Raw genomic sequence first — 57,396 nt, forward strand, 5'->3', positions numbered from 1 at the left:
TGGTACAGCGTCTCAGGCTGTGCCATGCCCGCCGAGTACACCGCCAGCGTGGTGGTGTAGACGATGAGGAACAGCATGGCCGGGTCGCGCCACAGGCTCCATAGTTCCTTGATGCCTAACCTGAAAACGTTCGACCAACGACCTCTCAGCGCCATGTCAGGTCTCCTGCTTACGTAGCAACAGGATGGCGGTGCCGACGATGACCGGCACCGCTACCAGCATGGGCCAGAACTCGGCCTGCAAATCCTGCAGGCCCAGCGCCTTGTTGAACACGCCCCGGCTGATGGTGAACATGTGGCTGGCCGGATAGGCCTCTCCGAACCAGCGCGCAAAGCCCGTCATGGACGACACGGGGTTGATGAGCCCCGCAAACTGCACGGCCGGAATGATCGTGCCCACCATGGCAAAGAACATCGCCGCAATCTGACTGCGCGTGACGGTGGAGGCCAGGAGGCCCATGCCCGTGGAGCACAGGCTGAACACCACGGCGGCCAATGTCAACGTGGCAAAACTTCCCGTCATCGGCACGCCAAACACCGTCACCGCTGCCAGGCACATCAGGCCAAAGTTGAACAGCGCCAGCAGCACATAGGGCAGCTGCTTGCCCAGCATGAATTCGGTGCGTGTGGTCGGCGTGACATACAGGTTGATGATGGAGCCCAGCTCCTTCTCGCGCACCACGGCCAGGGCCGTGAGCATGGCGGGCAGCATGAGCAACAGCAGCGGGATCACGGCAGGCACCATGGACGGCAGGCTGCGCACGTCGGGGTTGTAGCGGTAGCGCGGCTCCACCTCCAGCAGGCCCCGGGGCACCACGCCCGTGCGGCTGCGGCTTTGCTCCACCAGCCATTGCTGGTGCAGGCCCTGGGCGTAGCCGATGACGGTTTCGGCGCGCTGCGGCATGGCGCCGTCCACCCAGGCGCCGATCTGCACCGGCTGGCCGCGTGCCACGTCGCGGGCAAAGCCGGGCGGGATCTCCAGCGCCAGCGATATCTCGGCGGAGCGCATGCGCGCATCCAGCTCGGCATAGGTGGTGATCGGCGGCTGCTCGGTGAAGTAGCGCGAGCCCGCCAGGTTCAGCGTATAGGCTCGGCTCAGCGCGGTCTGGTCGCGGTCCAGCACGGCAAAGCGCAGGTTCTCCACATCCATGCTGATGCCGTAGCCCATCACGAACATCAGGATCAGCGAGCCGAGCAGCGCCATGGCGCCCCGCACCGGGTCGCGGCGCAGCTCCAGCGCTTCGCGCCACTGGGTGCTGTGGATGCGGGCCAGGCTTTGGCGCAGGCGGGTGGGCCAGGTGGGGGCGTTGGGTGCGTGCCCAGGTGATGGGGTGGGCGGTGCCGTAGCCGCAGCAGGTTCCTGGGCCGGCGCGGTGCCAGCAGCGTCTTCCAGGTAGCCAATGAAGGCCTCTTCCAAGGTGGCCGCACCCCGCTTGGCCACGATCTCCTGCGGCGCCGCGCTCTCCAGCACCCGCCCCGCGTGCATCAGCGAAATGCGGTCGCAGCGCTCGGCCTCGTTCAGGAAGTGGGTGGAGATGAAGATGGTGACCTTGTCGCGCCGCGCCAGCTCCACCATCAGGCGCCAGAAGTTGTCGCGCGCCATGGGGTCCACGCCCGAGGTGGGCTCGTCCAGAATCAGCAGCTCGGGCTGGTGCACCATGGCCACGGCCAGCGACAGGCGCTGGCGCATACCCAGCGGCAGTTTCATGGGCAACGAACTGCGCACGGCCTGCAGGTCAAAGCGCTCCAGCATGGCCGCCACGCGCGCGGGCACCTCGACCTCGGGCACGTGGAACAGCCGGGCATGCAGCACCAGGTTCTGCTCCACCGACAGCTCGCTGTACAGCGAAAACGCCTGCGACATGTAGCCCACCCGCCGCCGCGTGGCCATGTCCTTGGGGTCCACCGGCTGCCCAAACAGCCAGGCCTGGCCTTCGCTGGCGGGCAGCAGGCCGGTGAGCATCTTCATGGTGGTGGACTTGCCGCAGCCATTGCTGCCCAGAAAGCCAAAAATCTCGCCGCGCTGAATGCGAAAGCTCACATGGTCCACCGCCACAAAGTCGCCAAACCGCATGGTGAGGTCGCGCGCCTCGATGGCCACATTGGCGGCGTCATCCGCCTGCGACCGGTCCAGCGGCGGAATCTGCACCGCCTGGTGGCCCCGGCGCTTGGCCTCGGGCAGCAGGGCCACAAAGGCCTGCTCCAGCGCATCATGCCCGGTGCGGGCCATCAGCTCGGCAGGCGTACCGGTGGCCAGAATGCGCCCTTCGTCCATGGCCACCAGCCATTCAAAGCGCTGGGCTTCTTCCATGTAAGCCGTGGCCACGATCACACTCATGCCGGGCCGCGCGGCGCGGATGCGGCCGATCAGGTCCCAGAACTGGGCGCGCGCCAGCGGGTCCACGCCGGTGGTGGGCTCGTCCAGGATGAGCAAATCCGGGTCGTGGATGAGTGCGCAGCACAGGGCCAGCTTTTGTTTCATGCCGCCCGAGAGCTTGCCCGCTGGCCGCGCCAGAAACGGATACAGCCCCGTGCTGCGCGTGAGTTCATCAATGCGGCGGCGCCGCTCGGCCGCGTCGTGCCCGAACAGGCGGCCAAAAAACTGCAGGTTCTCCTCCACCGACAGCGTGGGGTACAGGTTCTTGCCCAGGCCCTGCGGCATGTAGGCGATGCGGGGGCACACCCGGCTGCGGTGGCGGCTTTGGGCCATGTCGCCGCCCAGCACCTCCACGGTGCCCTGCTGCACCGCCCGTGCGCCCGCCACCAGTGCCAGCAGGCTGGATTTGCCCACGCCGTCCGGCCCGATCAGGCCCACCATGCGGCCTGATGTGATCTCCAGGTCAATACCGTCCAGCGCCACCGTGCGCCCGTAGCGCTGGCCCACGCCACGCAGGCGGGCCACCAGTGCCACGCTGTCAGAGGGGTTCACTGACCGGCCTTGACGGCGAGTTCTGCAGGCCACTCCACCGCAGGGTCCACCCGCAGCCAGGCCACGCCGGGCAGGCCAGTCTTGACCTGGTCCTGGTGGCGCAGCAGCAGCGCCTTGTCGATCTGGGCCCGCACGCGGAACATGAGCTTCTGGCGCTCGCTGGCGGTCTCCACCGTCTTGGGGGTGAACTGCGCGGTGCTGGCGACAAACGAGACTTCTGCAGGAATCACAAAGCCCGGCGCAGCATCGAGCACGATGCGCACCTCGCTGCTCAGCGCCACGCGACCCGCCACGGTCTCTGGCAAGAAGAAGGTCATGTACACGTCGCTCAGGTCCACCAGCTGCAGCACCCGTGCGCCCGCGCCCACCACCTCGCCGGGCTGCACCACGCGAAACTGCACGCGGCCGTCGCGCGGGGCCTTGAGTTCACTGTCGGCCAGCTCCACATCGATCCGTGCGAGCGTGGCCTGAAGCGCGCGCACGTTGGCCTCGGCACTGGTCACCTGCGTCCGGGACGCGCCAATACCCGCCTGTGCGGCCTTGGCCTGTGCTTTGGCAGCGGTCACAGCGGCCTGCTGGCTGCGCACCTTGGCGCGGTCATCGTCGAGCAACTGGCTGGAGAAAAAGCCTTCGCGCGCCAGCTGCTCAGAGCGCGGCAGGCGGCGGCGGGCAGTGTCGAGGTCGCTCTCGCGCTGGGCCACCACGGCCAGCGCAGCCTGGTAGTCGCTTTCGCGCTGGGCCACCTGCACCTGGGCGCTGCTGATGGCCAGCTGCGCCTGCTGCAGCCGGGCCACGGCCTCTTCGCGCTGGGCCTGCAGGCCGTCGATCTGCATGCGGGCCAGGGGCTGTCCCGCTTTCACAAAGTCGCCCTCGGCCACCAGCACCTCCAGCACCCGGCCCGCCAGCTTAGTGGCCACGGCGATCTCAGTGGCCTCAATGCGGCCGTTGCCGCTCACAAAACCGGGGCCTGGCCCCTGGGCCTGCCAGGGCGCCCAGCGCAGCAGCAGCCATCCCCCCAGCAGCACCACGGCCAGGGCCGCGGCGATCTTCCATTGCTTGCTCATGGTCCATCCTTGTGGGCACATGGGCCCATCGGGGGATGGTAGCTTTGCACTCCACGTTGCCCCAAGCTGCAGCACGCCCTCTCTTGACCTGCATCAATCGTCCCCCCAACATCCGGCCTGCACCGGCCGCGCGTGGCTCTCACAACCGAAACCCATGACCGCCTTTACCCGCCCGCCCCTTTCCGACACCCTGGCCTGGCTGCTGGGCCGTCCTGTCAGCGCCGAAGACGGGCTGACGGAAGATGAACTGGCTGCCGCAAGCCATCGCCTGGGGTGCCAGGTGCCCCCTGCCCTGCACGCTTACTATGCCGCCGTGGGCAGGCGTGCCGATTTGATGGCCAGTTTTCAGCGGTTTGCGCCGCTGCAGGATTTGGAGTGCCTGGGCGACAAGCTGCTGTTTCTGGAAGAAAACCAGGCCGTGTGCTGGTGGGCCACCGATGCGCAGCAGCGGGTATGGCAAACCACCGACCTGGATGCCCCCGACTGGCACGAGGAAGACCTGGGCCTGGATGCGTTTTTGCACACCATCGCCTACTACCAGATGGCCCAGGGTGGCTACCCGTTCTGCGGGATGCGCGCGTGCCATGGGTTCTCAACGCAGGGGGACCTGGCAGCGCTGCTGCACGCCATGCAGGCGCAGGCCGTGGTGGATGTAGCGGGGCTGCGCATCTTCACCGTGGGGCCGCAGGCGCTGGTGTGGTACCTGCATGCCGAGGGGGAGCTTGCAGAGCCGGGCTTGTTCCTGAGCGCCCTGGACGCCGATCGCTTTGAGGCGCTGTGCGCCCAGTGGGACTTTGACGATCTGGGCTGATCTGACAATCAGAAAATGTTAAGAAAAATGGCTCCAGCGCTTATTGAACAAGCGCTAATAGCTATATTATTTATAGCAAACAATCTCAGTCAGGGTTGAATTCCGCGGCCCACACCGCACGCGTTGCACCAGCCCTCCACTCAGCCCCGCACATCAAAAGCCGACAGGTGATTGGCCAGGTGCATGGCGTGCGCCTGCTCGTACTGCGCGCGGCTCAACGCTCCGTAGGCAAAGTGCGGCTGCAGCGGCCCGGCATGGGCGGCAAAGTCCTGCACGGCCTTGCGCAGCCGGGCCAGGGCCGCTGACGCGTCGGGCGTGGACGCATCCAGCGCGGGCGCGCCGGGAATGGGTTCTGCCAGGTTGTGGCTCATGCGGCCGCGCAGGGCAAACACGTTGAAAGCCGCCGCGCCCAGCGTGTTCTGGAACAGCGCCGACTTGGGGGCCGGAAAACCCTGCAGCGAGAACTCGATGCTCTGTGCGCAGTGCTCCAGCGTCTGCGACCAGTTCCAGGCCGTGGCGGGTGCCAGCGGCTGGACCGCCGCGCCTGCAAGGCGTTCTACCTCTTGCATGGCGCCCGCCAGGGTGCCAAAGACGAGTTGCCGATCGTTTCCGGGCCGGTAAAGCAGATAACCAGCACCAGAGACCGCCACCACACCCAGGGTGGCCAACCCCGTACCCGAACGGAGGAACGCCCTGCGCGGTGCAGCGGGTGGTGTGGGCAACACATCGAACGGGGCGCCCGGATTGCTGCCGTGGGGATTGCTTGCCATGGGATGGTGATCAGGTTGTTGTGGGCCGAAAGGGTGCCCACCATTTTGCCGCCAGCAAATGCTGCAGCGGCGCAGCGAAGGTCGGGCAGCCGACACAGGCGGTGCGTACGGCGGCTCAAGCAGCAGTCGCTGCTGGCGCCACCGGAGTGCCCACGATTTTTTCAGACACTTCCACGCGGTTGCGGCCGCGCTCCTTGGCCAGGTACATGGCCTCGTCGGCGCGCTGCAGCGCAGCGCCCGCCGCGTCGCCGTGGGCACACAGGGTGACGCCCACACTCACGGTCAGCGGGATGGACTGCGGGCCCGTGGCCACTGGCTGGGCTTCGACCAGCGCGCGCAGGCGTTCAGCCACGGCCAGGGCACCAGCGGCGCTCGCGTTGGGCAGGAAGATGGCGAACTCTTCGCCCCCCAGGCGCCCCATCACGTCTTCCTTGCGCAAGCAACGGTGGGCCAGCATCACAAAATGGCGCAGCACATCGTCACCCGCCCGGTGACCCCAGGTGTCGTTGATGTTCTTGAAGTGGTCCAGGTCCATCACCAGCACGGGCACAGCCGTCCCGGTGCGCTGGGCGGCGCTGATGGCCTTGTCCAGCAGCGTGAGAAACGCGCGGCGGTTGAACACGTTGGTCAGCGGGTCCATCTCGGCCAGGTGCCGCAGCTCGCTGGTGATGAACTCGTTGGCCAGCATCAGTGCACCAAACCCCAGCAACACCACGGCCACAATGGCCTCCAGCAGAACAAACTGCGATACCAGCGCCACCAGTCCGGCGTCTGGCAAGCCGCCGGGCGCAACGGGAGCAAGCTTGAACAGTGCCGGACGCAGCAACAAAAACAGGCCATGCAGACCCGCCACCAACGCAAACAGGTAGCGCGCGGGCACGCGGCGCACGCCACCATCGGCCATCGTGCGCGCCGTGAGCAAAAAGCAGATGCCCGCACCCAGCCCCACAAAAACAAACCGCATGCCCAGATGGGGCTGCACCACGGTGAAATACACCGACGCGACCATCAGGGCCCCGATACCCACGACCGCATACCAATGAGAAAACGGGCGTCGCCCCATGTACATGCGGCTGGCCATCAGGCACAGGTAGGCTGCCAGCGACACCGAACCTTGCGAGATCACCACCGCAACCACCTCGGGAAACCAGTCCCGCACCAGCAGACTCACGCTGAACACCGACCCCAGCAGGAACGACACCATCCACAGGCGCAGGCCTGGGATGTTCCGGTTGAACGACCACACGGCATACAACACCGTGGTGACGAGCGCAGTCAGTAGCGCTGCAATGATGAGGAGTGTGGGGCTGTGCACTTTAAGGGCGGGCTGGCGGGCGGCTGGAATGTTAACCGGACCGCCGCCGGGCACCGTGTCGCGCGGCACCTTTCCTTGACCTGTGTAAAGGTGCCGCCTGGTGCAAATGGGATAAATAGGGTGGATGACGGCGCCAAGCCCGCAGCGTGCCGTTCGCGGCTAGGAGGCTGCGCGGAAGAAGGCATCGAAGCGAGACCTGCGAAAACCGAGGATCGCGTGGTGCTACCGACAAGCCCAGGGTGGGCCCCTGGGCGCAGGAGGTGGTACCGCGCGAGACCGGTTTATCGCGCATTGCAGCCGATGTTCCTTCTGCCGCGCAGCCTCCTAGCCCACCACATTGCATTCCCGGCGCAGCAGGGCCAGGGCATCGTGCATCTGGTAGTCCATGTCGCTGAGCAAGGTTTTTTCTGCGTCCTGCACAAAGCTGGTCCACAGCGCGATGTAGTCCTGCTGGTGCACACCGGGCGCGTGGGTGCGGATGAACTCGGTGGCCAACGCGGGCTGCAGGCCGGATTTGCGCAGTTTGCGCACCAGGCTGGCGGCGGTCTTTTCGGTCAGCAGGGTTTTCTTGGGCACACCCGCAGCCAGGCACAGGAACAGCGTGAGCAGCGAATGTTCGTCATCGTTGCCCTGGGTGGTTTTTGCCCAGGTCTTGCTGGCGGGCAGCGGGGGTTCCTCGCCCTCCTCCAGCGCATCCAGGCTGCGGTGGAAGTTGTCCACCTCGGCCAGCGGGTCGTCCAGCAGAAAGTAGCGCGCGCGGAAAGCGCCGGTGGGGCGCAGCAGCGTACGCACCAGTGTGGCGGAATCCAGCAGCCTGGGCAGGTCGGCCAGCACACTGGCGCAGTGCGCTAACACCACCTCGCGCAGTTCAGCAGGCAAACCAGGGGGCAGGCGCAGCTGTGAAGGCGGCGCCAGCTTCTTCTTGCGCTGTGCCATCAGCATTTTTTCGAACGCGACGGTGTTCGGCCATTCGCCCAGGTCCATGGACCTGGGCGCCAGGGCCAGCATGAGCAGGCCGGTGCGGATGACGGCTTCAGCATCGGCACCCGCAGCTTCGAGCTCGTCCGGGTCCAGGTCGAACTGCTCGGCCAGCCACTGGGCGGCATGGATGGCCTGCGCAATCTGCGTGCGGCGCGCCAGCTCGGCCCGGTAGTCAGCATGGCTACGCAGTGACCACACGGCCAGTAGCGGGGTCTCGGCATCGGCATAGCCCGCCATGCCAAAGTTGCTGCTCTCGGGCATGCCAATCAGGCGCTTGAGCATGTCTGAGCCGCCCTTGGAGCGCGACAGCAACGAATGGTCGCGCAGCGAGATGGCGGCCTGGTGCAGGTCGCCCTCAGTGGTATCGATCAGGTACAGGCTGATGAGGTTGACCATGCGGTCACGCGCCTTCTCCAGCTCGGGCCGCAAAAACTCGCTGCCAAAGTAGCGGGCAATCTGCACCATGCCCTTGGGCGCATCGGCATTGATGGCGGCCAACTTGTCGGCACCAATCACGCCATGCTGGACGCCATAGGCCAGCGCCTTTTCAAAGAAAGGACGGGCGTCGTGGAGCTGCAGCGTGTTGGCCCCCGCAGCCTGGGTAGAGGACTGTTCGTCGATGGTCATTTAGTGGGCCATTCCCGCAGCCGTTGAAACTGGCGCTGCGAAGGCCAGTGCCCCCGCGCAAGGGCCGCCCCGCCGCGCTGGGGGCGTCCCCCTCCCGCGTTGCGCAGCAATGCGAGAGAGGGGTGAAGGCGCGAAGCGACTCAGGGGGTGCTTCATCTCAAATCGCCGATTCCTCATCCGACGTACGTGCGGCGGGCGTGGCCTTGCCGCGATCCGTCTCGCTGGTCTCGAACTTGCCGTCGTCTTCCTCGGCGGGCGATTCGTCGCCCTCTTCCAGGCCCAGGTCAAAGGCACGTGCCTTGGCGCGCAGCACCAGCAAGGTTTCGATGAACAGGTCGCGGCACTCGTAGCGCAGCAGCCAGGCCATCTGCATCCAGTCGCGGTCGGCCACCTCGTCCAGATCGATGCGCGGCTGCACGTAGCCCGAGGCGAGCAGCTCGTCGTCGGTCAGCGTGGGGCCATAGTCTTCCACCGCGTCAAACGTGCCGGTGCGGGCAAAGGCTTCGATGCGGCTCCACTTTTCGGCAAAGTAGTTGGCCAAGGCCTCGGCGCCACCGTCCAGGTCGCCAATGGCAGTAAGAAACTCCACCGGGTCGGCATCGTCGCGGAAGATGACCGCGTTGACCATGCTGCGCAGGTGCGTGTGGGTGAGGTCCTTGTACTGCTTTTCAAGCACCATGGCGCGCGCGAACTGCTCGGGCGTCACAAGCATGTTGACCACAGAGGCCTTGGACTCGTCGTACTCGCGCATCACGGCCAGAATGTCCTTGGGGGCCAGCTGGTCCAGCACCACCATCAAGGCGTTGTCGCCCTCAGCATCCGCCAGCTCCGACAAGGCCGATTCGGCGCCCACGATGTCGCCAGCCGCGATCAGGCTAGTGGTCTTGGTGATAAGGGCGAGGTGTTGGTTGTTGCTGCTCATGGTCGTCACTCCTTGCGGTCAAACCCCGCGTCGGCCAGCCAGTTGGAGCTGGCCTCTTCGCGGCTGCGGCTGTTTTGTGGGTCCGCAGCGTCATCGGCGCTCAGTGCGTTGTAGTCGTCATCATGCTCTGCGGCGTCTTCACCGTCATCGGCGTCGCTGTCACCCTCGGCCGACGAGGCCGCATGGTGCGCCAGGCGGGCGTGCTGCTGCAGGTATTCCAGCCCTGCAGCCACAGCCATGAAGCGGGCGCCCTGCGGTTCGCGCAGCACGGTTTGCGCCAGGCTGCTGGCCCAGGGCTCCAGCGCGATGGCAGGCGAGAGGCTGTGCCAGTCGGGCAGTTCGTCAACCGGCAGGCTCAGCAGGTGTTCCACCACAGCCGGCTTGGTGAAGCGAAAACCCTGGTGGAACACCACGGCCACCATTTCGGGGGCCAACTCCATCATCTGGACCAGAAAGGCAATCTCGTTGCGCTTTTCGGCCAGCCGCTTGCGCAGCACATCCTTGCCTTCGGAGTCGGAAACCAGGTCGTCCAGCTCGGCCTGGTAGGCAGAGCGCAGGTCATAAAAATAAGGGGAAAGTTTCACGGAGTGGTCGTTGTCAAAATGCGCGTGGAATAGGCTTGCCAGATCTCTTGGGCGGTGTGCAGCGGGTCGTCCAGCAGGTTGCGGCGGCGGTTGTCGTCGTAGGCCTGGCGGGCGGTGTCGTCCGACAGCACTTCATAGGCTTTTTGCACAGCCTGAAAGCGCTGGGCAGCGTCGGGGGCGTCGTTGCGGTCCGGGTGGTAGAACGACGCCTTCTGGCGAAAGGCTTTCTTGATGTCGGCCAGCGATGCGTTGGCCGCAAGCCCGAGGGCGGCGTAGTGGTCTGCGGTCATGGATGATTCAATGGAGCGGGGGCGGGATGAAACTGGCACCGGCCACCAGGCCAGCGGGCCACCACCATCAGCCGCCCAGGCTCACAAACACGTTCTGCACGTCGTCGTTGGAATCGATGGCGGCCAGGAAGTTCTCCACCTCTTCGAGCTGTTCGGCGGTCAGGTTGGCGGGGTTTACCGGGTTCTTGGGCTTGTAGCCCAGCTTGACCGACAGCACATTGAAGCCGTGGGCGGGCAGCGCACGGCTCACCAGATCGAGGTCGGTGGGGTCGGTCCAGAAGGTGGTGGTGCCTTCTTCGTCGCCTGCTTCAAAATCCTGTGCACCGGCTTCGATGGCGGCCAATTCGGGGTCGGCGTCGGGGTTGGCGGGCTCGGCCTCGATCATGCCGACATGGTTGAAGTCCCAGGCCACCGAGCCCGAGGTGCCCAGCTGGCCCTTGCGGAACAGCACGCGCATTTCGGGCGCGGTGCGGTTGACGTTGTCGGTCAGGCATTCGACCATCACGGCGACCTGGTGGGGCGCAAAGCCTTCGTAGATCACGCGCTCGTAGTTCACGGCATCAGCACCGGTGCCCGAGCCCTTTTTGATGGCACGCTCCAGCGTGTCCTTGGGCATCGAGGCCTTGCGGGCCTGCTCTACCACCAGGCGCAGGCGCGCATTGCTGGCCGGGTCGGCACCGCCGCGCGCGGCCACGGTGATTTCCTTGACCAGCTTGCCAAACAGCTTGCCCTTGGCGTCGGCCACCTGTGCCTTGCCTTTTGCTTTCCACTGCGCGCCCATGGTGATGTCTTTCTTGGAGTTGTGGCGCGCCAGGGCGCCTGTCGATGTGATGGAGGCCCATTCGAGCACCAAAAGCCCGAAATAAGCCCCTGTGCAGGTTGGAACCGAACCCTATAGGGTACCACCGAGCCACCCGTTGCCTTGCCGCCACGCCCAAGCCAGCGCCCAGCCTGGGGGCAGGTAACCTCACCACCATGCAGGCCCTTCGCTTCCCCGTCATTCAGGACCACTGATGCTCAACACCTTGTGGCTGGGCTTTTTTCTGACCGCTGCCGTGGCCGCACTGGCCCAGTGGCTGGTGGGCGGCAATGCCGAGATCTTTTCGTCGATGGTGCAGGCCCTGTTCCAGATGGCCAAGCTGTCGGTCGAGGTGATGGTGCTGCTGTTTGGCACGCTCACGCTGTGGCTGGGTTTCTTGCGCATTGCCGAAAAGGCGGGCATTGTGGACGCCCTGGCGCGCTGGCTGGCACCACTGTTTGCCAAGCTCATGCCCGAGGTGCCGCGCGGCCACCCCTCGCTGGGGCTGATCACGATGAACTTTGCCGCCAACGCCCTGGGGCTGGACAACGCGGCCACCCCCATGGGTCTGAAGGCGATGAAAGCCCTGCAGGAGCTGAACCCCGAGCCCGACACCGCCACCAACGCGCAGATCCTGTTCCTGGTGCTCAATGCCTCTTCGCTCACGCTGCTGCCGGTGACGGTCTTCATGTACCGCATGCAGCAGGGGGCGCCCGACCCGACGCTGGTTTTTTTGCCCATTCTGCTGGCCACATCAGCGTCCACGCTAGTGGGCCTGCTCAGCGTGGCAGTGGTGCAGCGCCTGCCGCTGTGGAGCCCCGTGGTGCTGGCCTATCTGCTGCCCGTAGCGCTGGTTCTGAGCGGCTTCATGGCGCTGCTGACCACCTTGAGCGCCTCCGCGCTGGCCCAGTTGTCGTCCTTGCTGGGCAACCTCACGCTGTTTGCGCTGATCGTCCTGTTCGTGGGCATCGGCGCGTGGCGCAAGGTGCCCGTGTACGAAGCCTTCATCGAGGGCGCGCGCGAAGGTTTTGACGTGGCCAAGGGCCTGCTGCCCTATCTGGTGGCGATGCTGTGTGCCGTGGGGATATTCCGTGCATCGGGGGCGCTGGGCTATGTGCTCGATGGCATCCGCTGGTGCGTGCAGGTGCTGGGTGCAGACACCCGGTTTGTGGACGCTCTGCCCACTGCGCTGGTCAAGCCGTTTTCAGGCAGCGCTGCGCGCGCCATGCTGATCGAGACCATGCAGACGCAAGGGGTAGACAGCTTTGCGGCGCTGGCTGCAGCCACCATTCAGGGCAGTACCGAGACCACCTTTTATGTACTGGCCGTGTACTTTGGGGCGGTGGGCATTCAGCGTGCGCGGCACGCGGTGGGCTGCGCGCTGTTGGCCGAACTGGCGGGGGTGGTGGCGGCCGTTGTGGTGTGCTATCGGTTTTTTGGTTAAAGTTATTGAAGAAAAATGGCCCTATCGCTTATCTATCAATCGCTAGTAGCTATAAATTGAATAGCAACTTGCTCCTACCCAATTCCTTCTCACTGGGGCCATTCCGACCCTCCCACCGGGGGTTGCCCCTGAGCGCACCACGGACCCCAAAGACTTCGGGGTGGCTTGCACGGACCATCCAAAGCCAATTGGTGGTTTCCACCATGCGGGCGACTGAGGCGGTACCTATGCTCTGCCTCATGGGCGCGCAAGCGGCGCCACGGCAGCGATCGAGCACGTCGTCCCTTGCTCCAGGGCTCCCGGAAAACGCCCTTCACCACGTTCCATGACATTGCCCCCCAACCCCACAGCGCCCCACGACGCCGAAGAGCGCAGGCACTCCGAGGCCCTGCTCCAGCTGTGCAAACGCCTGGAACGCGCCTGGACCTTGTCCGACGTGCTCGATGCCGTCAAACCCATGGGAGAGAGTGTTTTTGACTACCGCCACGTCTGGCTGGCCCTGATTGACGAATCCTCGGGGATGCTGGACTTCCTCACACACACCACCAGTGGTGAGGAGGGTGCCCTGAGCCGCCAGCTGCAGACCATGAAAATCCCCGTGAAGGGGGATGCGCTGCTCGAAGAAATCATGCAGGCCACCCACGTCGTGGTGGTGGAAGACGCCCGCACCGACCCACGCACCAACAAGGCCGTGGTCGCCGTGCTGCACAACCGCACCATCGTCAATGTGCCGCTCATCATGGCGGACCAGCGCATGGGCGCACTGGGCATGGGCACTTATGGCGACGAGGAAGGCGTGCGGCCCCCCAAGCCCTGGCAGATCGCACTGATGCAGGCCACCGCTGGGCATCTGGCCGTGGCACTGGACCGGGTGCGGTTCATGACCGCGCGGCACGAGGCCGAAGAAGCGCTGCTGCAGCAAAAGGAGCGCCTGCAGGTCACCCTGCACTCGATCAGCGACGCCGTGGTCACCACCGACGCCACGGGGCTGGTGCAGTACCTGAACCCCGCAGCCCAGACGCTGACAGGCTGGTCGCTGTCCGCCGCCTGCGGACGCAGGCACCAGGACGTGCTGGGCCTGGCCGCCGAACCTGGCACCCAGGCTGCCCCCGACCTGGTGGGCCGCGCACTGGCGCAAGGCAGCACCCAGTTGCATTCCAAGCTGCGGTCCACACCACTGGCAGGAGCCCCCCTGCTGATGGACCTGTCCGCCTCACCACTGCTGCGCCCCGGCGGGGATGCTGACGGTGTGGTGCTGGTGTTTCGCGACGTGACCGAGGCCAGCCGGCTGAGTCGCGAAATGGAGTTCCAGGCCCTGCACGACACGCTCACGAGCCTGGGCAACCGCCGCGCGTTCGAGCACCTGCTGGCCCAGGCCTTTGCCGCCACGCGGGAGGCCTCCGACCGCCACTGCGTGTGCTACCTCGATCTGGACAACTTCAAGGTGATCAACGACACCTGCGGCCATGCGGCAGGGGACGAACTGCTGCGGCAGGTGGCGCGCCTGTTCCTGGCCCACCTGCAGCCTCAGGATCTGCTGTGCCGCCTGGGAGGCGACGAGTTCGGCATCCTGCTGTGGCAGCAGGACCTGCAACAGACTTTGAAGGTCGCAGAGCGCATGCAGCAGGAACTGGCCGCATTCCGTTTTGGTTGGCGCGACCATGTATTCAGTGTCAGTGTCAGCATCGGAGCCGTGGTGCTGGATGCCGCCACCGAAAGCGTGGGCGCCTTGCTGCAGGCGGCAGACAGCTCCTGCTACGTGGCCAAGGACAGGGGGCGCAATCGCATCCACGTCTATGCCGAGAACGACCCTGCCCTCGCGCAGCGCTATGGCGTCATGGAATGGGTCAGCCGCATCGAGCATGCGCTACAGCATGACCGGTTTGAGCTGTTTGGCCAGCCCATCACCCGCCTGGGCACACGGCAGGGCAGCCCGCCGCACGGCCTGCATTGCGAGATCCTGCTGCGCATGCGCACGGCCGAAGGCCAACGGGTCTCGCCGGGCGAATTCATGCCCGCCGTGGAGCGCTACCACCTGGCCGCGCGGGTGGACCGCTGGGTCATCAAAAAAGCCCTGGCCTGGATGGCCGAACACCAGGAGCGTGTGGAGCTGTGCTGCATCAACCTGTCGGGCCAGTCCGTGGGCGATGCCGCTTTTTTGGGCCAGGTGCTGCAGGCCATGGACCAGACCCCGGTGCGCTGCGACCGCCTGTGTTTCGAGATCACCGAAACCGCCGCCATGGGCGACCTGGCAGCGGCCAACCGTTTCATCCACGCACTGCGCGCGCGGGGCTGCCAGTTTGCGCTGGACGACTTTGGCAGCGGGTTATCGTCGTATGCCTACCTGCGCGAGCTGGCGGTGGACATGCTCAAGATCGACGGGCAGTTTGTGAAGAACATGGCCGACGACCCGGTGAGCTTCGCCATGGTGAAGTCCATCCACGAAATTGGCTGCCTGATGGGCAAGAAGACCGTGGCGGAGTTTGCCGAAAGCCAGGCCGTCGTGGACCTGCTGACCGGGCTGGGCGTGCACTTTGCCCAGGGATACGCCCTGGGCCGCCCTGCCCCGCTTGACGAGCTGCTACTGCAAACCGTGGTGCACTGACTCCCTGGTTGCCGAGCCAGCGGCGGGCGCAACGGAAGCGCTTCAGCCGCGCGGCGCGGAAGGCGATGCCGGTGTTACCGGGGCGGGAGGGGCAGCCACCAGCTCCCACTCGGCCAGTTGCTCGTTGGTCGCAATCAACCGCCCCACCAGCAGCTTGATGAAGGCCTTGTCAAAACACGACTGCAGGTCTTCGGACGCCCCGCGCAGCGCGGGGTTGCGCACCTTGAGCACCAGCACTTCGGACTCGGCCACGGCGGTGGCGGTGCGCAGCCTGTTGTCGGGGCGCAGGTAGGTCATTTCACCCAGGGTGACGCCCGCACTCAGTGTGCTGAGATTCCAGCCCTGGCGACTCACGGCCACCTGGCCCTCGATCAGGATGCAGAACGAATCGCCGGGCGTGTTTTCGCGCATCAGCACCGTGCCCCGCTCCAGCCGCCGCCAGTTGCCCAGGCGCATCAGCTCCCACAGAGCCACGTCGTGAAAGTCGGCAAAAAACGGCAGCGCGCGCAGGCGCGCAAAACGCTCGGCCTCGGTGTCTTGGGATTTTTGGCGGGGCAGACTCTGGTGGGCGGCCAGCAGCGCCCGTGCAAAATCGTCCCAGGTCGCAAAACGGTCGGAGGGCTGCTTGGCCAGGGCGCGCAGCAACACGTCGTCCACATGGGCTGGCAGCGACGCGCGCAGCAGGCTCGGTGGCGTGGGCGCCTCGTTGCTGATCTTGTAGAGCGTGGCGAAGTCGGTGTCGCCGTCAAACGGGCGGCGGCCCGTGAGCAGCTCGTACACAACAACTGCCAGCGAGAACATGTCGCTGTGGTGCGTGAGGTCGTGTTCACGCACCTGCTCGGGCGACATGTAGGACGGCGAGCCCACCAGGCCCGACAGTTGCGTGGCATCGCTGCGCAGTGACAGCGCCGCACCAAAATCGGTCAGCTTGATGTCGCCGTCTTTGGCCAGCATGAGGTTGGCGGGCTTGATGTCGCGGTGCACCAGGCCTTCGCGGCACGCGTACTCGAGCGCGTTGCAGCACTTGAAGGCAATGTCCAGCACCTGGGGCACGGGCAGCAGTGCATCCGGCGTGGCATAGGCTGACAGGGGCTGGCCATCCACATATTCCAGCACCAGGTAGGGGGGCAGCGCCTCCTCGTCCGCATCGAGCAGGCGCACGATGTTGGGGTGGCGCAGGCGGCCCGACAGCGCAGCCTCGTTGCGCAGCAGCTTGCGGTAGCGCTCGGCCTGCTCGGGTACTTTCAGCAGATGGGCATGCGTCTGCTTGATGGCCACCTTGCGCCCCCTAAAGCCGTCGAGCCCCAGAAACACGATGCCGCTCGCACCCCGGCCCAGTTCACGCTCGATGCGGTACTTGCCGATGCTGGCGGGGGGCGCCGAGGTTGCTGTGGCCATGAGGGACTCCTGGGCGGGTATTTGACAGGTCAGGCGCCTGCAAGGGCCTGCTCAAAGTCAGCGAGCAGGTCTTGTGGGTCTTCCAGGCCCACTGACAGGCGGATCATGCTGTCACCAATGTCCATGGCGGCACGCACGGCGGGGCCGGCCTCCCAGAAGATGGTGTGCGCTACCGGGATGATCAGCGTGCGCGTGTCGGCCAGCCCCGTGGCCTTGATGGGCAACTGCAGGCGGTTGCACACGGCCAGGCACTGGTCGGGGTTGCGCAGCTCGAACGACAGCAGCCATGAGCCCGCCTGGAGGAGCTTTTTGGCAAAGGCATGCTGGGGGTGCGAAGGCAGCATGGGGTACAGCACGCGCGAGACGGCCGGGTGCGCCTCCAGCCACTGCGCCAAGGCCAGGGCCGTGGCGCTGGTACGGTCCATGCGCAGCGACAGCGTTTCAGCGCCCAGCGCCAGCTGGTGCGCAGCATGGGACGACAGCGTGCCACCCATGTCGCGCAGGCCCTTTTTGCGCAGCTGCTGAAGGCCCCAGCCCTTGGGGTCGCCCTTGCGGTAGGGCGCAAAGATGTTGGGGTAGCCCGACCAGTCGTACATCCCCGTGTCGGTGATAGCGCCACCCAGCGCAGCGCCCTGCCCGCCGATGCTTTTGGTGAGCGAATTGACCACCAGGCCCGCGCCCACCGTGGCAGCGCGGAACAGATAGGGCGATGCCACGGTGTTGTCCACCACGTAAAGCACGCCACGTTGCTGGCACAGCGCTCCAATGCCTTCCAGGTCGGGGATCTGCGTGCCGGGATTGGCAATGGTTTCGACAAACACCATGCGGGTGTTGGGGCGCAGGGCAGCAGCCACTTTGGCCGCGTCGGTCACATCCACCGTGGTCACTTCAATGCCCAGGTCGGCCAACGTGCCGAACACGCTGTTGGTGTTGCCAAACACGAACTGGCTGGCCACCAGATGGTCACCTGCTTTGAGCAGGGTGAGGAACACCGCGCAAATGCCCGCCATGCCGGTGGAGAAAACGATGGAGCCGTGCCCGCGTTCCATCTGCGTGATCTTGGCCTCCAGCGCCGCCGTGGTGGGCGTGCCCTGGCGCGCATAGTTGAAGCCGCCCTTGCTCGTGCCCTGGAACACGGCGATCAGCTCTTCCATCTTCTCGTACCCGTACTGAACGGACGTATGGATCGGCTTGTGGATGGCCCCATGCTCGGCGCCGCCCAGGCGGTCGGCGTGCACGATCTGGGTGGTGAAACTGTGGTTCTGCGGTGTCGTCATAAAAATCTGCGGCTGCTTTGTTTCTACTGGTCTACGTACGAGGCGGGGCGATCACTACTGGCGCGCCCTGATGCCAGTGCACCCGTGGAACTGGCTCCGCCAGGCCACCGGGTGCGTCCCCCTCCGGGGGAAGGCGCGCAGCGCCTCAGGGGGGAGTCATCGTTCAGGTGCGATGTGCTCCGCGTAATCGTACAAGGCGCCCAGGATGTCCTGGGTACGGTCGTCATCGGCGGTTTCCGACATTTCATCGATCTCGGTGAACAGCTGCTCCACCGTGCGCGCCCCGCCCTGCCCGTCGAACAGGCAGGCGGCGCGGTGGGCCTCCCAGCGCTCTTGCTCTTCAGGCGACAGCGTTGTGGGGAAGTTGCGCGCACGGTAGCGCCACAGCAGCTCGGCCAGGCGCGGGTCATCAAAGTTCGCACGCGCCTTGGCCAGCTTGTCGCCGCTCAGGGTGCGCAGGTCGTTCAGCAGGCGCCGGTCGTTGTTGCCCACAAAACCGCCGTACAGGTCCTGGTCCACATCCTGCGCCGGCTCTTGCGGGCGGGCAAACACTGCGGGCCAGATCCCGCTCATGTCGGGCAGCGCGCGCGCCACCTCGGCGTGCTGCGCGGCCTGGGCCAGGTCGATGCCCCAGCGCTGGGCCAGCGCGGGCGTGAGCGTGTTCAGATTGCCCACCACCATGGGTGACTTGTTCAGGTGGATGGTCTTGATGGGCAGGCGCGTCACGCCCTCGGGCAACGCGTCGGCCTTGCTGAACATGCGCAGGCGGATGTCCTCCACATTGAGTGTGGCCAGCTCCCGCGGGTCGTGGGCCAGGTCCCAGGCGATCAGCTCGTTCTTGTTGGTAGGGTGGCTGGCCAGCGGCCACATCACGGCCAGGCAACCGCGCTCGGTGGGGAACATGCCGGACACATGCAGAAACGGCCGCGCCGTGCTGGTGGTGGCGGGCAGGCGCAGCTCGGCGGCCACGCGGTCTTTCTTGTGCAGGCTCAGTGCAAAGTCAAACAGCTTGGTGTTGTGCTGGCGGATCAGCCGCGCCAGCGCAATGGTGGCGCGCACGTCTGACAGCGCATCGTGCGCCGCGTCGTGCTGCAGGCCATTGGCCTTGGAGAGGTGTTCCAGCTTGAAGCTGGGGGTCACGCCGTCTTCTTTCTTTGGCCAGGTGATGCCATCCGGCCGCAGCGCATAGGTCATGCGCACCACGTCCAGCAGGTCCCAGCGGCCGCACTGGTTTTGCCACTCGCGCGCATACGGGTCGATGAGGTTGCGCCAGAACATGAAGCGCGTGATCTCGTCGTCAAACCGGATGGTGTTGTAGCCCACGCCTATCGTGCCGGGCTGCGCAAATTCGGACTCAATACGCGCAGCGAACGTGTGCTCGGGCACGCCCTTTTCCAGGCACAGCTGCGGCGTGATGCCGGTGATGAGGCACGACACCGGGTCGGGCAAGTAGTCGTTGGCAGGCTGGCAATAGAACATCAGCGGCTCGCCGATTTCGTTCAGCTCCGCGTCCGTGCGGATGGCGGCGAACTGCGCAGGCCGATCGCGGCGCGTGTTGGCACCAAAGGTTTCGTAGTCGTGCCAGAGGAAGGTGTGGGGGGCCATGGTCGATGGGCAAACAGGGGGCGACAGAAGAACAGGGCGAGGGATACCGTGAACTGTAACCTGATTTACAAGCTTTTTAGGCCCCTAGCGTATACTGATAAAGCGCTAGCAGCTATAAAATATATAGCAAATACGAATACCTCATCGGATGCCGCCTCACGCCGTGATACACCTGCAGCGCAGCACCGCCGCTGCAGCGCGGGACAATGGCGCATGCAAAGCACCCACCCAGCCAATCCCTCCGTTTCGCGGCTCCGCCCTTCCCTTTTGTCCTCTTGGTCCCCACGTTCCCTCGCAGCATGTTGGGCAGCCCTGGCTCTGGCGGGCTGCGCCGCAGCGCCCCTCCATCGCCCGGACGCGGTGAAAACACCGCCGCCAGCCAGCGCCCCCCCTGCCACCACCAGCACACCGGCCCAAGATGCCGCAGCATCTACCGGCAGCCCCACCGCTGGCGTGGACCATGCGGCAGGCTTTGCCGCATGGCGCGACGCGTTTTCGGCGCAGGCCTTGCAGGCGGGCATCCAGCCCCGCACGGTGCGCGAAGTGCTGGGCCAGGCGCAATGGCAGCCACGTGTGGTGGAGCTTGACCGGGCACAGCCTGAATTCACGCGCACACCCTGGGCCTACCTTGACAGTGCGGTCTCGCCGCAGCGCATTGCCCAAGGCCAGGCCAAGCTGGCCGAACACAGCGCCACGCTAGAAGCCGCTGCCGCCCGCTATGGCGTGCCTGCCACCGTGATCACCGCCATCTGGGGCATGGAGAGCAACTACGGCAGCAATTTCGGGACGTTCCGCACCGTGGACGCGCTGTCCACGCTGGCCTATGAAGGCCGCCGCCGCGCCTGGGCCCAGGCCGAACTGTTGTCCGCGCTGCGCATCGTGGACCAGGGCGACATCGCAGCAGACCGCATGCTCGGCTCCTGGGCCGGCGCCATGGGGCACACGCAGTTCCTGCCCTCGGTGTTTCTGGCCTACGCCGTGGATGCCGATGGCGATGGCCACCGCGACATCTGGGGCAGCATCCCGGACGTGACGGCGTCTACCGCGCATTTCCTGGCGCGTTCGGGCTGGCAGGCGGGCGAACCCTGGGGGGTGGAGGTGCAGTTGCCCGCGTCTTTCGACCACGCCCGCGCAGACCCTTCCGTACGGCAGACCACAGCCCAGTGGGACGCTGAAGGTGTGCGCGGCATCGACGGGCAGGCATTGCCCACCCTGGCCTCCGCGTCCATCGTCACGCCCGCAGGTGCCCGAGGCCCGGCCTTTCTGGTAGGGGGCAATTTCCGGGTCATCCTGCGCTACAACAACTCGGTCAACTACGCGCTGGGGGTGGCGCTGCTGGCGCGCCAGATTGGCGGTGGCGGGCCCGTGGTTGCCGCCTGGCCGCGCGACCTTGCACCCCTTTCACGCCAGCAATTGCAGGAGCTACAAGAGGCGCTCAACCGCAAGGGATTTGCCGCGGGCACCCCGGACGGCGTGATGGGCCCCGCCACCCGCACGGGGCTGCGAGGCTACCAGCGCAGCATCGGCGTTGTGGCGGACGGCTATCCCACCGTGGAACTGCTGGAGCGGCTTACGGCGCGCCAGTAGACAGAGCCCCAAGGCCTGCCCAACTGGCCGCCCCACGGAGTCATGGCGTCACCAGCCCGTCCATGCGCACGACCTCGAAGTCGCGGCCCAGCACCTGGCGCAGTTCAGACTTCAGGCGATCGTTGTTCCAGCGTTCGTCCGGCGCCCCGCTCAGGAACCAGTTGGAGCCGTTGTCGGCCACCATCATCCCGTGGGTCTTGAGGGCGGTGAGGATAGCCTGCGCTTCAGCAGAGAAGCCCGGCGGGATCGCATAGCCCGCCTTCAGGCGCACGCGCATGCCCATGGGGGGAAGGTTGGGGCTGGTATTGCTCGATGCCCAGTGGGTCGCGGGCGGCACGTAGGCACGGCGGGTCTGGCTGACGGTAAAGCGCAGCGCGTGGCGGATGCCACCGGCGCCCAGCGACGCCTCGTCGTACCGCACCAGGCCCGGAAAGATCGGCAGGCCCGCTGCGTCCGCGCTGGTCCATCGCGGCCTGGCGGTGGGACGCACGTTGTTGCTGTCCAGGTGAAAGACAGCACCACCCGACGCACGCCAGCTGCCGTCGGACTGCGGGTAGCTGTTGCCGGTTTCATACAAGCGGTTGTTGTCGCGGTCGATCACGATCACGTGGCGGTCACCCGCGCTGGAAGGACCGCCTTCAATAGGCGCGTTGGGCGGAATCGGGTACGGGCCTGCATCACTCTCGTCGCCGTAGTCGGTGAACTGCACCGCCACACGCGGCTGGTTACCTGCCACCACCACATAGGGAATGCCGATAGGCGCGCCTTCCCACAGGCCCGCGCCGAAATCCGGGAACAAACCCCGGGTGAGGCCAATGCTGGCGATGAGGTTGTCAGAGTTGGGATCGATGGGGAGCCCACTGATATCCGCGTTCCAGTCATTGTCGGCAGGGAACGGCTGTGCGCCATTGAGCGGCGCGCCCACACCCAGGGTTGCGCCGCGCACATCGCCATACACATGGCCCCCGAGGGGCGGAGCTGGCGCTGGCGCGCCTGGCGCCGGGGAGCCCGGAGGCGGCGAAACCGGCGCCGCATCACCCCCGCCGCCGCCACAAGCTGCCACCAGTGCACCAAAACTGGCAATGGCAAGGCACCGGCTGATCGCGCCCAGACGCCGCTTGCGAGAGGAGGCACCGGGAAACATCGGGACGGATGGTGTGGGTGTCATGGTCATGGTCATGGGGGGCGTCTCCTCAGTCAGCGCGCAGTATGCCGCCCCAAAGGTGCTGGTTCGCCACGGAACTGTGCGAAAACGTTTCAATGATTTTGGGGCACCGGACGGCGTTCGCGCACACCAGTTCGCTGATCCAGCTCGTCAAAGACTGCCTTTGCAGACTTCGCCGCCACCACGCTGTTGACACTGCACTACGGACAAAAAAAAGCCAGCCATCGCAATGATGGCTGGCGTCTGGAGAGTGCCGGTACGTGTCGGCAAAGCGCCAGTGGAGCCAGTGCCCATCAGTCCGCCGTGGCTTCCTCGGGCTCGGCGGGCTCGGACTTGGCCGAGCGTTCCTTCTTGGCCAGCGGCTGGATGTCCAGCAGCACCTCGGAGGTTTCCACGCCCTTGTCGTCGGTCTTCACCTCGATATCGACCGTCAGACGCCCACCGTCCGTCAGGCGACCGAAGAGCAGCTCGTCGGCCAGCGCGCGGCGGATGGTGTCCTGGATCAGACGCTGCATCGGGCGGGCGCCCATGAGCGGATCGAAACCCTTCTTGGCCAAGTGCTTGCGCAGCGTATCGGTAAAGGTAACCTCCACCTTCTTCTCGGCCAGTTGCGTCTCCAGCTGCAGCAGGAACTTGTCCACCACGCGCAGGATGATCTGCTCGTCGAGCGCCTTGAAGTTGACGATGGCATCCAGCCGGTTGCGGAACTCGGGCGTGAAGAGGCGCTTGATGTCGCCCATTTCGTCGCCCGCCTGGCGCGGGTTGGTGAAGCCAATCGTCGCCTTGTTCATGGTCTCGGCGCCGGCATTCGTCGTCATGATGATCAGGACGTTGCGGAAGTCAGCCTTGCGCCCGTTGTTGTCGGTCAGCGTGCCATGGTCCATCACCTGCAGCAGCACGTTGAAGATGTCCGGGTGCGCCTTCTCGATTTCGTCGAGCAGCAGCACAGCGTGCGGCTTCTTGGTGATGGCTTCGGTCAACAGGCCACCCTGGTCGAACCCGACATAGCCCGGAGGCGCACCAATCAGGCGGCTGACCGCATGGCGCTCCATGTACTCCGACATGTCGAAGCGCAAGAGCTCGATGCCCATGATGTAGGCCAGCTGCTTGGCCGCCTCGGTCTTGCCCACGCCTGTGGGGCCGCTGAACAGGAACGAGCCGATGGGCTTGTCGCCCTTGCCCAGTCCGGACCGCGCCATCTTGACCGCGCTGGCCAGCACTTCCAGGGCCTTGTCCTGGCCGAACACCACACTCTTCAGGTCGCGTTCCAGCGTCTGGAGCTTGCCACGGTCGTCATTGGACACATTCGCAGGCGGAATACGCGCAATCTTGGCCACGATCTCTTCGATCTCGGCCTTGCCGATGGTCTTCTTGCGCTTGCTCGGCACCATGATGCGCTGTGCAGCACCGGCTTCGTCAATGACGTCAATCGCCTTGTCAGGCAGATGGCGGTCATTGATGTACTTGGCGCTCAGCTCGGCTGCAGCCTGCAGGGCGGCCGCCGCGTACTTCACGCTGTGGTGCTCTTCAAAGCGCGACTTCAGGCCCTTGAGGATGTCGATGGTTTCGGCCACGCTGGGCTCCACCACGTCCACCTTCTGGAAACGGCGCGACAGCGCTGCATCTTTTTCGAAGATGCCACGGTATTCCGTGAAGGTCGTTGCACCAATGCACTTGAGCTGGCCGCTGGAAAGCGCGGGCTTGAGCAGGTTGGAGGCATCCAGCGTGCCGCCCGACGCGGCACCCGCACCGATCAGCGTATGGATCTCGTCGATGAACAAAATCGCATTGGGCTTGTCCTTCAGCGACTTGAGAACGCCCTTGAGGCGCTGCTCAAAATCACCCCGGTACTTGGTGCCTGCCAGCAATGCGCCCATGTCTAGCGAGTACACCGTGGCCTCGGCCAGGATTTCAGGCACATCGTTCTGGGTAATCCGCCAGGCCAGGCCCTCGGCAATCGCTGTCTTGCCCACGCCAGCTTCACCCACCAGCAGTGGGTTGTTCTTGCGGCGGCGGCACAGGATCTGGATCGTGCGCTCCACCTCGTAGTGGCGCCCGATCAGCGGATCGATCTTGCCGTCTTTGGCGGCCTGGTTCAAGTTCTGGGTGAACTGTTCCAGCGGCGAGGCTTTTTCGTTGCGCTCAGAAGAACCACCCTCTTCGCCTTCCGCCTGGTTGTCCGGCTTGGCAGGCTCTGGGGGTTCGCCCTTCTTGATACCGTGGGCAATGAAATTGACCACGTCCAGGCGCGTCACGCCCTGCTGGTGCAGGTAGTACACGGCATGCGAATCCTTCTCGCCAAAGATGGCCACGAGCACGTTGGCACCCGTGACTTCCTTCTTGCCATTGCCCGTGGATTGCACGTGCATGATGGCGCGCTGGATCACACGCTGGAATCCCAGCGTGGGCTGCGTGTCCACCTCATCGGTGCCAGCCACCTGGGGCGTGTTGTCTTTGATGAAGTTCGCCAGCGATGAGCGCAAATCATCGATATTGGCCGAACATGCGCGCAGCACCTCCGCTGCGCTGGGGTTATCGAGCAGTGCAAGCAACAGATGCTCCACGGTGATGAACTCGTGGCGCTGCTGACGGGCCTCAACAAAGGCCATGTGCAAGCTGACTTCCAGTTCCTGGGCAATCATGTGAACTCCTTTGTGCTTGCGTGGAAGGGATAACTGTAGATCGGGATCAAAAACCTGTTATTCAACAGGTTCACTGACACATTGGAGTGGGTGGCCCGCCTTGAGGGCGGCGTCAAGCACTTGTTCCACCTTGGTGGCAGCCACATCGCGGGAATAAACACCGCAGACGCCTTTGCCATCGAGATGGATCTTCAACATGATCTGGGTGGCTTGTTCACGGTCCTTGCTGAAAAACTCCTGCAAAACCACGATGACGAACTCCATGGGGGTGTAGTCGTCATTGAGCATGACCACCTGGTACATCTGCGGCGGCTGGGTCTTCTGGGTGCGTCTTTCGAGCACGACCGAACCGCCATCATCCCGCGCGGGCCGGGTCACGGGCAGCGCGGTGGGGGGTGAAGGTGGTTTTGTTGCCATGAAAATCATTCTAGCGATCCGCGCGGCATGCTGCCGTGAGAGAAATCTGACGTTGATCCGGTTTTTTTCAAGCTGTCGCCTTCACGATATTCACCGAATGGTTCCCAACACCCGATTTATTCGTAAACCACGGTGGCCGAACCACTGCCCGCCTGGGCGGTCCAGGCGGCCAGCGCAGCATCGGTGGGATAAAAACGGGCGCTCTCACCCAGTTGCAGCTCCGCCACAGCGGCCGCGTCCTGCGCCACACAGCGCACCCCCATGCGCACACGCAGGCCGTGGAGCAATTCACCCTCGGCAAGCTCCTCTCTGCGCGGCGGAAACTCCTTGACCAGGCGGTGCACATCCGGGCCCTTGTCGCCGACGGTGACATGCAGGTACTTGCCAAAACGGCAACGCGCCCCTGCCAAGTCCCACACCTGTTGCACCTTCACGCGCAGGCCACCGCTGAAATGGTCCAGTTGCAAGCGGCCCATCATCACCACAAACTCATCTTCCTTGAGCTGGTTGCGGTACGTGTTGAGCAAGGCCTCATCGGCAGACGCCTCAATGACGGCAGACTTGTCGTCCAGTTTGAACAGGCCCAATTTGCCCCGCTGTCCATTGATGACCCTGAAATCACTGATGATCCCGGCCAAGACCTGGGGTTCGCGACTGTCCAGCAGCTCATCGATCTGGGTGCGCACAAAGCGGCGCACCTCCGTGGCCACTTCATCGAACAGATGGCCGGACAGATAGAAACCGACCGCCGTTTTCTCCAGGGTGAGTCGCTCCTTGATCCCCCAGGGAACCGCGTCCACCAGCTCGGGCTCCTGCGTACTGGAACCGTGGGCATCATCGCCCATCATGTCGAACAAGCCACCCTGGTTCACGTTGGCCAGCGTGGCGGCCGCAAAGTCAAAAGCCCGGTCGATCGACGCCACCATCGATGCCCGGTTCATGTTGATGGAATCAAATGCACCCGCCTTGATCAGCGCCTCCACCGTGCGCTTGTTCATGCGCGCCTTGTCCACGCGCAGGCAGAAATCGAAAAGGCTCTTGAAAGGCCCGGTGGTGGCGCCATGGGGTCCTTCGCCACGCCCCTCGCGCGCCGCCACCATGGCCTCGATGGCCTGCTGGCCCGTGCCCTTAACGGCGCCCAGGCCGTAGCGGATGATTTTGTCGGTCACGGGCTCGAACCGGTAGAAGCCACGGTTGACGTCCGGCGACTCGAAAGAGAGCCCCATTTTTTGCGCGTCTTCGAACAGCACCTTGAGCTTGTCGGTGTCATCCATTTCCACGGTCATGTTGGCGCAGAAGAACTCTGCGGTGAAGTGCACCTTGAGCCAACCCGTGTGGTAAGCCAAAAGGGAGTAAGCAGCCGCGTGCGACTTGTTAAAGCCGTAGCCTGCAAACTTCTCCATCAAATCGAACACTTCGTCAGCCTTCTCCTGGCTGATGTTCTTTTCGGCCGCACCCTTTCGGAAGATCTCCCGGTGCTCGGCCATCTCCTCGGCCTTCTTCTTGCCCATGGCGCGGCGCAGCATGTCGGCGCCGCCCAGGCTGTAGCCCCCCAGCACCTGGGCGGTCTGCATCACCTGCTCCTGGTACACCATGATCCCGTAGGTCTCGGCCAGCACGGGCTCCACCAGCGGATGGGGGTACTCCACCACTTCCTTGCCGTGTTTGCGGTTCACGAAACTCGGGATCAGATCCATGGGACCCGGCCGGTACAGCGCGTTCAGTGCAATCAGGTCTTCAAGCCGACTCGGCTTCGCTTCCTTGAGCATGCCCTGCATGCCGCGGCTTTCAAACTGGAACACGGCCTCGGTCTTGCCGTCGGAAAACAGCCGATAGGTGGGGCCATCGTCCAGCGGAATGTTCTCGAAGGCGAAGTTCTCCTGGCCTTTGTGGCGCTTGATGATGAACTCACGCGCGATTTCCAGAATGGTGAGAGTGGCGAGACCCAAGAAGTCGAACTTCACAAGGCCAATAGCTTCCACGTCGTCCTTGTCGTACTGGCTCACCGCCGATTCGCTGCCCGGCTGCTGGTAGAGCGGGCAGAAATCCGTGAGCTTGCCAGGCGCAATCAAAACCCCGCCCGCGTGCATACCGATGTTGCGGGTCATGCCTTCGAGTTTTTGCGCCATCTCGATGATGGTCTTGACGTCTTCTTCCTTCTGCACGCGTTCGTACAGCAGCGGCTCCAGCTCCAGTGCGTAGTTGTTCTTGTCGCCTTCCTTTTTCACCTCGGGCGGATAGGCCAGCGTGTACGACATGCCGGGCTTGCCCGGTACCAGCTTGGAGATGCCGTCGCAGAACATGTAGCTCATGTCCATCACCCGGCCCACGTCGCGGATGGCGGCTTTGGCAGCCATGGTCCCGAAAGTGGCAATCTGGCTCACGGCATTCTTGCCGTACTTGTCCTTCACATAGTCGATCACCCGGTCACGATTGGACTGGCAAAAGTCAATGTCGAAGTCAGGCATGGACACCCGCTCGGGATTCAGAAACCGCTCGAACAGCAGGTTGTATTGCAGCGGATCCAGGTCGGTGATCTTGAGGGCATATGCCACCAGCGAACCGGCACCCGATCCTCGCCCCGGCCCCACGGGGCACCCGTTGGCCTTGGCCCACTGAATGAAGTCCCCCACGATGAGGAAGTAGCCCGGAAAACCCATCTTGAGAATGGTTCCGATCTCGAACTCCAGGCGTTCCACATAGCGGGGACGCTGCTGATCGCGGTCGGACTCCTTGGGGAAGAGAAGCTTCAGGCGCTCCTCCAGCCCCTCGAACGAGGCAAAACGAAAGAACTCATCGATCGGCATGCCATTGGGGGTGGGAAAGTCCGGCAACTGCGGCTTGCCAAGCACCAGCGTGAGGTTGCAACGCTGGGCAATTTCCACCGTGTTCGCAATGGCCGACGGAACATCAGCGAACAAGGCCTGCATTTCTGCAGAAGACTTGAAATACTGGTCGCGCGTGAACTTGCGCACGCGGCGCGGGTTGGCCAGGATCTCCCCCTCTGCAATACAGACGCGCGCCTCGTGGGCCTCATAGTCGTCTGGAGTGGCGAACTGCACAGGATGTGTAGCCACCACGGGCAAGCTCAGGCGCGCCGCCAACTGTGCAGCAGCCACCACGTGGCTTTCATCGTCGACACGGCCCGCACGCTGCAACTCGATGTAAAACCGGTGTGGAAACAGCCCTGCCAGGCGCAAGGCAATCTCAGCGGCGCCCGACTCGTCCCCCTTCAGGAGAGCTTGGCCCACAGGCCCAGCCTGTGCCCCGGCCAGGGCAATCAGCCCTTCCGACAACTCTTCCAGCCAGGCCCAGGTGCACAGCGCCAGATTCTTGACGACATTGCGCGTCCACGCGCGCGCGAGCAGTTCGGACAGATTGAGGTAGCCCTGGCGGTTCTGCACCAGGACGATCAGGCGTGAGGGGGCCGCGCCCGCTTCGCCTTCCAGAAAAATCTCGGCCCCCAGAATGGGCTTGACGCCCTTGCCCCGCGCCTCCTTGTAGAACTTGATCGCGCCAAAAAGGTTGTTGAGATCGGTGATGGCCAGTGCAGGCTGGCCGTCTTTGGCAGCCGCCTTGGCCACCTCATCGATTCGATTGGTACCGTCTACGACGGAGAACTCGGTGTGCAGGCGCAAGTGAACAAACATGGGGGCCATTGTAGAAAGCCCAGCACCTCCACCGAGAGAAAGCTGGCAGCGCAACGCCTCTTGACAGGTGCCACCCCCAGTACAATGCTTTTTCGTGCCCTGGATGCCAGCGGCGCCTGGCCCTCTGGACCGGCCCAGCTATCCTGCACCCTTGTTTCCTTTTTTGCTGAAAGCTGCCTGCGATGCTGCGTGCCCCACTGCCCCTCGTTTCTGCCCTGCTGCTTGCTGGTCTGCTTGCGGGTTGCTCCAGCACAACCGAAGACAAAACGGCCAACTGGAGCCCCAATCGCATCCATTCGGAAGCGCAGGACGAAATGAACAGCGGCGCCTACGATAAGGCGGTTCCTCTGCTCGAAAAGCTGGAAGGGCGTGCAGCCGGCACCCCGCTGGCGCAGCAGGCCCAGATCGACAAGGCCTACGCGCACTACAAGGCTGGCGAAAAAGCCCAGGCCATTGCAACGCTGGACCGCTTCATGAAGCTCCATCCCGCCAGCCCTGCGCTTGACTATGCGCTGTACCTCAAGGGCCTGGTGAACTTCAACGACAACCTTGGCCTGTTCTCGTTCATCTCGCGCCAGGACCTTTCCGAGCGCGACCAGAAAGCAGCCAAGGACTCCTTTGAGGCCTTCAGCGAGCTGGCCACCCGCTTCCCGGAATCCCGCTACGCACAGGATGCACGCCAGCGCATGACGTACATCGTGAATTCGCTCGCGCAGTACGAAGTGCATGTGGCGCGCTACTACTTCCAGCGCGGCGCGTATGTGGCAGCCATCAGCCGTGCCCAGGTAGCCCTGGCGGACTACCAGGGCGTGCCCGCGCTCGAAGAAGCTCTGTACATCCTGATCCAGTCGTACGACGCACTGGGCATGACGCAGCTGCGCGACGATGCACGCCGCGTGATGGACACTTCGTACCCCCAAAGCGCCTATCTGCGCGGGGGCCTCAAGGAAAAGGCGGAGCCGTGGTGGAAGCTCTGGTAAGCGCCTGAAGAGCTGCTTCAAACTCGGGCTCTGACTCCAGGCGCCGCATGGGCGGCAAGGCCGCCAGCAGGCGCTTGCCATAGCCCATGGTGACAAGGCGGGTGTCACCCACCACCAGAATGCCCTGGTCGGACTCACGCCGGATCAACCGCCCCGCCCCCTGCTTGAGCGCAACGGCTGCCTCGGGCAGTGCGTAAGACTTGAACGCTTTCCCGCCAGATTTCTCAATACGCTGCGTACGCGCCTCCACCAAAGGGTCGCCCGGGGGAGGAAAAGGAAGCTTGTCAATCACAACAAGCTGCAAGGCATCCCCAGGCACATCAAAACCTTCCCAGAACGTCGCGGAAGCCACCAGCACACAGCCCTGCTGCCCGTGCTCGCTCCCTTCGCGAAAACGCTCCATCAGCCGCCGTTTGGGCCACTCGCCCTGCACCAGCACCTCCAGGACAGCGGAGCCCGCAAACTGCGCTTTCAACGCATCGCCAATGGTGCGCAAGGCCTTGAGCGTCGTGGTCAGCACCAGGGTGCGGCCACCCAGTTGCGCTGCAGCCTCGCCCACCCAGCGCGCAAGCGCCATGCTGTGCGAAGGATCGGCCGGAGACGGCAGGTGGCGTGGCACATACAGTGCTGCCTGCGCCCCATAGTCAAACGGGCTCGCAACCCGCAGGATCTGCGCGTCCTGCAAACCCGCCCGCTCCGTGAACCAGCTCAGTTGCTCGTCATCGCCCAAGGTGGCCGAGGTGAAGACCCAGGCCCTGCCGGGTCTGGCAGCAGGCTCCCCGGGCCACCCATCGTCACCCACGGGTTCCGCAGGGGTGGCCAGCAGGCGTGTGCGCATGGCCTCGGCAATGTCCAGGGGGGATTCCGTCAAGCGCAGCTGCGGCCCCACATCGACCCAGCGCACCGCATCCGGATTGCCGGGGCCAGAAAAATGGGCCAGGCGCGCCAGCAGTTCAGTCCCGCGCTCATACAGGCGCACAAAGTCGGGCGCTATTTCGCTGACAGTGTCGAGCGCCTCTTGCGCCTGGGCGCAGGCGAGCGCCACGCGGCGCAGGGCAGTCTGCCATTCATCCGGCCTGACGCTCTCCGGCGTTTCATCGGTCCAGCGCAGCTTTGCGCTGCCCCGCATATCTCCCGCCGCCAAGCGCAAATCCCGGGCAGACAGATCCACTTGGCTCGCAAGCCCCATCCAATCCGCAAGGCCCCGCGCATGCTGCAGCCCTGCTGCCAGCAGGTCCCTGCCAAAATCCATCAGTTGGCCCGTGGACAGCGTAAGCCCCAGAAACTGCACGCCCGTCTCGTTGATCTGGTGCGCCTCATCAAACACCACCACACGCACGGACGGTAAGAGCTCGGCCATGCCCGACTCGCGCACAGCCACATCGGCGAAGAAAAGGTGGTGGTTGATGACCACGATGTCCGCCGCCAAGGCCTCGCGCCGCGCCAAATGCACGTGGCATTCGCGAAATCGGGGGCACTGCGAGCCCAGGCAGTTCTCACGGGTGGAGGTGACCAGCGGTATCACGGGCGAGCGTTCGTCCAACCCCGTCAGCTCTGCAAGATCGCCCGAGCGCGTGCCATGCGACCAACTCTCGACCTTGGCCAAAACCCGTGCCACTCCAGGCTCACGGGCTGACACATCCTGGCGCGCCAGTTCCATGCGGTACAGGCACAGATAGCTCGCCCTGCCCTTCAGAAGCGCCATGCGCACCGGCAAGCCCAGGGTCTGCGCCAGGCGCGGGAGATCGCGCGCAAACAGCTGGTCCTGCAAGGCCTTGGTGGCGGTGGACAACAGCACCCGTTCGCCGCTCAGGAGTGCCGGGACCAGATAGGAAAAAGTCTTGCCCACCCCCGTGCCTGCCTCCACGACCAGCGCCCCGCCCGTTTCGATGGTGTGCGCCACGGCCATGGCCATTTGCGTTTGGCCTTCGCGCGGCTGGAAATGCGTGTCGGCCCGCGCCAGCACGCCGCCAGGGGCAAACACCTCCTGCACCATCTCTACCAGCGCCATCAAGCGGGCTCTTGGGGTTGAAGGTCCCGTTCCAGGCGATCCAGGGCATCACGCAGAGCGAGGCGGCGCTTTTTGAGGCGGCGCAGTGTGAATTCGTCCGCCACGCTGTCGGGGGCACACCGGTCGATCAGAGCGTCCAGATCAGCATGCTCGATGCGCAGCTCAATGAGTTGGCGTTGGGGGGAATGGAGGCTGGGGTTCAAGGCAAGGGGCCGTGGGATGGCAAAAATGCCACAGGCGGGCGGATAATACGCGCTTGCCCCCGTTTGCGCGATGGCCCTTTGCGTACGCGCCCCCACAATCACCAGCATGACCAAAGCGTTTCGCCTCATCGCGTCCACCGGCATCCACAAGGGTGACCGGGAGTACCAGCAAGACCAGGTGATCCTGATCTCCCACGAGCGGCACAATGGCTGCATACTGGGTGTCATTGCCGATGGCATGGGCGGGCGCAGCGGCGGGCGCAAGGCGTCCGACCAGGTCATGATGACTGCGCGCCAGCTCTTCGAGCGCTATTCGCCCGACACCGACGACCCGGTGGCCATGCTCAAGAGCATGGTGGAAGAAGCTCACATCGTGATCCGGCTCACAGCGATTTCTGCCGAGCAGGAACCGCACAGCACCATTGCAGCCTTTCTCATCAACCCGCGTGGCGACTGCCACTGGGTGCATGCAGGCGATTCGCGCATCTACCATTTCCAAGGTGCGCGCATGGTGTTCCGCACCAGCGACCACTCCTACGTCCAGGCTCTCGTGGACCGGGGCGAGCTGACCGAAGCCGAGGCCAACAACCATCCGCACTCGAACATTCTGGTGGGCTGCCTCGGCACTGAAAGCGACCCGCCCATCACCACCCATGTGATCCCCCAGCTGCAGCCTGGCGATGTGCTCATGGCCTGCAGTGATGGGGTGTGGCACTACTTTTCGCCCACCGAACTCGGCTCCGTGGTTGATTCCCTCTCGCCACGGGAAGCCACGGAGTTTCTGATTGAAAAAGCCCGCTCCCGTGCGCGGGGCGGTGGCGACAACCTCTCGCTGGTCATCGTGAAGATGGAGGCGCTGGTGGAAGAAAAGAAGGTCGCTCGCCTGGTACCCGCTGACGCAGGGCGTCCCTGAAGCAGCGTCCCACCCGCTGGTATGTGCATGGGTGGGCAACCGAAAGGGCGAATGGCTGCGCGGCACTTGAGGAAAGCGGCGCTGACGCGAACCGAGCCTCGGTATCCACCGGCCCATTGCGACTTTTGGGCGCCACGCGCACTTTCAACACCTGGAGCAGCCACCCCAAGTAAACCTGTTTCAGCGTGCTGCCGAACCCGCTGGCAACGGAGCCGCAGGGACCCGCCCCTGGGCTGCGGCCTCTGCCCGTGACTTTTCGACTCGGTCGCGGCGCTCCTGCGCAGCCTGAAGCGTTTGCGCGTGGCGTGCGCGCGCCTCTGCGGCACGCTCGGCATTGCCACTGGTGCGCGCTGCCTGCTCCTGGGCCTGCTTTTGCACCTTAATGCGCTGCTGCTGTGCTCTCAGCTCAGCCTCGTGGTCACGCTGCGATTTCAGGCCCTGGGGGTCTTGCGACGGCTTGCGCACCACAGCGCTTGCAGCACCGCTGCCCGCTGAGGGGCTATCCGGCACGCCGCGCTGCTTTTCTTCAATGGATTTGAGACGCTCCGCCGCTTTTTCCTTGCGCTCGGCATCATTGAGCTCGATCTCCTGTGCACGCAAACGGGCTTCCGCATCGCGCACGCCCGCCCGCACACTGCGCAGACAGTCTTCTACGGAGAATCGCTGGTAACAGGCCGATTCGTCCTGTTGTCGCCTGGCCTTGATGGCCTCGCGTTCGGAGCGGATGCGGTCGTGTTCCGCTTTACGTTCGGCCGCCTTGGCGGCTGCCTGCTGGCCGTTGGCCTCCGCACCCGCAGCTACCGGCTGCGCCATGGCCGAGGCCGACAACCCCCAGGCAAGCAAGAAAATCGCCGCAGACACGAAGCGTCTGGAGATCATGTCAGCCCCGTATCGACAGTGCGGCGCTCCAGCGCCAGGAACTCCTTGGACTGCATCTCGTTGAGCCGCGAAATCGTTCGCGGAAACTCGTGCGCCAAGGGGCCTTCGGTGTAAAGCTGCTCGGGGGGTACTGCTGCAGACAGGATGAGCTTGACGCGCCTGTCGTACAACACGTCCACGAGCCAGGTAAAACGCCGCGCAGGCGACGCCATGCTCACCGGCATGTAGGGCACATCGGACAGCAGCACAGTGTGGAACTGCGTCGCGATTTCCAGATAGTCGTTCTGCGACCGGGGGCCACCACACAGGGTCTTGAAGTCAAACCACACCACACCACCGGCCTTGCGGCGTGCCCGGATCTCGCGGGCCTCGATGTGCAGCACCGGGTCTTCGTCGTGCACTTCGGCCAGTTGGTCAAACGCCTGGCCCATTTCAGCATCTGCCTCGGGGCCCAGCGGCGTGTGGTACAGCTTCACGTGCTCCAGAGTGCGCCGACGGTAATCGGTACCGTTGTCCACGTTGACCACTTCAAGCTTTTCATTGAGCAGGGCAATCGCCGGGAGAATGCGGTCGCGGTGCAGGCCGTCGGGGTACAGGTCGTCGGGCTTGAAATTCGAAGTGGTCACAAAGCCCACGCCGTTATCGAACAGTGCCGCCAGCAGGCGGTGCAGGATCATGGCGTCGGTAATGTCCGCCACGTGAAACTCGTCAAAACAGATGAGCTTGTAGCGCTTGGCAATGCGCGCGCCCAGCACGTCCAGCGGGTTGACCGTGCCCTGCAGGCCCGCCAGTTCGCGGTGCACTTCGCGCATGAACTCGTGAAAGTGCAGGCGCACCTTGCGCTTCAAGGGAACGGCGTCGAAAAAGCATTCCATCAGAAAGCTCTTGCCCCGCCCCACCCCGCCATACATGTACACGCCGCGCGGCACATCAGGCCGGTTGATCAGCTTCTTGAGTGCGTTGGAACGCTGGGCCTTGTATGCGGCCCAGTCATCAGCGCAACGCTGAAGGGCATCCACTGCGCGCAATTGGGCAGGGTCACTTTGGTAGCCTTTTGCGGCCAACTCGGCCAGGTAAGCCTGTTTAACAGTCACGTGGTGGATGCTCAGAAACTATGATTTTTATAGCTGCTAGCGCTTATCAGATAAGCGCTAGAGCCCGATTTGACCCAAAAATCAGAAGTTCAGAGTGCGTTTATCCACAGCCAAGGCCGCTTCCTTGGTGGCTTCGCTCAGGCTGGGGTGTGCGTGGCAAATGCGAGCGATGTCTTCGCTGCTGGCCTTGAATTCCATGGCCACAACAGCTTCGGCAATCAGCTCGCTGGCCTGCGGGCCTACGATGTGCACGCCCAGAATCTCGTCAGTCTCGGCATCAGCCAGCATCTTCACCATGCCGGTGGTGTCGCCCAGCGCACGCGCGCGGCCGTTGGCCAGGAAGGGGAAGCTGCCCGCCTTGTACTTGACGCCGTCGGCCTTGAGCTGCTGCTCGGTGCGGCCCACCCATGCGATCTCGGGGCTGGTGTAGATGACCCAGGGAACGGTGTTGAAATTAACGTGGCCATGCTGGCCCGCAATGCGCTCAGCCACCGCAACGCCCTCTTCCTCGGCCTTGTGCGCCAGCATCGGGCCGCGCACCACGTCACCCACCGCCCACACGCCAGGCAGGTTGGTCTTGCAGTCGGCATCCACCACGATGGCGCCACGCTCGTCGAGCTGCAGGCCCACGGCTTCGACGTTCAGGCCAATGGTGTTTGGCACGCGGCCGATGGAGACGATGAGCTTGTCCACGTCCAGCGACTGGGCTTCGCCCTTGGCGTTGGTGTAGGCAATGCTCACGCCCTTCTTGCCGGTCTTGATCTCGCCGACCTTCACGCCCAGCTCGATCTTCAGACCTTGCTTGTCGAAGGCCTTCTTGGCTTCCTTGGCGATCTGCTCGTCCACCGCGCCCAGGAAGGTCGGCAGGCCTTCGAGGATGGTGACTTCGGCACCCAGGCGGCGCCACACCGAGCCCATTTCCAGACCGATCACGCCCGAGCCGATCAGGCCGAGCTTCTTGGGCACAGCGCCCACGCGCAGCGCGCCGTCGTTGGACAGCACCAGTTCTTCGTCGAACGGCGTGCCGGGCAGCGCACGGGCATTGGAGCCGGTGGCAATGATGATCTGCTTGCCCGTCAGCGACTCTTCGGCGGCGCCAGCCACCTTGATCTCGTAGCCGCCTTCAGCAGCCTTCACGAACGAGCCGCGGCCATGGAAGAAGCTGACCTTGTTCTTCTTGAACAGGTACAGGATGCCGTCGTTGTTCTGCTTCACGACGGTGTCCTTGCGGGCAATCATCTTGGCCACGTCCATCTTGACGCCCGTGGCGGTGATGCCGTGCTCGGCGAAGTGCTTGTTGGCGTGTTCGAAATGCTCGGACGATTGCAGCAGCGCCTTGGACGGAATGCAGCCCACATTGGTGCAGGTGCCGCCGGGTGCGGGGCCACCCTTGTCGTTCTTCCACTCGTCGATACAGGCGACGTTGAAGCCCAGCTGGGCTGCGCGGATGGCGGCAATGTAGCCACCGGGGCCACCGCCGATGACGATCACATCAAATTGTTTGCTCATGGGAAATCTCGTTCAGTCTGTTGGAGAAAGACCCACCGGCGGGCACAACCAGAGGTCGGCCACGCGGGTGGGTCCATGCGGTCAGGAGGTTAGATGTCGAACAGCAGGCGCGATGGGTCTTCCAGCGCATCCTTCATCGCCACCAGGCCCAGCACGGCTTCGCGGCCGTCGATGATGCGGTGGTCGTAGGACATGGCCAGGTAGTTCATCGGGCGCACAACGATCTGGCCGTTCTCCACCACAGCGCGGTCCTTGGTGGCGTGCACGCCCAGGATGGCCGACTGGGGCGGGTTGATGATGGGCGTGGACATCATCGAGCCGAAGGTGCCACCGTTGGAAATCGAGAACGTGCCGCCGGTCATTTCTTCAATGCCCAGCTTGCCTTCAGCGGCCTTCTTGCCGAATTCGGCGATCTTCTTCTCGATGTCGGCAAAGCTCATCTGGTCGGCATTGCGCAGGATAGGCACCACCAGGCCACGGGGCGAGCCCACGGCGATACCGATGTCGAAGTAGCCGTGGTAAACGATGTCGTTGCCATCGACCGAGGCGTTCAGCACGGGGTACTTCTTCAAGGCGTGCACGGCAGCCTTCACGAAGAAGCTCATGAAGCCGATCTTCACGCCATGCTCCTTGGTGAACGTGTCCTGGAACTTCTTGCGCATGTCCATCACCGGCGCCATGTTCACTTCGTTGAACGTGGTCAGGATGGCGTTGGTCGATTGCGACTGCAGCAGGCGCTCGGCCACGCGGGCGCGCAGGCGGCTCATGGGCACGCGCTGCTCGGGGCGGTCGCCCAGGTCTTCCTTGGCGGCCGGGGCCGACACCTGGGGCAGTGCCTTGGTGGGCACGCCCGTGGGGATGGCGCTTGGGGCAGCCACAACAGCCTTGGCGGCACCACCAGCCACAGTGCTGAGCACGTCGCCCTTGGTCACGCGGCCATCCTTGCCGCTGCCGGCCACAGCCGATGCGGACAGGTTGTTCTCGGCCAGCAGCTTGGCGGCAGCGGGCATCGCCACATCGCCCTTGGAGCCGCCAACAGCCGCTGGTGCGGGGGCAGGAGCCGATGCCGTGGCGGCAGCGGGTGCTGCAGCAGCGGCGGCAGGAGCGGCCGCGCCGGCCTTGCCTTCGGTATCGATCTTGGCAATGAGCTGCTCGGCCACCACGGTGGCGCCGTCGCCCTGGATGATTTCAGCCAGCACACCAGCCGAGGGGGCAGGCACTTCAAGCACCACCTTGTCGGTTTCGATCTCGATCAGGATCTCATCCACTGCCACAGCCTCACCGGCCTTTTTCTTCCACGTCAGCATGGTGGCCTCGGCCACGGATTCGGACAGCTGGGGGACTTTGACTTCTACGATAGCCATATCAATTCTTTCGGAATGGGGTTTTGTTCTGTTGTCGGGTCGCAGCTGGCCTTACTTGGTCAGGACAAAACCCTTGAGCTTGGCAAACGCGCCGTCCACCAGCGCCTTTTGTTGTTCCTGGTGCAGGTGCGAGTAGCCCACGGCAGGTGACGCGGAAGCCGCGCGGCCGGAATAGCCCAGCTTCTGGCCTTCGAGCATGTTCTCGTGGATGTAGTGCTGCACGAAGAACCAAGCGCCCTGGTTCTGCGGCTCGTCCTGGCACCACACCACGTCGGTGGCGTTGGGGTAGCGCTTGATTTCAGCGGCGAATGCCTTGTGCGGGAAGGGGTAGAGCTGCTCCACGCGGATGATGGCCACATCGTCGTCTTCGCGCTCGGTGCGCTTCTTCACGAGGTCGTAGTACACCTTGCCGGAGCAGGCGATCACACGCTTGACCTTGGCTGCCTTCTTGACGATGGCCTCGTCCTGCTCGGGAATCACCGTCTGGAAGCTGCCCTTGGTGAACTCGGACAGCGGCGAAGTCGCATCCTTGTTACGCAACAGCGACTTGGGCGTCATGATGATCAGCGGCTTGCGCAGATCACGCACCATCTGGCGACGCAGCACATGGAAGATCTGGCTGGCGGTGGTGGGCTGCACCACCTGCATGTTGGCGTCGGCCGACAGCTGCATGAAGCGTTCGAGGCGGGCAGAGCTGTGCTCAGGGCCCTGGCCTTCGTAGCCGTGTGGCAGCATCAGCGTGATGCCGTTGACGCGGCCCCACTTCACTTCACCCGAGGCGATGAACTGGTCGATCACGACCTGCGCACCGTTGGCAAAGTCGCCGAATTGCGCTTCCCAGATCACCAGGGTGTTGGGGTCGTTGGAGGCGTAGCCGTATTCAAAGCCCAGCACCGCTTCTTCCGACAGGATCGAGTCGATCACAACGAATGGAGCCTGATTCTCGGCCACATTCTGCAGTGGCACATAGGTGCCGATGTCCCACTTCTCGCGCTTCTGGTCATGAATAACCGAGTGGCGGTGCGTGAACGTGCCACGGCCACAGTCTTCGCCCGACAGGCGCACGGGGTAGCCGCTGGCCACCAACGATGCGAATGCCATGTGCTCGCCCATACCCCAGTCCACGGGGATCTCGCCACGGCCCATGGCAGCGCGATCGTCATAGACCTTCTTGACCAACTGGTGCGGCGTCACGCTCTCAGGAATGGTCGTGATCTTCTCGGCCAGGCGCTTCCACTCAGCCAGAGGAATGGCCGTGTCGCCAGCGTCCGTCCACTTCTTGCCCAGGAACGGGCTCCAGTCCACGGCGTACTTGCTCTTGAAGTTGGTCAGGACGGGATCGACCGTGTGCTTGCCGGCATCCATGGCGGCACGATAGGCCTTGACCATATCGTCGCCCAGCGACTCACCCAGGCCCTGTGCCGCCAGCTTGTCGGCATAGAGCTTGCGCGTGCCAGGGTGCTGGCCGATCTTCTTGTACATCAGCGGCTGGGTCAGAGCCGGGGTGTCCTGCTCGTTGTGGCCCAGTTTGCGGAAGCAGATGATGTCCACCACCACGTCCTTCTTGAATTCCATGCGGAACTCCAAGGCGAGCTGGGTGGCCAGCACCACGGCTTCGGGGTCATCACCGTTCACGTGCAGCACGGGCGATTCGATCATCTTGACGATGTCGGTGCAATACAGCGTGGAACGCGTATCACGCGGATCGGAGGTGGTGAAACCGATCTGGTTGTTAATGATGATGTGCACCGTGCCACCCGTGTAGTAGCCACGGGTCTGGGCCAGCGCCAGGGTTTCCTGGTTCACACCCTGGCCGGCAAAGGCCGCATCACCATGCACCAGCACCGGCAGCACCTGCTTGCCGTGCGGGTCGGCGCGGCGGTCCATGCGGGCACGCACGGAGCCTTCGACCACGGGGTTCACGATTTCCAGGTGGGAAGGATTAAATGCCAGCGACAGGTGGACCGGGCCGCCAGGGGTGGTCACATCCGAGCTGAAGCCCTGGTGGTACTTCACGTCACCGGCTGGCAGGTCTTCGGGAGCGGTGTGGTCGAACTCGGCGAACAAGTCCTTGGGCATCTTGCCCAACGAATTGACCAGCACATTGAGACGACCCCGGTGGGCCATGCCGATCACGATTTCCTGAACGCCCTTGGCACCGGCAGACTGGATCAGCTCGTCCATGGCGGCGATGAAGCTTTCACCCCCTTCCAGGGAGAAACGCTTCTGGCCGACGTACTTGGTGTGCAGGAAACGCTCCAGGCCTTCGGCGGCCGTCAGGCGGTCCAGGATCTGCTTTTTCTTGTCCACACCAAAGCTGGGCTTGCTGCGGATCTTTTCCAGCTTTTCCTGCCACCAGCGCTTCTGGTTCTGATCAGTGGCATACATGTACTCGGCGCCGATGGAGCCGCAGTATGTTTCGCGCAGCGCGTTGATCAACTCGCGCAGGGGCATCGACTCTTTGCCGAAGAACGTGTTGCTCGTGTTGAACACCGTTTCCTGGTCAGCGTCGCTGAAACCATAGAAAGAGGGTTCGAGTTCAGGAATGGCGGGGCGCTCGGTGCGCTTGAGGGGATCCAGATCAGCCCAGCGTTGGCCCACGTTGCGGTAGGCAGCGATCAGCTGCTGAACGGCAGTGCGCTTGCGGCCCAGCTCAGAGTCCGCACCCGTTGCCACAACAACCTTGGTGCCGCCCTGTTTGGCGCGCTCGGCAAAAGCGTTGATGACGGGGAGGTGGGGGACGTCTTTGGCATTGCTGCCATCCACCGCAGGCACATGTTGAAGTGCATCAAAGTACTCGCGCCAATTGTCTGGCACGCTACCTGGGTTGGCGAGGTAGTTCTCGTACATCTCTTCGACATAGGGCGCATTGCCGCCGAAGAGGTAAGTGTTGCCTTGGTAGGCTTGATAGACGGACGTCGTATCGCTCATATTCCGCTGACCTCCGCTTTCCTTGGGAAAGCATTAGCTGGTTGAGAAACCTTCCGCGACACGGCTGAACCGATTGGCGGATGCGACTGTGGCTGGGGAAGGGCCTTGGTACGGGCGCCATTGTGCCACCGAATGGCCGACCGCCCTACGGAAATGGTGGGGCCGGTGCTGACACGCTGGCGCAACAAGCGGCTACAAACCTGGCTCGCGTACATTCCGGGTATCTCATTGCCACCTACCCTCATGACGCCACCCCCCCTCCAGAACAAAGTCTTTTTGCTGCTGCTGGCCCTTGTCACCATCGCCTTTGGAGCCATCCTTTGGCAGTTCCACGGCGCGGTCTTCTGGGGCGTCATCCTGGCCATCTTGTTTGCCCCCCTGCACCGCAAACTGTTGCGGCGCATGCCCCGGCGGCGCAATCTTGCAGCGCTGTGTACTCTGGGACTGTGCCTTATTGTGGTCATCCTTCCCATGACAGCGATCACGGTATCCCTGGCCCAGGAAGCCACGATAATCTATGAACGGATGCGGTCGGGCCAGCTAAATTTTGGGCTCTACCTACAGCAGGTGATCGCCGCCCTGCCCACCTGGGCCGCCAATTTGTTGGACCGGTTGAATCTCACGACCGTTGGCGAGCTGCAACAAAAGTTCTCTTCCGTCGCTGTCCAGGCCAGTCAGTTTGTTGCCACACAGGCATTAAGTATTGGACAGAACACGCTGCAGTTCATCGTGAGCTTCGGCATCATGCTCTATCTGCTGTTCTTCCTGTTGCGTGACGGATCGAGTCTGGCATTGCGCATTGGCCAGGCCACCCCGCTGGACGAAACACACAAGCGGCAACTGGTCAGCAAGTTCACCACCGTCATTCGCGCCACGGTCAAAGGCAACATTGTCGTGGCGGCCTCCCAAGGAGCGCTGGGCGGTTTGATTTTCTGGATCCTGGGCATCCAGGGCCCCGTGCTGTGGGGAGTTTCCATGGCCTTCCTGTCGCTGCTTCCCGCCGTGGGAGCGGGGCTGATCTGGGTGCCGGTGGCAATTTACTTCCTGGCCACGGGTGCGGTCTGGCAAGGCGTGGTGCTGACTGCGTTTGGCGTTGGCGTTATAGGACTCGTTGACAACGTCCTTCGTCCGATTTTGGTGGGCAAGGACACCAAGATGCCAGACTACGTTGTGCTGATATCCACCCTGGGAGGCATGGCGCTCTTTGGGTTGACGGGCTTCGTGATAGGACCAGTTATTGCGGCGCTTTTCATTGCGAGCTGGGACCTGTTTTCACCCAGCGCCAGCACTGAATCCGCGTAGCAAAATGGAGCGATACAACAATCGGGGCCATGAACAACATGGCACTGCATTGAACGTGCGGATCACAAAAAACAAAGGCCTCCGCAAGGAGGCCTTTGTTTACGCCAAAAGACTGGCGCCTGGATTCGGGTGGTAGGACGTACAAGATTCGAACTTGTGACCAACGGATTAAAAGTCCGCTGCTCTACCAACTGAGCTAACGTCCCAACCGGTTGCAATCAATCATGACTGACTGCTGCAAAGCCTTGGATTATAGCGTCGTTTTTTCAGTGTTTTTGGAAGTTGCGGCAAGTTTGTCCAATACCCACCCTGCAGCGCACTGACCAAAGGTCGCCGTCACTGCAACGACCGAACCGTATCCATGGCAGTTCAGAGAACCATCGCCATCCACATTGCAGGACGCATCGGGAGGCGCCACGGCTTCTCTGCTGAAGACGCAGGTCACTCCGATTTTTTTGCCATCACGGGCCGCCCGATGGTGCTTGCGCAAGCGATAGCGCAGTTGCGCCAGCAGAGGATCGTGGGTCGTCAAAGCAAGATCATCCACATCCACTTTATGCGCATGGCGCTTACCGCCAGCCGCCCCGACCGTGATATGCAGAGCCTTCTGGGCTCGGGCCCAGGCCGCGATGGTCGTCTTGGCTTGCACCTGATCACACGCATCAATCACCGCATCAACGAACTCCGGAAGCAAACCAGGCCAATTGTCTGCATCCACGAACTCCTCCACGCAGTGGACGCTGCACTGAGGGTGTATTTGCGCAATCCGATCGCGCATTGCAAGAACCTTGGCCTGGCCGACGGTATCGGTAAGCGCATGGATTTGGCGATTGATGTTCGACTCAGACACGTGGTCGAGGTCAATCAACGTGATCTGCCCTACCCCACTGCGCGCCAAGGCTTCAGCGGCCCACGAGCCCACCCCCCCGACACCCACCACCACCACATGCGCCCGGCGGATACGCCGAGCGCCTTGTACGCCGTACAGCCGTTCCAGTCCGCCAAAGCGACGCTCCAGCGCTGCATCTTCAACATCCCCTGCCGGGGCGGCTCGCAAAGGCGCTTCGCCGACCATTACTTCAATCGGGAAAGGCGCTCTTTGGCCGCCACAGCTGCCTCGGACTGCGGGTAGGCGCGTACAAGGTCTTCCAATGTCTTGCGGGCAGTTCGTGTGTCTTTGAGTTCAATCTGGCAGTTGGCAATGGACAAAGCCGCCTCTGGCGCGCGCGCATGAGCCGGGGCATCAGACAGCATCAGCTTGAAATTACCAATGGCTTCCTTGTAGTCCCGGGTAGCGTATTGGGCATTCCCAAGCCAGAAACGCGCAGACGGTACAAAACCGCTGCGCGGATACTGCCGCACAAAGGCTGCAAATGCTGCCCCAGCTTCTGGAAACTTGCCTGAACGAAACACGGCCAGTGCGGCTTCAAAGTCCTTTTTCTCAGCAGGATCTGCCTGGAACTCCTGGCCGTCCAAGGTCACCTTCACAGGTTCAAACTGACGCAGGCGCTCGTCTACCCCCTGGGCGATGTCTTTCTGGCGCCGCTGCAAATCGGCAGCATCGCGCAACAGCTGTTCGTTCTGGCCGCGAAGTGTGGACTGCTCCGTGCGCAGTGTGTCAATCTGACCTTGCAGATCCAGCAGACTGCGCCGCAGCTGGGCGTTCTCTTCACTGAGCCTGCGCACTTCCTCTGCGGACCGTTGCTGAGACAGCTGCATGCCATCCACGCGCTGCCGCATTTCGAGAATGGCGCGGCGGGCCTCGCCATCCTCAAAAATTGCGGCATGGCCCGTGGGCAGCAAGGCCACGGACAGCATCACTGCCGCCAGCGCCTTGAGCGGGGAGGACAAAGAAATCGTGCGCATCAACGATAGGACAGTTCAGCCCGGCGATTTTGGGCGTGCGCGTCTTCAGAATTGCCTTGGGCTGCTGGTTTTTCCTTGCCAAAGCTCACAGCTTCCATCTGGCTGTCCTGCACGCCGAGCAGAGCCAGCGAACGGCGCACTGCCTCGGCGCGCTTCTGACCGAGCGCCAGGTTGTACTCACGACCACCTCGGTCGTCCGTGTGGCCTTCAATCATCAGCTTGCGATTGGTGCCGGCCTTGATGAAACGAGAGTGCGCCTCGATCAGCGACTGAAATTCGGGCTTGATTACGTAGCTGTCGTAATCAAAATAAACGATACGGCTCACGCCCACTGGGCCTGCAGCATCGCGGCCCGACTGGCCGAGGTCCACACCAGCAACACCGCTCTGCGCGGTATTGCCAGAGTTGGCGCCAGTATTACCACCCATGGTAGACGTGGCGTTCTTGTCTTCGACCGGCACATCGTCCAGCTTCACGCCAGAGCTGCACCCGGCAACGAGGGCGACAACGGTAAGGGCAAGGGTAAAACGTTTGATCATCCAAAATTCTCCTGAAAACTTGATACTTGAAAGTGCTGATAAGTTCATTGCTTTTGAAACGGGCCCCAATCGGGCTCACGGATATCGCCCGCCTGCCCCGCGAGCCGGGCCTTGATCTTGCCGTCCAGCGTGGTGGTCATGAGCGCTTCACGCCCTTGCTGCTGGGTGGCATAAACGATAAGGCGGCTATTGGGGGCAAAGCTGGGGTTCTCATCTGCCGTTGTGTCGGTGACCGCATTCACAGTGCCCGAGGACAGGTCCATCACGTGCAGTTTGAAAGCCCCACCGACACGGGAGATGTAGGCCAGCCAGCGGCCATCGGGGCTGACGCTGGGGGAGATGTTGTAGCTGCCGGTAAACGTCACACGTTCCGCGTTGCCGCCAGATGTGGAGACCTTGTAGATCTGCGGCGCACCACCACGGTCGCTGACAAAGTAGATGCTGCGGCCGTCACCGGAGAACATGGGCTCCGTGTCGATGCCAGCGCTTTGCATGAGGCGGCGCGGCTCGCCACCGTTGGCGTCGATGGTGTAGAGCTGAGATCCCCCGTCACGGCTGAGCGTCACGGCGAGGGATCGACCATCCGGAGCCCAGGCAGGGGCACTGTTGGACCCCCGGAAATTGGCAATCAGACGCCTGCGGCCGGAGGCCACATCATGCACATAGACCACCGGCTTGCGCGATTCAAACGACACATAGGCCAGTTGCCCCCCGTTGGGCGACCATGCAGGGGAAATGATGGGCTCCGGGCTCGACAGTGCCGATTGGGCATTCTCTCCGTCAGCGTCTGCCACCCACAGGCTGTACCGGGAGCCTGTCTTGGTGACATAGGCGATACGCGTCGAGAAAATGCCGCGCTCGCCCGTCAGCTTTTCATAGATGAAATCCGCAATGCGGTGCGACACCAGGCGCAGATCGCCTTGGGTGACCACAAAGCTTTGGCCACCAAGGTCCTGCCCCTTCACCACATCCCAAAGGCGAAAGCGCACATCGAAACGCCCATCTGCCAGGCGCGTCACACTGCCAGTAGCCAGGGAGTCCGCACTCTTCTGGCGCCACAGTGCGACATCCGGGCGCGCGGTTTCGTCCAGCACCGCGCCGGAGGCGTCTACCGCGCGGAACTGTCCGCTGCGCTCCAGGTCGGCCTGAACGATAGCCGATATTTTCTGGGGAGACTGCGCCTCGCCCCGGAACGGCGCAATTGCGATGGGCAACTGGGTCAAACCAACACCCGTGACCTCAACGCGAAATTGCGCGAGGGCGGGCAGTGCGGGGGTCGAGATCAGCGCAGCCAGCATGTGGCGGCGCAAGGGATGCGGCAAGGCCGCAGGGGATGGGTGTGTTGGGATTCGATCTGTGGTCATTGGCATCCAGCGGTGGCCGAACAAATGCCGAAAGGCAAACCCGAATGTTACACACAGCGGGGAAACCCCTGTGACAAAACGTGCGACCTCCAAACCTATTCGCACCGATTTCTTGCAGCCCCCAACCTGCTGCGCAGAAATATCTCACCGGCACCTTGACCGCCCACAACCGTAGAATCCGGGCCACATGCAAGCCACAGATACGGGCGCCGCGCCTCCCAACACTCCCTCCCCGCCCGCTGCAAGCCTGGCCACACGCCTGCGCCGACTGTCTGTCTACTTTGGCAACCAGCGAATGGCCTGGAGCCTTGCCGTTGTTGCCACCCTCGTCGGCGCGATCACCGAGCCGCTGATTCCCGCATTGCTGCAGCCCCTGCTGGACCGGGGCTTCACGCAAGGCACCCTCCAACTGTGGATGGTGCCACTGGCCATCCTGGGCGTGTTTTTTGTGCGGGGCGTTGCCCAGTTCGTCGGCCAGTACGCACTGGCACGCATTGCCAACGAAGGCATGCTGACGCTGCGCCAGTCGCTGTTTGACAGGGTGCTGGCTGCCGAGATGGGCCTGTTCTCGCGCCAGTCGGCCAGCACGCTGTCCAACACCGTGGTGTACGAGGTGCAAACCGGCGCAACCCTGCTCGTACAGGCACTGCTAGGGGTGTCGCGCGACGGATTCACACTGGTGGCGCTGCTGGTGTACCTGCTGTACCTCAACTGGCAGCTCACGCTGATCGTCGCCGTGGTCGTGCCGGGCGTGGCCTGGATCATGAAGACCTTGTCCCGGCGCCTTTACCACCTGACCAAAAGCAGCCAGCAGGCCACCGACGAACTCGCCTATGTGGTGGAAGAAAACGTGCTGGCCCACCGCATGGTCCGGCTGCATGGCGCGCAGCCTGGCCAGGCCGGGCGCTTCGCCGCCTTGAGCCAGAGCCTGCGACGCCTGGCGATCAAGTCCACCATCGCCTCCGCAGCCATGACGCCGCTGACGCAGCTACTCGCCGCTGCTGCGCTCTCCGTAGTGATCTGCATTGCCCTGTGGCAGAGCCGTGGCACCGTGGACGCCAAGGATGTCACCGTCGGCGGCTTCGTGTCATTCATCACGGCCATGCTGATGCTTATTGCGCCCATACGCCGCCTCGCCGATGTCGCCAGCCCGATCACGCGGGGTGTTGCCGCCCTGGAGCGGGGGCTGGCACTGCTGGGAGACACCGGAGCCGAAGTGGGCGGCCAGTTCCGCAAGGACCGCGCCCAGGGGGCGCTGGAACTCAAGCAGGTCACGGTGTCATTTGGCCCTGACCACGCCCCTGCCCTGGACCACATCAGCTTGCGCGTGGAGCCTGGCGAAATCGTCGCACTGGTCGGCCCCTCCGGGGCAGGCAAGACCACGCTGGTCAACCTGTTGCCACGGTTTGTGACGCCCGCTTCGGGTGAAATCCTGGTCGACGGGAACCCCTTGCCAGAGTGGGACCTCGGATCGCTGCGCTCGCAATTCGCCATGGTGAGCCAGGACGTGGTGATGTTCAACGACACCATTGCGGCCAACGTGGCACTGGGACACGCGGTGGATGAAGCACGCGTGCAGGCGTGCCTGGCGGCCGCCAACCTGGCCGAACACGTGGCAGCACTCCCCCAGGGCATGCATACGGTTGTGGGTCACAACGCCACGCAGTTGTCGGGGGGGCAGCGCCAGCGGCTGGCAATTGCGAGGGCGCTGTACAAGGACGCCCCCATCCTGATCCTGGACGAAGCCACCTCGGCGCTGGACACCGAATCCGAACGGCTGGTACAGGACGCCCTGCAGCGCCTGATGCAGGGACGTACCACCTTGGTCATTGCGCACCGCCTGTCCACCATCGAGCATGCCAACCGGGTCATCGTCATGGAGCGTGGGCGCATTGCCGAACAAGGCACCCACGCTGAGCTGATGGCGATGGGCGGACTGTACGCGCGCCTGCAGGCCCGGCCTGTCTCAGGCGAAACTGCCGCATTGCACTGAACACGCTATTGCGTGCTATTGCGCGCTAACCGGCGCGCGACAACGGCCGATCCCAGCGCTACGTCTACCACCGGCCCCGGTTGGGCTGGCGCTTGCGGATGGCTGCGGCGATTTTGTCGGCGGATTCGGTACGACTCACCCGCAAGGCAAAGTCGGCGGCCGTGAGCCCCAGCTGGTTCTTGAGCGTGGGGTCCGCGCCCTCATCCAGCAGCAGCTGAACGGCCTCGTTGGAACCGTATTGCGCCGCCATCATGAGGGGCGTGGTGCCGTTGGGTGATGTGGCGTCGATGTAGGCATGGTTTTCCAGCAGCAACGCGATGATGGCCACATGCTGGCGCGAACCTGCAGAGGCCGCATAGTGCAAGGGCGCCCAGCCTGTCTTGTTCACATCCGCATCGCGTGCCAGCAGCGCCTTGACGGCTTCCAGATTGCCCTTGAGGGCCGCCATCATCAAGGGACTTTCGTCCTGCGCATTGCGGGCCTCCACGTTCACCTGGCTGGATGCCAGCAAGGCTGCAAACGCTTTGGACGACCCATTCTGTAAAGCGATGGTCAGGCCCACCTGCCCTTTCGGGTCGCGCGTATTGGGATCAAAACCCCTGCGCAACAGCGCGGCAATGGCAGCATCGTCATCACGCAGGATGGCGACAAAAAAATCCTCATAGGCTCCGGCCCAGATGCCGGGGGCGGCAAGCCCCAGCGCCAGGGTGGCCAGCGCATTGCGGCGATGGCAAATCATGCGGTCACTCCCTTGAACAGAATGTCGAAGTTGCGGCTGGTGGCGTCGGCCACTTCCTCCAGCGTCAGCCCCTTGGTCTCGGCAACCTGCCGGGCCACATAGGGCACATACGAGGGGTTGTTGGTCTTGCCGCGATACGGCACGGGCGCCAGATAGGGGCTGTCGGTTTCGATCAGCGTGCGGTCCAGCGGCACAAAGGCCACTACGTCGCGCAGCTCCTGGGCGCTCTTGAAGGTCACGATGCCCGAGAAAGAAATGTAGTAGCCCAGATCCAGCGCCGCACGCGCCACCTGCATCGATTCGGTAAAGCAGTGGAAGACACCGCCTGCACGGTTTCCGGGGCCGTCCTCGCCCTCTTCGCGCAAGATGGCGAGGGTGTCGTCCGACGCGCTGCGCGTATGGATGACCAAGGGCTTTTCGCACACCCGGGCCGCGCGAATGTGGTTGCGAAAACGGTCGCGCTGCCACTCCAGATCGGCAATGCTGCGCCCGCCCTTGCGGTCTTCCATGCCGTAGTAGTCGAGCCCCGTTTCGCCAATGGCCACTACGCGCGGCAGGGCAGCACGGTCCAGCAGGTCCTGCACCGACGGCTCGGCGATGCCTTCGTTGTCGGGGTGTACCCCCACCGTGCTCCAGAAGTTGTCGTGCGCCATGGCCAGGGCATGTACCCCGTCGAATTCTTCCAGCGTGGTGCAGATGCAAAGAGCCCGGGTGACCTGTGCCTCGGCCATGGCCTGGCGGATGGCGGGGAGCTGGCTCACCAGTTCCGGAAAATTGAGATGGCAGTGCGAATCAGTGAACATGCGGTTTCAAATTAGTCGTTTCTGGGGCGCAACGCGGGCCGTCAAAGGCGGCGCAGCGCTCTGGAGTGAAGATACGCCATCCGCGCCCTCGTCGTGGGCGCCCATAAAAAATGCCGACCAGCCTGCGCAGGTCGGCACGGTGGCGGCGCCAAACTCAGATGGTCTGGGTGGGCCGGTCGGACCCCAGGGATGTGCCCAGCAGCTCCTCAATCTTGGCCTTGAGCTGGCGCGACTTTTCGTCCTTGGGAAACTGGATGCCCACGCCCTGGGTACGGTTGCCCGCAGCCCGTGCTGGCGTGACCCATGCCACGCGCCCGGCCACCGGATAGCGCTGCGTGTCGTCCGGCAGCGTGAGCAGCACATAGACATCATCGCCCAGCTTGTAGTCCCGCTGGGTAGGGACAAAAATGCCCCCTTCGGCAAAAAAGGGAATGTAGGCCGCGTACAGGGCCCCCTTTTCCTTGATGGCCAGCTGCATGACGCTGGGGCGGGGGGCGGTGGATGGACTGCTCATGGATGGATGGGTGCGGCTCAGTGCTTGGAGTGTAGGGTGTTTCGCGCCTGGGCGACAAGCGCCTCCAGCATGAGGCCAGCATTGAAAGGATGGTCCGCCGTGCGTGCAGCCTTGGCCAGTGCGCGCGACCAGCGGGTCAGAGCACCCAACGGCGGCACCGTCTTGGGCAGGTCTGCGGGTGCAAAGTAGCGCGGCGCGCCGCCTACGCTGGCCGCCAGCAGGTCATGGCAGAGTTTTTGCAGTGCGTCGATCACCTGCGCGGGCGACCAGTCTCCCAAGGCAGTCACATCGCCCTTGGCCACCGCCTGCGGCAAGGCCGACCAGGCTTGTGGACTTCGGCCCGAGCGCGCCAGTGCCAACGCATCGTCGGGCCGCCCGCCCGCGGCCCGCAAAAAAGACACAGCGGCATCCGCAGCGATGCCCTGCCCTTGCAGCCACTGCAGCATCTGGTCCTGTGCGGGCCAGACCATGGTGTGGCCCAGGCAGCGGCTGCGGATGGTGGGCAGCAATTGGTGCGCCGCCTCGCTGGCGAGTACAAAGCGCACGTCACCCGGCGGCTCCTCCAGGGTCTTGAGCAAGGCATTGGCCGTGATGTGGTTCATCTGCTCGGCCGGGTACACCAGCACCGCCTTGCCTTTGCCGCGCGCCGAGGTGCGCTGCGAGAACTCCACCGCATCGCGCATGGCTTCCACGCGGATCTCGCGGCTGGGCTTGCGCTTCTTGTCGTCGATGTCCGCCTGGGCCTTTTCCGACAAGGGCCAGCCCAGCGCCATCATCTGCACCTCGGGCATCAGCACACACAGATCGGCGTGGGTGCGCACGTCGATGGCGTGGCAACTGTTGCATTGGCCGCACGCGCCCTGCTCTGTGGGCGCATCGCACAACCACGCCCGCACCAGCTCCAACCCCAAGGCGTACTGGCCCAGGCCCGACGGCCCCTGCAACAACCACGCGTGGCCGCGCTGGGCCAGCAGGCTGGTGCGCTGCGCGGCAATCCACGGCGCCAATGCCACTGTGGCCTCGCTCATTGCGGCCCCCCCTGGGACGCCACCATGATCGCCAGCCACCCCTTGCGCACAAACACGCTGGTGAGCTGCTGCCACACGCGGTGGCGGTCTTGGGCCGCGTCCAGGCGCGCAAAGCGCTGCGGCGCTGCAGCGGCGCGGTCGGCATAGCCCTGGGCCACGCGGCGGAAGAACTCGACGGGCTGGGCCTCGAAGCGGTCGGGCACACGCGCACCGGCCAGGCGTTCGGCCGCCACCTCGGGCGCCAGGTCAAACCACACCGTCAAATCGGGTTCACGCATCAAATCTGCCTCTGGCGCAAGTCCAGTCTGCGCAAGACGCTCCAATATTAATAGCACACCAAGATCAAAGCCGCGCCCCGCGCCCTGGTAGGCAAAGGTGGCATCGGTGAAGCGGTCGCACAGCACCACGTCGCCCCGCGCCAGGGCGGGCTCGATCACATTGCGCAGGTGATCCCGGCGGGCCGCAAAAATCAGCAGCGACTCGGTGAGCGCATCCATCGGGTCGTTGAGGACCATTTCGCGCAGTTTTTCGGCCAGCGGCGTGCCGCCCGGCTCGCGGCTGACGGTGACGGCACGGCCCTGTGCCCGAAAGGCGGTGGCCAGCCCCTCGATGTGCGAGGACTTGCCCGCACCGTCGATGCCTTCAAAGGTGATGAACAGACCGGGTCGTGACATGAAAACCTTGGTGGAAGAATCTACTGCTGGCCGCGTTGGTAGCGGTTGACGGCACGGTTGTGCTCCTCCAGCGACGTGCTGAAGTGGCTGGCGCCATCGCCCTTGGCCACAAAGTACAGGGCGCGCGTGGCGTCCGGCTGCACGGCGGCCAGCAGCGACGCCTTGCCGGGCATGGCAATCGGAGTGGGCGGCAGGCCTGCGCGGGTGTAGGTGTTCCAGGGCGTGTCCGTCTGCAGGTCGCGGCGGCGCAGGTTGCCATCAAACTTCTCGCCCAGGCCGTAGATCACCGTGGGGTCGGTCTGCAGCAGCATGCCCACGCGCAACCGGTTCGCAAACACGCCCGCAATCTGGCCCCGGTCGCTGGCCTTGCCCGTTTCCTTCTCCACAACGCTGGCCAGAATCAGGGCCTCTTCGGCCGACTTGAGGGGCGTGTCTGCCGCACGCTGCGCCCAGGCGGCTTCGAGGCGGCGGTCCATGGCATGCATCGCCCGGCGCAACACAGCGATGTCGCTGGAGCCTTTGGCGTAGGTGTAGGTGTCCGGAAAGAAGCGCCCCTCGGGTGGCACACCGGGGCGGCCCAGCTGGGCCATCAGCGCTTCGTCGGTCAGCGTGGCAACGTCGCGCTTGAGCTGATCTTCCTTGGCCAGCGCCTGGCGCACCTGGCGCCAGTTCCAGCCCTCGACCAGGGTGATGGCGCGCAGGCTCTCTTCGCCGCGCACCAGCTTTTGCAGCAGGCTGCGGGGCGTGGTGCCAGGGGGGATTTCATAGTTGCCGGCCTTGATAGCGCGGTCCTGGCCCGAGAAGCGGAACCAGGCGTAGAGCATGCGGGCATCCACGCGCGCGCCAGCAGCCACCACATCGCGGGCGACGCCCCGGGGTGTGGTGCCGGGCTCGATGGCCAACTCCAGAGGCTCGCTGCCGGTCACCAGCGGCTGGTGCAGCCACCAAAAAGCCGCACCACCGGATGCGATCAAAACCAACGCGATCAAAGCCAGTAAACGTCGCACAACCCTGCCGTCTGTGTGTATGAAACAGGGCATCATAATTCAGCGATGACTTACCCCCTGAACGGCATTGCCCCCCTGTCCCACCTGGGCGTGATTCGCGTGGAAGGCGAAGACGCCGCCAAGTTTCTGCACGGCCAGCTCACCCAGGATTTCGCCCTGCTCGGCATGGACCAGGCCCGCCTCGCAGCCTTTTTGTCGGCCAAGGGCCGCATGCAGGCCAGCTTCATCGGCTTCAAGCGCAGCGCTACCGAGGTGCTGCTGGTGTGCAGCCGCGACCTGCTGCCCCCCACGCTCAAGCGCCTGTCGATGTTTGTATTGCGCGCAAAGGCCAAGCTGACCGACGCCACCAACGACTTTGCCCTGTACGGTCTGGCCGGAGACACCGTGCCCGACGTCAGCCAGCCCGCCTGGACCAAGGCCGATATCGGCACCGCATCGGTGGTCCACCTGTACCCCGCCGATGGCCAGCCCCGGGCCCTGTGGGTGGCCCCTGCCGTTGACCCGGCCCCCGCAGGCCCCGCGCTGGACGCCGCGCTGTGGCTTTGGAGCGAGGTGAAGAGCGGCGTGGCAACCCTGACCACGCCCGTGGTCGAGGCCTTTGTGCCCCAGATGCTGAACTATGAATCCCTGGGTGGCGTGAACTTCAAGAAGGGCTGCTACCCCGGCCAGGAAGTGGTGGCGCGCAGCCAGTTCCGGGGCACGCTCAAGCGCCGGGCCTACATCGCCCATGCGGCGGCCGAAGTAGCAGTGGGAGCCGAAGTGTTCAACACGGCAGACCTGGAACAGCCCTGCGGCACCGTGGTGCAGGTGGCTTCTGCGCCGAGCGGCGGATTCGACACCATCGTGTCGCTGCAGATCAGCGCCGCGCAGGAAGGCAGCCTTCAGGTGGGTGCCACGGACGGCGTAGCGTTGGCCCTGCTGCCGCTGCCCTACGCGCTGCTCGAAGATATTTGAATAAAAATGGGCTCCAGCGCCTATCCATCAAGCGCAAGCAGCTCATTTATTAATAGCAAAATCAACTACAACCGCTGCGCCATCGCAATGTGCGCGATGCCAGCCTCTTCGTAAGGCTCACCTACCACGGAGAAACTGGCGCGGCGGTAAAACCCCTCAGCGCTGCGCTGGGCGTGCAATTGCACCTCCGTGTCGCCCCGGGCGCGGGCGGCGGCGACCAGCGCATCCAGCAACTGCCGCCCCCACTGCGCACCACGCACCGAGCGGTCCACGGCCATGCGGCCGATGCGGCCCACACCCGGTGACTGCTGCAGCAAGCGGCCTGCAGCAATGGGCATTCCCAGCCGGTTGTAGAGCACGGCATGGCGGGCCGAGATGTCGTGCACATCGGCTTCGATTTCGGCGGGAATGCCCTGCTCGTGCACAAACACCTCCGTGCGCACACGGCCTGCATCGCGGCCCAGGGTGTTCCAGTCGCCCGTGCGCACCTCGGCCATGTCGGCACCGGCCTCAAAGCCCTCGAAGATGGCGCGCAGCGCGGGTGGCACCGGGCGCGAGGTCTGCGTGGCCGGGTCGGCAAACACATAGACCAGTTCGGCCGAGATCAGCAACCGGTCGCCACAGAAAATGCCCGCCGTGAACAGGCACGACGAGTTGCCGATCCGCGCGCAGCGCAGGCCCACGTCCAGCGTGTCATCGAGCCGCGCAGAGGCGTGGTATTCCACCGTGGCCTTCTTCACATACATCTCACCGCCCAGTACATGCATGCTCGCCTCGTAAGGCAAACCCAGCGCGCGCCAGTAGTCGCTCATGGCCGTGTCGATGTACATGAGGTAGTGCGCGTTGAACACGATCTTTTGCATGTCCACCTCGGCCCAGCGCACGCGCAGGCGGTGGAAACAGCGGAATTCGTTGCGTTGCATGTTGTCTTCACTCCAGTCCAAAGGCCAATCGCAGCGCACGGGCTGCGTCGGCATGGGCCTTGCGCGCCTCGGGGATGGCGCGGCCCATCTTGATGAATTCGTGGGTCACGCCCCGGTAGATGTCCAGGTCCACTTGCACGCCTGCCAGGCGCAGCTTGTCGGCGTAGGCTATGCCTTCGTCCACCAGCGGGTCACACTCTGCCAGACCGATCCAGGCGGGGGCCACACCATCGACATCCGGCGCATGCAGCGGGGCAAAGCGCCAGTCTTCGCGCTCGGCGCGGCTTTGCACGTAGTTGCCGAAGAACCAGCTGATGGCAGGCTCTTCCAGCACCAGGCCGCGCGCGAAGGTGGTGTGCGAAGGCGTGTCCTGGTGCGCTGCACAGCCGGGGTAGATCAGCAGTTGCAGCGCCAGTGGCAGGCCCGCATCCCGCGCCAGGATGGCGTTGACGGCGGCCAGCGTACCGCCTGCACTGTCGCCGCCCACGGCCAGCCGCTGGGGGTCTGCACCCAGGCCCCTGGCGTTGGCCACAAGCCACTGCAAGGCATCCCAGGCATCGTTGCTGGCCGTGGGAAAGCGGTGCTCCGGCGCCAGCCGGTAGTCCAGCGACACCACCAAACAACCGGCCAGGCGTGCCAGCTCGCGGCACAGAATGTCGTGCGTGGCGATGTTGCCAATGGTGAAGCCGCCGCCGTGCGTGTACAGCAGCACGGGCAAGCCCTTGTCGGTGCTGGGCGCGTACAGCCGTGCGGGCAGCATGGCGCCGTCGCGGGCCGGGATCTGCAGGTCCTCCACCCGCGCCAGTGCGGCCTTGGGCACCTCCAGCACATCCGCGCCCGCCTGGTAAGCGATGCGTGCCTCCTGCGGCGTGCGCGTGTGCAGCGGTGGGTGCCCCGCGCGGGCCATGCGTTCGAGAACGCTGCGCATCTGGGGGGTGAGACGGGTGTGGTGGATGTGCAGGTCGGTCAACGGTTGGGGTCTCGGCAAAAAAACAAAACGGCCCGCACGGCGGCGGGCCGCTCATCGGTGGCTTACTTGAAGGTCACGCGCACCGGTGCGGCGCCGGGCAGGCCATCGTAGGTGGCCGTCACCGACAAACCGGCCTTGGGTGGCAGCAGGGGCGAGAATGAGCCCAGGCTGATCAGATCGCCCGGCTGCATGGCCAGGCCTTCTTGCGCCAACGCGCCCGCCAGCCACACCACGGCATTGAGCGGATGCTCCAGGATGTCGCTGCCCTTGCCACCGCCCAGGCGCGCGCCCGCGCCATCGGTCAGCGACACGTTCATGTCGGCCAGCGCCTTCAGCATGGCAAAACGCTCGCCGCGATAGGCTGGCACAGCAATGGGTGTACCCGCCACGCCCAGGCGCGCGCCCACGTTGATGGCCGTCACGCCTGCGCCATTGAGCTTGGGCGGCGCCTGCACCATCAGGTCGGGCAATTCCATGAACGGGATGATCTGGTCCACGGCATCCAGCACGTCCATGGGGGTCTTGGCCTGGTTGATGGCGGCGCTTTTCACGCGCACCAGCATGTCGGCCTCGTACAGTGGGCGGGCACCGAAGGCCGCATCCACCGTGGCGCCACTGGGCAGCACCATGCCTTCGTAGAGCTTGCCCCAAACGGGTTTGTCGGTGTTGAAGCGCTTTTGCACAGCGGGGTTGGTCAGGCCCGCCTTGTAGCCAATCACCTTGCCCATGCGCTGTGCCAGCAATGCGTTGACCTTGCCGCGTGTACAGGCGCCGTCGGCGTCAGTGAGGTTCTCGGGGTTGGCGGCCGGGGTCTTGGCCACATAGTTGGCCACCAGGTCGGCGGCCTGCGCATCGGTCAGGCACTGGGCCTGGGCGCTTGTCACAGATGCGACGGCTACCAGGGCCGCCATCAGGGTTTGCTTCGTTTTCACGCGTGTCTCCTCCTTATAAAGTGAGCTCAGAACTCGTTTCAAGGGCTGGCGAGCTATCGTAATCGCTGGCACTCCCATTCACACATTCTGTTGCACCATGGCTTTCATCTACTACGTCACCCAGATCCAGTTTGAATTCGGCGCCGTCAAGCTGCTGAAACAAGAGTGCGAGCGTGTGGGCATCACCCGCCCTCTGATCGTGACAGACCCTGGCGTGAAGGCCGCAGGCGTGCTGCAAAAGGCGCTCGATGCGCTGCCAGATATGACGGTGGCCGTGTTTGACCAGACCCCGTCCAACCCCACCGAAGCCGCCGTGCGCGCTGCAGTAGAGATGTACAAGGCGCAAGGCTGCGACGGCCTGATTGCCGTGGGTGGCGGCTCGGCCATCGACTGCGCCAAGGGCATCGCGATTGCCGCCACGCACGAAGGCCCCCTCACCCACTACGCCACCATCGAAGGCGGCTCCCCGCGCATCACCGACCGCGCTGCGCCGCTGATTGCCGTGCCCACCACCAGCGGCACGGGCAGCGAGGTGGCACGCGGCGCCATCATCATCGTGGACGACCACCGCAAGCTTGGCTTTCACTCGTGGAACCTGGTGCCCAAGACGGCCATCTGCGACCCCGAACTCACGCTGGGCCTGCCCCCCATGCTCACTGCCGCTACGGGCATGGATGCGATTGCACACTGCATGGAAACCTTCATGTCCGCCGCGTTCAACCCGCCCGCTGACGGCATCGCGCTGGATGGCCTCACACGCGGCTGGGCGAACATCGAGCAAGCCACCCAAAACGGCAGCGACCGCGACGCGCGCCTGCACATGATGAGCGCCAGCATGCAGGGCGCCATGGCCTTCCAGAAGGGCCTGGGCGCGGTGCATTCGCTCAGCCACAGCCTGGGCGGCGTGAACCCGCGCCTGCACCACGGCACGCTCAACGCCATGTTCCTGCCCGCCGTGGTGCGCTTCAATGCGCAGGCGGAATCGGTGCAGAAGGAAAAGCGCCTGGAACGTATGGCCCACGC

47 protein-coding genes and 1 tRNA gene (2 of these 48 only partly in view) are annotated in these 57,396 nt (G+C 64.1%); 10 read left to right on the forward strand and 38 right to left on the reverse strand.

Translation table 11 applies throughout. The annotated features are described in order from the left end of the window. The 3 genes in view from ACODS0_RS03855 to ACODS0_RS03865 are tightly spaced (at most 1 nt apart) and all read right to left on the reverse strand, a layout consistent with a single transcriptional unit that may run on beyond the window. A protein-coding gene (locus ACODS0_RS03855; RefSeq protein WP_488832940.1) for an ABC transporter permease crosses the window boundary here: on the reverse strand, positions 1–155 show its 5' portion. 979 nt of this gene lie to the left of the window's left edge; 155 of the gene's 1,134 nt are visible here — the first part of the coding sequence; its start codon is at positions 153–155; its stop codon lies off the left edge, out of view. A 1-nt stretch (position 156) separates the two neighbouring features. After that, the gene (gene rbbA, locus ACODS0_RS03860; protein ID WP_488832941.1) at positions 157–2,928 is read right to left on the reverse strand and encodes a ribosome-associated ATPase/putative transporter RbbA; all 2,772 of its coding nucleotides are present in this window, start codon (positions 2,926–2,928) and stop codon (positions 157–159) included. Then, positions 2,925–3,992, reverse strand: a complete 1,068-nt coding sequence (locus ACODS0_RS03865; RefSeq protein WP_488832942.1) for an HlyD family secretion protein — start codon at positions 3,990–3,992, stop codon at positions 2,925–2,927. Before ACODS0_RS03865 ends, rbbA begins: the two co-directional genes overlap by 4 nt. 154 nt (positions 3,993–4,146) lie before the next feature. Here ACODS0_RS03865 and ACODS0_RS03870 point away from each other — a divergent pair, with 154 nt between their 5' ends. Beyond that, a complete protein-coding gene (locus tag ACODS0_RS03870; protein WP_488832943.1) occupies positions 4,147–4,803 on the forward strand; it encodes a hypothetical protein in 657 nt (218 codons plus the stop codon). A 140-nt stretch (positions 4,804–4,943) separates the two neighbouring features. On the opposite strand, the gene ACODS0_RS03875 is transcribed toward ACODS0_RS03870, so the two are convergent. From ACODS0_RS03875 to ACODS0_RS03905, 7 genes are all read right to left on the reverse strand, one after another. Further along, on the reverse strand, positions 4,944–5,573 hold the full coding sequence (locus ACODS0_RS03875) for a DUF1569 domain-containing protein (protein ID WP_176886136.1): 630 nt from the start codon (positions 5,571–5,573) through the stop codon (positions 4,944–4,946). A 115-nt stretch (positions 5,574–5,688) separates the two neighbouring features. Continuing rightward, the gene (locus ACODS0_RS03880; protein WP_488832945.1) at positions 5,689–6,957 is read right to left on the reverse strand and encodes a GGDEF domain-containing protein; all 1,269 of its coding nucleotides are present in this window, start codon (positions 6,955–6,957) and stop codon (positions 5,689–5,691) included. A gap of 255 nt (positions 6,958–7,212) precedes the next feature. Beyond that, positions 7,213–8,496 (reverse strand): hypothetical protein, encoded by a 1,284-nt coding sequence (locus tag ACODS0_RS03885; RefSeq protein ID WP_488832946.1) that lies wholly within the window; start codon positions 8,494–8,496, stop codon positions 7,213–7,215. Between the two features lie 157 nt (positions 8,497–8,653). Beyond that, a complete protein-coding gene (locus ACODS0_RS03890; protein ID WP_121420331.1) occupies positions 8,654–9,418 on the reverse strand; it encodes a hypothetical protein in 765 nt (254 codons plus the stop codon). 5 nt (positions 9,419–9,423) lie between these two features. Then, positions 9,424–10,002 (reverse strand): hypothetical protein, encoded by a 579-nt coding sequence (locus ACODS0_RS03895; RefSeq protein WP_121420332.1) that lies wholly within the window; start codon positions 10,000–10,002, stop codon positions 9,424–9,426. After that, positions 9,999–10,292, reverse strand: coding sequence for a J domain-containing protein (locus ACODS0_RS03900; protein WP_055396708.1), 294 nt, complete (start codon positions 10,290–10,292; stop codon positions 9,999–10,001). The genes ACODS0_RS03895 and ACODS0_RS03900 overlap by 4 nt, the downstream gene beginning before the upstream one ends. Positions 10,293–10,359: 67 nt before the next feature. Then, the gene (locus ACODS0_RS03905) at positions 10,360–11,073 is read right to left on the reverse strand and encodes a YebC/PmpR family DNA-binding transcriptional regulator (RefSeq protein ID WP_055396756.1); all 714 of its coding nucleotides are present in this window, start codon (positions 11,071–11,073) and stop codon (positions 10,360–10,362) included. A 232-nt stretch (positions 11,074–11,305) separates the two neighbouring features. On the opposite strand from ACODS0_RS03905, the gene ACODS0_RS03910 reads away from it, so the two are divergent. Then, the gene (locus ACODS0_RS03910; protein WP_488832952.1) at positions 11,306–12,535 is read left to right on the forward strand and encodes a nucleoside recognition domain-containing protein; all 1,230 of its coding nucleotides are present in this window, start codon (positions 11,306–11,308) and stop codon (positions 12,533–12,535) included. A gap of 325 nt (positions 12,536–12,860) precedes the next feature. Further along, positions 12,861–15,140 carry an EAL domain-containing protein gene (locus ACODS0_RS03915; RefSeq protein WP_488832953.1) on the forward strand — a complete coding sequence of 760 codons (2,280 nt, stop codon included), beginning with the start codon at positions 12,861–12,863 and terminating at the stop codon, positions 15,138–15,140. A 42-nt stretch (positions 15,141–15,182) separates the two neighbouring features. Here the strand turns inward: ACODS0_RS03915 and ACODS0_RS03920 are convergent, their stop codons facing one another. The 3 genes from ACODS0_RS03920 to sbcB all read right to left on the reverse strand — a co-directional run bounded on the left by ACODS0_RS03920 (position 15,183) and on the right by sbcB (position 19,420). Then, entirely contained in the window at positions 15,183–16,538 is a 1,356-nt protein-coding gene (locus tag ACODS0_RS03920; protein WP_121420335.1) for a protein kinase domain-containing protein, read from the reverse strand. Between the two features lie 29 nt (positions 16,539–16,567). After that, a complete protein-coding gene (locus ACODS0_RS03925; protein ID WP_488832956.1) occupies positions 16,568–17,815 on the reverse strand; it encodes a cystathionine gamma-synthase family protein in 1,248 nt (415 codons plus the stop codon). Between the two features lie 156 nt (positions 17,816–17,971). After that, positions 17,972–19,420: an exodeoxyribonuclease I gene (gene sbcB / locus ACODS0_RS03930; protein WP_488832958.1), complete on the reverse strand. Its 1,449-nt coding sequence runs from the start codon at positions 19,418–19,420 to the stop codon at positions 17,972–17,974. A 213-nt stretch (positions 19,421–19,633) separates the two neighbouring features. Between sbcB and ACODS0_RS03935 the strand changes: the two genes are divergently transcribed. Continuing rightward, on the forward strand, positions 19,634–21,007 hold the full coding sequence (locus ACODS0_RS03935) for a lytic murein transglycosylase (protein ID WP_488832961.1): 1,374 nt from the start codon (positions 19,634–19,636) through the stop codon (positions 21,005–21,007). Between the two features lie 40 nt (positions 21,008–21,047). On the opposite strand, the gene ACODS0_RS03940 is transcribed toward ACODS0_RS03935, so the two are convergent. The 4 genes from ACODS0_RS03940 to dnaE all read right to left on the reverse strand — a co-directional run bounded on the left by ACODS0_RS03940 (position 21,048) and on the right by dnaE (position 28,881). Continuing rightward, complete coding sequence (locus ACODS0_RS03940; RefSeq protein WP_488832963.1) at positions 21,048–22,187, reverse strand: hypothetical protein; 1,140 nt, start codon at positions 22,185–22,187, stop codon at positions 21,048–21,050. A 278-nt stretch (positions 22,188–22,465) separates the two neighbouring features. Then, complete coding sequence (gene clpA, locus ACODS0_RS03945; RefSeq protein WP_055396695.1) at positions 22,466–24,814, reverse strand: ATP-dependent Clp protease ATP-binding subunit ClpA; 2,349 nt, start codon at positions 24,812–24,814, stop codon at positions 22,466–22,468. Positions 24,815–24,871: 57 nt separating this feature from the next. After that, positions 24,872–25,240 (reverse strand): ATP-dependent Clp protease adapter ClpS, encoded by a 369-nt coding sequence (clpS, locus tag ACODS0_RS03950; protein WP_055396693.1) that lies wholly within the window; start codon positions 25,238–25,240, stop codon positions 24,872–24,874. Positions 25,241–25,347: 107 nt separating this feature from the next. Further along, positions 25,348–28,881: a DNA polymerase III subunit alpha gene (dnaE, locus tag ACODS0_RS03955; protein ID WP_488832966.1), complete on the reverse strand. Its 3,534-nt coding sequence runs from the start codon at positions 28,879–28,881 to the stop codon at positions 25,348–25,350. A 182-nt stretch (positions 28,882–29,063) separates the two neighbouring features. Between dnaE and ACODS0_RS03960 the strand changes: the two genes are divergently transcribed. After that, on the forward strand, positions 29,064–29,861 hold the full coding sequence (locus ACODS0_RS03960) for an outer membrane protein assembly factor BamD (RefSeq protein WP_055396690.1): 798 nt from the start codon (positions 29,064–29,066) through the stop codon (positions 29,859–29,861). Here ACODS0_RS03960 and yoaA read toward each other — a convergent pair. Together yoaA and ACODS0_RS03970 are read right to left on the reverse strand one after the other, a co-directional pair. After that, positions 29,824–31,872 (reverse strand): DNA repair helicase YoaA, encoded by a 2,049-nt coding sequence (gene yoaA / locus ACODS0_RS03965; RefSeq protein ID WP_488832968.1) that lies wholly within the window; start codon positions 31,870–31,872, stop codon positions 29,824–29,826. The genes ACODS0_RS03960 and yoaA overlap by 38 nt on opposite strands. Beyond that, positions 31,872–32,075, reverse strand: coding sequence for a YdcH family protein (locus ACODS0_RS03970; protein ID WP_488832971.1), 204 nt, complete (start codon positions 32,073–32,075; stop codon positions 31,872–31,874). The genes yoaA and ACODS0_RS03970 overlap by 1 nt, the downstream gene beginning before the upstream one ends. A 106-nt stretch (positions 32,076–32,181) precedes the next feature. Between ACODS0_RS03970 and ACODS0_RS03975 the strand changes: the two genes are divergently transcribed. After that, positions 32,182–32,988 (forward strand): PP2C family protein-serine/threonine phosphatase, encoded by an 807-nt coding sequence (locus tag ACODS0_RS03975; RefSeq protein WP_121420339.1) that lies wholly within the window; start codon positions 32,182–32,184, stop codon positions 32,986–32,988. Positions 32,989–33,168: 180 nt separating this feature from the next. Here ACODS0_RS03975 and ACODS0_RS03980 read toward each other — a convergent pair whose 3' ends face one another. The 5 genes from ACODS0_RS03980 to ACODS0_RS04000 all read right to left on the reverse strand — a co-directional run bounded on the left by ACODS0_RS03980 (position 33,169) and on the right by ACODS0_RS04000 (position 40,765). Further along, entirely contained in the window at positions 33,169–33,867 is a 699-nt protein-coding gene (locus tag ACODS0_RS03980; RefSeq protein ID WP_121506186.1) for a hypothetical protein, read from the reverse strand. Further along, complete coding sequence (gene zapE, locus ACODS0_RS03985) at positions 33,864–34,961, reverse strand: cell division protein ZapE (protein ID WP_055396683.1); 1,098 nt, start codon at positions 34,959–34,961, stop codon at positions 33,864–33,866. The genes ACODS0_RS03980 and zapE overlap by 4 nt, the downstream gene beginning before the upstream one ends. Positions 34,962–35,042: 81 nt before the next feature. Then, positions 35,043–36,470 carry a dihydrolipoyl dehydrogenase gene (gene lpdA / locus ACODS0_RS03990; RefSeq protein WP_488832977.1) on the reverse strand — a complete coding sequence of 476 codons (1,428 nt, stop codon included), beginning with the start codon at positions 36,468–36,470 and terminating at the stop codon, positions 35,043–35,045. Positions 36,471–36,559: 89 nt separating this feature from the next. Next, a complete protein-coding gene (gene odhB, locus ACODS0_RS03995) occupies positions 36,560–37,834 on the reverse strand; it encodes a 2-oxoglutarate dehydrogenase complex dihydrolipoyllysine-residue succinyltransferase (protein WP_488832980.1) in 1,275 nt (424 codons plus the stop codon). A 51-nt stretch (positions 37,835–37,885) separates the two neighbouring features. Then, positions 37,886–40,765, reverse strand: coding sequence for a 2-oxoglutarate dehydrogenase E1 component (locus ACODS0_RS04000; protein WP_055396677.1), 2,880 nt, complete (start codon positions 40,763–40,765; stop codon positions 37,886–37,888). Positions 40,766–41,008: 243 nt separating this feature from the next. Between ACODS0_RS04000 and ACODS0_RS04005 the strand changes: the two genes are divergently transcribed. Continuing rightward, complete coding sequence (locus ACODS0_RS04005) at positions 41,009–42,067, forward strand: AI-2E family transporter (RefSeq protein ID WP_488833258.1); 1,059 nt, start codon at positions 41,009–41,011, stop codon at positions 42,065–42,067. Positions 42,068–42,197: 130 nt separating this feature from the next. On the opposite strand, the gene ACODS0_RS04010 is transcribed toward ACODS0_RS04005, so the two are convergent. The 5 genes from ACODS0_RS04010 to tolB all read right to left on the reverse strand — a co-directional run bounded on the left by ACODS0_RS04010 (position 42,198) and on the right by tolB (position 45,836). Further along, positions 42,198–42,273: transfer RNA gene (locus tag ACODS0_RS04010), tRNA-Lys, on the reverse strand. A gap of 44 nt (positions 42,274–42,317) precedes the next feature. Beyond that, positions 42,318–43,142, reverse strand: coding sequence for a tRNA threonylcarbamoyladenosine dehydratase (locus ACODS0_RS04015; protein WP_488832983.1), 825 nt, complete (start codon positions 43,140–43,142; stop codon positions 42,318–42,320). Further along, complete coding sequence (gene ybgF, locus ACODS0_RS04020) at positions 43,142–43,933, reverse strand: tol-pal system protein YbgF (RefSeq protein WP_488832985.1); 792 nt, start codon at positions 43,931–43,933, stop codon at positions 43,142–43,144. Before ybgF ends, ACODS0_RS04015 begins: the two co-directional genes overlap by 1 nt. Continuing rightward, positions 43,933–44,472, reverse strand: a complete 540-nt coding sequence (gene pal / locus ACODS0_RS04025) for a peptidoglycan-associated lipoprotein Pal (protein ID WP_055393955.1) — start codon at positions 44,470–44,472, stop codon at positions 43,933–43,935. Before pal ends, ybgF begins: the two co-directional genes overlap by 1 nt. Positions 44,473–44,516: 44 nt before the next feature. Then, complete coding sequence (gene tolB / locus ACODS0_RS04030) at positions 44,517–45,836, reverse strand: Tol-Pal system beta propeller repeat protein TolB (protein ID WP_121506180.1); 1,320 nt, start codon at positions 45,834–45,836, stop codon at positions 44,517–44,519. Between the two features lie 187 nt (positions 45,837–46,023). On the opposite strand from tolB, the gene msbA reads away from it, so the two are divergent. Next, entirely contained in the window at positions 46,024–47,829 is a 1,806-nt protein-coding gene (gene msbA / locus ACODS0_RS04035) for a lipid A export permease/ATP-binding protein MsbA (protein ID WP_488832990.1), read from the forward strand. A gap of 64 nt (positions 47,830–47,893) precedes the next feature. On the opposite strand, the gene ACODS0_RS04040 is transcribed toward msbA, so the two are convergent. The 6 genes from ACODS0_RS04040 to mltG form a co-directional block, all read right to left on the reverse strand. After that, on the reverse strand, positions 47,894–48,568 hold the full coding sequence (locus tag ACODS0_RS04040; protein WP_055393961.1) for an ankyrin repeat domain-containing protein: 675 nt from the start codon (positions 48,566–48,568) through the stop codon (positions 47,894–47,896). Then, the gene (locus tag ACODS0_RS04045) at positions 48,565–49,371 is read right to left on the reverse strand and encodes a TatD family hydrolase (RefSeq protein ID WP_055393963.1); all 807 of its coding nucleotides are present in this window, start codon (positions 49,369–49,371) and stop codon (positions 48,565–48,567) included. Before ACODS0_RS04045 ends, ACODS0_RS04040 begins: the two co-directional genes overlap by 4 nt. Before the next feature lie 154 nt (positions 49,372–49,525). Next, positions 49,526–49,885 (reverse strand): PilZ domain-containing protein, encoded by a 360-nt coding sequence (locus tag ACODS0_RS04050; protein ID WP_010465538.1) that lies wholly within the window; start codon positions 49,883–49,885, stop codon positions 49,526–49,528. Between the two features lie 17 nt (positions 49,886–49,902). After that, positions 49,903–50,913 carry a DNA polymerase III subunit delta' gene (locus ACODS0_RS04055; protein WP_488832995.1) on the reverse strand — a complete coding sequence of 337 codons (1,011 nt, stop codon included), beginning with the start codon at positions 50,911–50,913 and terminating at the stop codon, positions 49,903–49,905. After that, entirely contained in the window at positions 50,910–51,587 is a 678-nt protein-coding gene (gene tmk, locus ACODS0_RS04060; protein ID WP_488832998.1) for a dTMP kinase, read from the reverse strand. Before tmk ends, ACODS0_RS04055 begins: the two co-directional genes overlap by 4 nt. Positions 51,588–51,607: 20 nt before the next feature. Continuing rightward, entirely contained in the window at positions 51,608–52,594 is a 987-nt protein-coding gene (gene mltG / locus ACODS0_RS04065) for an endolytic transglycosylase MltG (RefSeq protein WP_488832999.1), read from the reverse strand. A 45-nt stretch (positions 52,595–52,639) separates the two neighbouring features. On the opposite strand from mltG, the gene ygfZ reads away from it, so the two are divergent. Continuing rightward, positions 52,640–53,548: a CAF17-like 4Fe-4S cluster assembly/insertion protein YgfZ gene (gene ygfZ, locus ACODS0_RS04070; protein WP_488833002.1), complete on the forward strand. Its 909-nt coding sequence runs from the start codon at positions 52,640–52,642 to the stop codon at positions 53,546–53,548. A 65-nt stretch (positions 53,549–53,613) separates the two neighbouring features. On the opposite strand, the gene ACODS0_RS04075 is transcribed toward ygfZ, so the two are convergent. The 3 genes from ACODS0_RS04075 to ACODS0_RS04085 form a co-directional block, all read right to left on the reverse strand. Next, positions 53,614–54,471 carry a YbgC/FadM family acyl-CoA thioesterase gene (locus ACODS0_RS04075; RefSeq protein WP_488833004.1) on the reverse strand — a complete coding sequence of 286 codons (858 nt, stop codon included), beginning with the start codon at positions 54,469–54,471 and terminating at the stop codon, positions 53,614–53,616. Positions 54,472–54,478: 7 nt separating this feature from the next. Further along, positions 54,479–55,399, reverse strand: coding sequence for an alpha/beta hydrolase (locus ACODS0_RS04080; RefSeq protein WP_488833261.1), 921 nt, complete (start codon positions 55,397–55,399; stop codon positions 54,479–54,481). A gap of 104 nt (positions 55,400–55,503) precedes the next feature. Next, complete coding sequence (locus tag ACODS0_RS04085; RefSeq protein ID WP_436129125.1) at positions 55,504–56,373, reverse strand: 2-keto-4-pentenoate hydratase; 870 nt, start codon at positions 56,371–56,373, stop codon at positions 55,504–55,506. A 97-nt stretch (positions 56,374–56,470) separates the two neighbouring features. Between ACODS0_RS04085 and ACODS0_RS04090 the strand changes: the two genes are divergently transcribed. Further along, positions 56,471–57,396: the 5' portion of an iron-containing alcohol dehydrogenase gene (locus ACODS0_RS04090; RefSeq protein WP_488833006.1), read on the forward strand. It continues 211 nt past the right edge of the window; 926 of the gene's 1,137 nt are visible here — the first part of the coding sequence; its start codon is at positions 56,471–56,473; its stop codon lies beyond the right edge, outside the window.

It is taken from the genome of Acidovorax sp. FG60, assembly GCF_057808995.1.

What these genes read in the sequence shown, in the direction of transcription:
- ACODS0_RS03865 (WP_488832942.1), bottom strand. Translation starts at nt 3,992, where the DNA reads ATGAGCAAGCAATGGAAGATCGCCGCGGCCCTGGCCGTGGTGCTGCTG.
- ACODS0_RS03870 (WP_488832943.1), top strand. Translation starts at nt 4,147, where the DNA reads ATGACCGCCTTTACCCGCCCGCCCCTTTCCGACACCCTGGCCTGGCTG.
- ACODS0_RS03875 (WP_176886136.1), bottom strand. Translation starts at nt 5,573, where the DNA reads ATGGCAAGCAATCCCCACGGCAGCAATCCGGGCGCCCCGTTCGATGTG.
- ACODS0_RS03885 (WP_488832946.1), bottom strand. Translation starts at nt 8,496, where the DNA reads ATGACCATCGACGAACAGTCCTCTACCCAGGCTGCGGGGGCCAACACG.
- ACODS0_RS03890 (WP_121420331.1), bottom strand. Translation starts at nt 9,418, where the DNA reads ATGAGCAGCAACAACCAACACCTCGCCCTTATCACCAAGACCACTAGC.
- ACODS0_RS03900 (WP_055396708.1), bottom strand. Translation starts at nt 10,292, where the DNA reads ATGACCGCAGACCACTACGCCGCCCTCGGGCTTGCGGCCAACGCATCG.
- ACODS0_RS03905 (WP_055396756.1), bottom strand. Translation starts at nt 11,073, where the DNA reads ATGGGCGCGCAGTGGAAAGCAAAAGGCAAGGCACAGGTGGCCGACGCC.
- ACODS0_RS03910 (WP_488832952.1), top strand. Translation starts at nt 11,306, where the DNA reads ATGCTCAACACCTTGTGGCTGGGCTTTTTTCTGACCGCTGCCGTGGCC.
- ACODS0_RS03915 (WP_488832953.1), top strand. Translation starts at nt 12,861, where the DNA reads ATGACATTGCCCCCCAACCCCACAGCGCCCCACGACGCCGAAGAGCGC.
- ACODS0_RS03920 (WP_121420335.1), bottom strand. Translation starts at nt 16,538, where the DNA reads ATGGCCACAGCAACCTCGGCGCCCCCCGCCAGCATCGGCAAGTACCGC.
- ACODS0_RS03925 (WP_488832956.1), bottom strand. Translation starts at nt 17,815, where the DNA reads ATGACGACACCGCAGAACCACAGTTTCACCACCCAGATCGTGCACGCC.
- sbcB (WP_488832958.1), bottom strand. Translation starts at nt 19,420, where the DNA reads ATGGCCCCCCACACCTTCCTCTGGCACGACTACGAAACCTTTGGTGCC.
- ACODS0_RS03935 (WP_488832961.1), top strand. Translation starts at nt 19,634, where the DNA reads ATGCAAAGCACCCACCCAGCCAATCCCTCCGTTTCGCGGCTCCGCCCT.
- ACODS0_RS03940 (WP_488832963.1), bottom strand. Translation starts at nt 22,187, where the DNA reads ATGACCATGACCATGACACCCACACCATCCGTCCCGATGTTTCCCGGT.
- clpA (WP_055396695.1), bottom strand. Translation starts at nt 24,814, where the DNA reads ATGATTGCCCAGGAACTGGAAGTCAGCTTGCACATGGCCTTTGTTGAG.
- clpS (WP_055396693.1), bottom strand. Translation starts at nt 25,240, where the DNA reads ATGATTTTCATGGCAACAAAACCACCTTCACCCCCCACCGCGCTGCCC.
- dnaE (WP_488832966.1), bottom strand. Translation starts at nt 28,881, where the DNA reads ATGTTTGTTCACTTGCGCCTGCACACCGAGTTCTCCGTCGTAGACGGT.
- ACODS0_RS03960 (WP_055396690.1), top strand. Translation starts at nt 29,064, where the DNA reads ATGCTGCGTGCCCCACTGCCCCTCGTTTCTGCCCTGCTGCTTGCTGGT.
- yoaA (WP_488832968.1), bottom strand. Translation starts at nt 31,872, where the DNA reads ATGGCGCTGGTAGAGATGGTGCAGGAGGTGTTTGCCCCTGGCGGCGTG.
- ACODS0_RS03975 (WP_121420339.1), top strand. Translation starts at nt 32,182, where the DNA reads ATGACCAAAGCGTTTCGCCTCATCGCGTCCACCGGCATCCACAAGGGT.
- ACODS0_RS03980 (WP_121506186.1), bottom strand. Translation starts at nt 33,867, where the DNA reads ATGATCTCCAGACGCTTCGTGTCTGCGGCGATTTTCTTGCTTGCCTGG.
- lpdA (WP_488832977.1), bottom strand. Translation starts at nt 36,470, where the DNA reads ATGAGCAAACAATTTGATGTGATCGTCATCGGCGGTGGCCCCGGTGGC.
- odhB (WP_488832980.1), bottom strand. Translation starts at nt 37,834, where the DNA reads ATGGCTATCGTAGAAGTCAAAGTCCCCCAGCTGTCCGAATCCGTGGCC.
- ACODS0_RS04000 (WP_055396677.1), bottom strand. Translation starts at nt 40,765, where the DNA reads ATGAGCGATACGACGTCCGTCTATCAAGCCTACCAAGGCAACACTTAC.
- ACODS0_RS04005 (WP_488833258.1), top strand. Translation starts at nt 41,009, where the DNA reads ATGACGCCACCCCCCCTCCAGAACAAAGTCTTTTTGCTGCTGCTGGCC.
- ACODS0_RS04015 (WP_488832983.1), bottom strand. Translation starts at nt 43,142, where the DNA reads ATGGTCGGCGAAGCGCCTTTGCGAGCCGCCCCGGCAGGGGATGTTGAA.
- ybgF (WP_488832985.1), bottom strand. Translation starts at nt 43,933, where the DNA reads ATGCGCACGATTTCTTTGTCCTCCCCGCTCAAGGCGCTGGCGGCAGTG.
- pal (WP_055393955.1), bottom strand. Translation starts at nt 44,472, where the DNA reads ATGATCAAACGTTTTACCCTTGCCCTTACCGTTGTCGCCCTCGTTGCC.
- tolB (WP_121506180.1), bottom strand. Translation starts at nt 45,836, where the DNA reads ATGACCACAGATCGAATCCCAACACACCCATCCCCTGCGGCCTTGCCG.
- msbA (WP_488832990.1), top strand. Translation starts at nt 46,024, where the DNA reads ATGCAAGCCACAGATACGGGCGCCGCGCCTCCCAACACTCCCTCCCCG.
- ACODS0_RS04040 (WP_055393961.1), bottom strand. Translation starts at nt 48,568, where the DNA reads ATGATTTGCCATCGCCGCAATGCGCTGGCCACCCTGGCGCTGGGGCTT.
- ACODS0_RS04045 (WP_055393963.1), bottom strand. Translation starts at nt 49,371, where the DNA reads ATGTTCACTGATTCGCACTGCCATCTCAATTTTCCGGAACTGGTGAGC.
- ACODS0_RS04050 (WP_010465538.1), bottom strand. Translation starts at nt 49,885, where the DNA reads ATGAGCAGTCCATCCACCGCCCCCCGCCCCAGCGTCATGCAGCTGGCC.
- ACODS0_RS04055 (WP_488832995.1), bottom strand. Translation starts at nt 50,913, where the DNA reads ATGAGCGAGGCCACAGTGGCATTGGCGCCGTGGATTGCCGCGCAGCGC.
- tmk (WP_488832998.1), bottom strand. Translation starts at nt 51,587, where the DNA reads ATGTCACGACCCGGTCTGTTCATCACCTTTGAAGGCATCGACGGTGCG.
- ygfZ (WP_488833002.1), top strand. Translation starts at nt 52,640, where the DNA reads ATGACTTACCCCCTGAACGGCATTGCCCCCCTGTCCCACCTGGGCGTG.
- ACODS0_RS04075 (WP_488833004.1), bottom strand. Translation starts at nt 54,471, where the DNA reads ATGCAACGCAACGAATTCCGCTGTTTCCACCGCCTGCGCGTGCGCTGG.
- ACODS0_RS04080 (WP_488833261.1), bottom strand. Translation starts at nt 55,399, where the DNA reads ATGCGCAGCGTTCTCGAACGCATGGCCCGCGCGGGGCACCCACCGCTG.